This window comes from Corallococcus sp. BB11-1, assembly GCF_026626625.1.
Classification (GTDB): domain Bacteria; phylum Myxococcota; class Myxococcia; order Myxococcales; family Myxococcaceae; genus Corallococcus; species Corallococcus soli.
Map to the genome: position 1 here is coordinate 112,903 of NZ_JAPNJY010000028.1, position 57,157 is coordinate 170,059.

At 70.4% G+C, this 57,157-nt stretch carries 49 protein-coding genes (2 of these 49 running past the window's edge); 15 read left to right on the forward strand and 34 right to left on the reverse strand.

Annotated elements, in window-relative coordinates:
• From OV207_RS22005 to sctV, 6 genes are all read left to right on the forward strand, one after another.
• Positions 1-108 carry the final stretch of a hypothetical protein gene (locus OV207_RS22005; RefSeq protein WP_193428314.1) on the forward strand. The gene continues 114 nt to the left of window position 1, outside the view, so 108 of the gene's 222 nt are visible here — the last part of the coding sequence; its start codon lies beyond the left edge, outside the window; it ends in the stop codon at positions 106-108.
• Between the two features lie 240 nt (positions 109-348).
• Positions 349-570 (forward strand): hypothetical protein, encoded by a 222-nt coding sequence (locus OV207_RS22010; RefSeq protein ID WP_193428314.1) that lies wholly within the window; start codon positions 349-351, stop codon positions 568-570.
• A gap of 241 nt (positions 571-811) precedes the next feature.
• The gene (locus OV207_RS22015) at positions 812-1,033 is read left to right on the forward strand and encodes a hypothetical protein (RefSeq protein WP_193428314.1); all 222 of its coding nucleotides are present in this window, start codon (positions 812-814) and stop codon (positions 1,031-1,033) included.
• Positions 1,034-1,310: 277 nt separating this feature from the next.
• Complete coding sequence (locus tag OV207_RS22020; RefSeq protein ID WP_267557068.1) at positions 1,311-1,679, forward strand: hypothetical protein; 369 nt, start codon at positions 1,311-1,313, stop codon at positions 1,677-1,679.
• 99 nt (positions 1,680-1,778) lie between these two features.
• Positions 1,779-2,246, forward strand: coding sequence for a tetratricopeptide repeat protein (locus OV207_RS22025; protein WP_193428312.1), 468 nt, complete (start codon positions 1,779-1,781; stop codon positions 2,244-2,246).
• Positions 2,247-2,335: 89 nt separating this feature from the next.
• A complete protein-coding gene (sctV, locus tag OV207_RS22030) occupies positions 2,336-4,462 on the forward strand; it encodes a type III secretion system export apparatus subunit SctV (RefSeq protein ID WP_193428311.1) in 2,127 nt (708 codons plus the stop codon).
• A gap of 78 nt (positions 4,463-4,540) precedes the next feature.
• Here sctV and OV207_RS22035 read toward each other — a convergent pair whose 3' ends face one another.
• The gene (locus OV207_RS22035; protein ID WP_267557070.1) at positions 4,541-5,596 is read right to left on the reverse strand and encodes an FHA domain-containing protein; all 1,056 of its coding nucleotides are present in this window, start codon (positions 5,594-5,596) and stop codon (positions 4,541-4,543) included.
• Between the two features lie 29 nt (positions 5,597-5,625).
• Complete coding sequence (locus OV207_RS22040) at positions 5,626-6,684, reverse strand: tetratricopeptide repeat protein (protein WP_267557071.1); 1,059 nt, start codon at positions 6,682-6,684, stop codon at positions 5,626-5,628.
• Between the two features lie 103 nt (positions 6,685-6,787).
• On the opposite strand from OV207_RS22040, the gene OV207_RS22045 reads away from it, so the two are divergent.
• The gene (locus OV207_RS22045) at positions 6,788-7,306 is read left to right on the forward strand and encodes a hypothetical protein (protein ID WP_193428308.1); all 519 of its coding nucleotides are present in this window, start codon (positions 6,788-6,790) and stop codon (positions 7,304-7,306) included.
• Here OV207_RS22045 and OV207_RS22050 read toward each other — a convergent pair.
• The gene (locus OV207_RS22050) at positions 7,248-8,093 is read right to left on the reverse strand and encodes an RDD family protein (protein WP_267557073.1); all 846 of its coding nucleotides are present in this window, start codon (positions 8,091-8,093) and stop codon (positions 7,248-7,250) included. The genes OV207_RS22045 and OV207_RS22050 overlap by 59 nt on opposite strands.
• 227 nt (positions 8,094-8,320) lie before the next feature.
• On the opposite strand from OV207_RS22050, the gene OV207_RS22055 reads away from it, so the two are divergent.
• Positions 8,321-11,422 carry a cyclic nucleotide-binding domain-containing protein gene (locus OV207_RS22055; protein WP_193428306.1) on the forward strand — a complete coding sequence of 1,034 codons (3,102 nt, stop codon included), beginning with the start codon at positions 8,321-8,323 and terminating at the stop codon, positions 11,420-11,422.
• 7 nt (positions 11,423-11,429) lie between these two features.
• On the opposite strand, the gene OV207_RS22060 is transcribed toward OV207_RS22055, so the two are convergent.
• Entirely contained in the window at positions 11,430-12,857 is a 1,428-nt protein-coding gene (locus tag OV207_RS22060; RefSeq protein WP_267557074.1) for a hypothetical protein, read from the reverse strand.
• 138 nt (positions 12,858-12,995) lie between these two features.
• Here OV207_RS22060 and OV207_RS22065 point away from each other — a divergent pair, with 138 nt between their 5' ends.
• From OV207_RS22065 to OV207_RS22075, 3 genes are all read left to right on the forward strand, one after another.
• Entirely contained in the window at positions 12,996-14,555 is a 1,560-nt protein-coding gene (locus tag OV207_RS22065; protein WP_267557075.1) for a bifunctional metallophosphatase/5'-nucleotidase, read from the forward strand.
• 121 nt (positions 14,556-14,676) lie between these two features.
• The gene (locus OV207_RS22070; RefSeq protein WP_193428303.1) at positions 14,677-15,696 is read left to right on the forward strand and encodes a stage II sporulation protein M; all 1,020 of its coding nucleotides are present in this window, start codon (positions 14,677-14,679) and stop codon (positions 15,694-15,696) included.
• Positions 15,693-16,154: an inorganic diphosphatase gene (locus OV207_RS22075; RefSeq protein WP_267557076.1), complete on the forward strand. Its 462-nt coding sequence runs from the start codon at positions 15,693-15,695 to the stop codon at positions 16,152-16,154. Before OV207_RS22070 ends, OV207_RS22075 begins: the two co-directional genes overlap by 4 nt.
• A 19-nt stretch (positions 16,155-16,173) precedes the next feature.
• Here OV207_RS22075 and OV207_RS22080 read toward each other — a convergent pair whose 3' ends face one another.
• The 12 genes from OV207_RS22080 to OV207_RS22135 all read right to left on the reverse strand — a co-directional run bounded on the left by OV207_RS22080 (position 16,174) and on the right by OV207_RS22135 (position 34,472).
• Positions 16,174-17,481: a DUF58 domain-containing protein gene (locus OV207_RS22080; protein ID WP_193428300.1), complete on the reverse strand. Its 1,308-nt coding sequence runs from the start codon at positions 17,479-17,481 to the stop codon at positions 16,174-16,176.
• Entirely contained in the window at positions 17,478-18,479 is a 1,002-nt protein-coding gene (locus OV207_RS22085) for an AAA family ATPase (protein WP_267557078.1), read from the reverse strand. The genes OV207_RS22080 and OV207_RS22085 overlap by 4 nt, the downstream gene beginning before the upstream one ends.
• Positions 18,476-19,753, reverse strand: a complete 1,278-nt coding sequence (locus OV207_RS22090) for a DUF4350 domain-containing protein (protein ID WP_193428298.1) — start codon at positions 19,751-19,753, stop codon at positions 18,476-18,478. Before OV207_RS22090 ends, OV207_RS22085 begins: the two co-directional genes overlap by 4 nt.
• Positions 19,746-21,638 (reverse strand): DUF4129 domain-containing protein, encoded by a 1,893-nt coding sequence (locus OV207_RS22095; protein ID WP_267557081.1) that lies wholly within the window; start codon positions 21,636-21,638, stop codon positions 19,746-19,748. Before OV207_RS22095 ends, OV207_RS22090 begins: the two co-directional genes overlap by 8 nt.
• A 3-nt stretch (positions 21,639-21,641) precedes the next feature.
• Complete coding sequence (locus OV207_RS22100) at positions 21,642-21,908, reverse strand: hypothetical protein (RefSeq protein ID WP_267557083.1); 267 nt, start codon at positions 21,906-21,908, stop codon at positions 21,642-21,644.
• Between the two features lie 56 nt (positions 21,909-21,964).
• Positions 21,965-23,563: a transcription termination factor Rho gene (gene rho, locus OV207_RS22105; RefSeq protein WP_267557085.1), complete on the reverse strand. Its 1,599-nt coding sequence runs from the start codon at positions 23,561-23,563 to the stop codon at positions 21,965-21,967.
• A 259-nt stretch (positions 23,564-23,822) separates the two neighbouring features.
• Positions 23,823-26,306, reverse strand: coding sequence for a signal peptide peptidase SppA (gene sppA, locus OV207_RS22110; RefSeq protein ID WP_267557087.1), 2,484 nt, complete (start codon positions 26,304-26,306; stop codon positions 23,823-23,825).
• A 48-nt stretch (positions 26,307-26,354) separates the two neighbouring features.
• On the reverse strand, positions 26,355-27,563 hold the full coding sequence (locus tag OV207_RS22115; protein ID WP_267557089.1) for a PEGA domain-containing protein: 1,209 nt from the start codon (positions 27,561-27,563) through the stop codon (positions 26,355-26,357).
• Positions 27,564-27,591: 28 nt separating this feature from the next.
• Positions 27,592-29,052 carry a PEGA domain-containing protein gene (locus tag OV207_RS22120; RefSeq protein ID WP_267557090.1) on the reverse strand — a complete coding sequence of 487 codons (1,461 nt, stop codon included), beginning with the start codon at positions 29,050-29,052 and terminating at the stop codon, positions 27,592-27,594.
• A 96-nt stretch (positions 29,053-29,148) separates the two neighbouring features.
• Positions 29,149-31,080 carry a DNA gyrase/topoisomerase IV subunit B gene (locus tag OV207_RS22125; protein WP_193428291.1) on the reverse strand — a complete coding sequence of 644 codons (1,932 nt, stop codon included), beginning with the start codon at positions 31,078-31,080 and terminating at the stop codon, positions 29,149-29,151.
• 10 nt (positions 31,081-31,090) lie between these two features.
• The gene (locus OV207_RS22130; RefSeq protein WP_267557093.1) at positions 31,091-33,472 is read right to left on the reverse strand and encodes a DNA gyrase/topoisomerase IV subunit A; all 2,382 of its coding nucleotides are present in this window, start codon (positions 33,470-33,472) and stop codon (positions 31,091-31,093) included.
• A 286-nt stretch (positions 33,473-33,758) separates the two neighbouring features.
• Positions 33,759-34,472: a hypothetical protein gene (locus OV207_RS22135; protein ID WP_267557094.1), complete on the reverse strand. Its 714-nt coding sequence runs from the start codon at positions 34,470-34,472 to the stop codon at positions 33,759-33,761.
• A gap of 112 nt (positions 34,473-34,584) precedes the next feature.
• Between OV207_RS22135 and OV207_RS22140 the strand changes: the two genes are divergently transcribed.
• Positions 34,585-35,244 (forward strand): MBL fold metallo-hydrolase, encoded by a 660-nt coding sequence (locus OV207_RS22140; RefSeq protein ID WP_267557096.1) that lies wholly within the window; start codon positions 34,585-34,587, stop codon positions 35,242-35,244.
• Between the two features lie 7 nt (positions 35,245-35,251).
• Here the strand turns inward: OV207_RS22140 and OV207_RS22145 are convergent, their stop codons facing one another.
• From OV207_RS22145 to OV207_RS22155, 3 genes are all read right to left on the reverse strand, one after another.
• Positions 35,252-35,680 carry a hypothetical protein gene (locus OV207_RS22145; protein ID WP_267557098.1) on the reverse strand — a complete coding sequence of 143 codons (429 nt, stop codon included), beginning with the start codon at positions 35,678-35,680 and terminating at the stop codon, positions 35,252-35,254.
• 11 nt (positions 35,681-35,691) lie between these two features.
• Positions 35,692-35,946, reverse strand: a complete 255-nt coding sequence (locus OV207_RS22150) for a hypothetical protein (protein WP_267557100.1) — start codon at positions 35,944-35,946, stop codon at positions 35,692-35,694.
• A gap of 382 nt (positions 35,947-36,328) precedes the next feature.
• Positions 36,329-37,072: a M50 family metallopeptidase gene (locus tag OV207_RS22155; RefSeq protein ID WP_193428287.1), complete on the reverse strand. Its 744-nt coding sequence runs from the start codon at positions 37,070-37,072 to the stop codon at positions 36,329-36,331.
• 130 nt (positions 37,073-37,202) lie between these two features.
• Here OV207_RS22155 and OV207_RS22160 point away from each other — a divergent pair, with 130 nt between their 5' ends.
• Both OV207_RS22160 and OV207_RS22165 read left to right on the forward strand, forming a co-directional pair.
• Positions 37,203-39,380: a S46 family peptidase gene (locus OV207_RS22160; protein ID WP_267557102.1), complete on the forward strand. Its 2,178-nt coding sequence runs from the start codon at positions 37,203-37,205 to the stop codon at positions 39,378-39,380.
• Between the two features lies 1 nt (position 39,381).
• Positions 39,382-40,038 carry a hypothetical protein gene (locus OV207_RS22165; protein WP_267557103.1) on the forward strand — a complete coding sequence of 219 codons (657 nt, stop codon included), beginning with the start codon at positions 39,382-39,384 and terminating at the stop codon, positions 40,036-40,038.
• Between the two features lie 3 nt (positions 40,039-40,041).
• Here the strand turns inward: OV207_RS22165 and OV207_RS22170 are convergent, their stop codons facing one another.
• Positions 40,042-40,557 (reverse strand): RNA polymerase sigma factor, encoded by a 516-nt coding sequence (locus OV207_RS22170; protein ID WP_193428284.1) that lies wholly within the window; start codon positions 40,555-40,557, stop codon positions 40,042-40,044.
• A 262-nt stretch (positions 40,558-40,819) separates the two neighbouring features.
• Here OV207_RS22170 and OV207_RS22175 point away from each other — a divergent pair, with 262 nt between their 5' ends.
• Positions 40,820-42,757, forward strand: a complete 1,938-nt coding sequence (locus tag OV207_RS22175; RefSeq protein ID WP_267557104.1) for an APC family permease — start codon at positions 40,820-40,822, stop codon at positions 42,755-42,757.
• 42 nt (positions 42,758-42,799) lie between these two features.
• Here the strand turns inward: OV207_RS22175 and OV207_RS22180 are convergent, their stop codons facing one another.
• From OV207_RS22180 to gspD, 14 genes are all read right to left on the reverse strand, one after another.
• Entirely contained in the window at positions 42,800-44,431 is a 1,632-nt protein-coding gene (locus tag OV207_RS22180) for a sigma 54-interacting transcriptional regulator (RefSeq protein WP_267557630.1), read from the reverse strand.
• 145 nt (positions 44,432-44,576) lie between these two features.
• On the reverse strand, positions 44,577-45,557 hold the full coding sequence (gene gspN / locus OV207_RS22185; RefSeq protein ID WP_267557105.1) for a type II secretion system protein GspN: 981 nt from the start codon (positions 45,555-45,557) through the stop codon (positions 44,577-44,579).
• A gap of 2 nt (positions 45,558-45,559) precedes the next feature.
• Positions 45,560-46,117: a type II secretion system protein GspM gene (gspM, locus tag OV207_RS22190; RefSeq protein WP_267557631.1), complete on the reverse strand. Its 558-nt coding sequence runs from the start codon at positions 46,115-46,117 to the stop codon at positions 45,560-45,562.
• A 10-nt stretch (positions 46,118-46,127) separates the two neighbouring features.
• Complete coding sequence (gene pilM / locus OV207_RS22195) at positions 46,128-47,735, reverse strand: pilus assembly protein PilM (protein WP_267557107.1); 1,608 nt, start codon at positions 47,733-47,735, stop codon at positions 46,128-46,130.
• 1 nt (position 47,736) lies between these two features.
• Positions 47,737-49,185, reverse strand: a complete 1,449-nt coding sequence (locus tag OV207_RS22200) for a general secretion pathway protein GspK (RefSeq protein WP_193428280.1) — start codon at positions 49,183-49,185, stop codon at positions 47,737-47,739.
• The gene (locus tag OV207_RS22205; RefSeq protein ID WP_193428279.1) at positions 49,185-49,859 is read right to left on the reverse strand and encodes a type II secretion system protein GspJ; all 675 of its coding nucleotides are present in this window, start codon (positions 49,857-49,859) and stop codon (positions 49,185-49,187) included. The genes OV207_RS22200 and OV207_RS22205 overlap by 1 nt, the downstream gene beginning before the upstream one ends.
• On the reverse strand, positions 49,856-50,788 hold the full coding sequence (locus OV207_RS22210; protein ID WP_193428278.1) for a type IV pilus modification PilV family protein: 933 nt from the start codon (positions 50,786-50,788) through the stop codon (positions 49,856-49,858). Before OV207_RS22210 ends, OV207_RS22205 begins: the two co-directional genes overlap by 4 nt.
• On the reverse strand, positions 50,785-51,504 hold the full coding sequence (locus tag OV207_RS22215; RefSeq protein WP_193428277.1) for a prepilin-type N-terminal cleavage/methylation domain-containing protein: 720 nt from the start codon (positions 51,502-51,504) through the stop codon (positions 50,785-50,787). The genes OV207_RS22210 and OV207_RS22215 overlap by 4 nt, the downstream gene beginning before the upstream one ends.
• Positions 51,505-51,512: 8 nt before the next feature.
• A complete protein-coding gene (locus tag OV207_RS22220; RefSeq protein ID WP_193428276.1) occupies positions 51,513-51,989 on the reverse strand; it encodes a type II secretion system protein GspG in 477 nt (158 codons plus the stop codon).
• A gap of 61 nt (positions 51,990-52,050) precedes the next feature.
• Positions 52,051-52,470: a type II secretion system major pseudopilin GspG gene (gene gspG / locus OV207_RS22225; RefSeq protein WP_193428275.1), complete on the reverse strand. Its 420-nt coding sequence runs from the start codon at positions 52,468-52,470 to the stop codon at positions 52,051-52,053.
• Positions 52,471-52,542: 72 nt separating this feature from the next.
• Positions 52,543-52,689: a hypothetical protein gene (locus OV207_RS22230; protein ID WP_193428274.1), complete on the reverse strand. Its 147-nt coding sequence runs from the start codon at positions 52,687-52,689 to the stop codon at positions 52,543-52,545.
• 20 nt (positions 52,690-52,709) lie between these two features.
• On the reverse strand, positions 52,710-53,966 hold the full coding sequence (gene gspF / locus OV207_RS22235; RefSeq protein ID WP_267557108.1) for a type II secretion system inner membrane protein GspF: 1,257 nt from the start codon (positions 53,964-53,966) through the stop codon (positions 52,710-52,712).
• 6 nt (positions 53,967-53,972) lie between these two features.
• A complete protein-coding gene (gene gspE / locus OV207_RS22240) occupies positions 53,973-55,799 on the reverse strand; it encodes a type II secretion system ATPase GspE (protein ID WP_193428272.1) in 1,827 nt (608 codons plus the stop codon).
• A 4-nt stretch (positions 55,800-55,803) separates the two neighbouring features.
• A protein-coding gene (gspD, locus tag OV207_RS22245; RefSeq protein WP_267557109.1) for a type II secretion system secretin GspD crosses the window boundary here: on the reverse strand, positions 55,804-57,157 show its 3' portion. 1,265 nt of this gene lie beyond the right edge of the window; 1,354 of the gene's 2,619 nt are visible here — the last part of the coding sequence; its start codon lies off the right edge, out of view; it ends in the stop codon at positions 55,804-55,806.

Genomic DNA, 57,157 nt, shown 5'->3' on the forward strand with positions numbered 1-57,157 from the left:
GAGGCGCAGAAGAAGGTGCAGCAGGATTCGCAGATCATGAGCACGATCACGAACCTGATGAAGAAGATGGACGAGATGGCGATGGCGGCCATCAACAACCTGAAGTAGTCGCTGCTCAGGTTGGTGGTTCGCTCCGGCCCCGCGCTGGTGCCCCTTCGGGGGTGCCGGTCCGGGGCCGGCGGCGTTTCAGGGCCCGGGTCGGGTCAGGCTGCCCTGGGGGGCTCGGGGCGGGCTCCAAACAAAGAAATGCTCCCGGAAATCCCCCAGGAAACTCCGGCCCGCCTTCCCTGATAATCCTTTTGTAGCTGTCGCCGTACAAACCTCTTCGTCCTCCTGAAGGAGCACCCCATGGCCAGCGGCCTCGCGAACGTCCTCTCCACCGCCATCAGCACCTCCAACTCCCAGCGCTCCTCGATGGACAACATGATCGCCCAGGCGCCGCCGGAGCAGCGCGGCTTCCTGGAGGCGCAGAAGAAGGTGCAGCAGGATTCGCAGATCATGAGCACGATCACGAACCTGATGAAGAAGATGGACGAGATGGCGATGGCGGCCATCAACAACCTGAAGTAGTCGCTGCTCAGGTTGGTGGTTCGCTCCGGCCCCGCGCTGGTGCCCCTTCGGGGGTGCCGGTCCGGGGCCGGCGGCGTTTCAGGGCCCGGGTCGGGTCAGGCTGCCCTGGGGGGCTCGGGGCGGGGCTCCAAACAAAGAAATGCTCCCGGAAATCCCCCAGGAAACTCCGGCCCGCCTTCCCTGATAATCCTTTTGTAGCTGTCGCCGTACAAACCTCTTCGTCCTCCTGAAGGAGCACCCCATGGCCAGCGGCCTCGCGAACGTCCTCTCCACCGCCATCAGCACCTCCAACTCCCAGCGCTCCTCGATGGACAACATGATCGCCCAGGCGCCGCCGGAGCAGCGCGGCTTCCTGGAGGCGCAGAAGAAGGTGCAGCAGGATTCGCAGATCATGAGCACGATCACGAACCTGATGAAGAAGATGGACGAGATGGCGATGGCGGCCATCAACAACCTGAAGTAGTCGCTGCTCAGGTTGGTGGTTCGCTCCGGCCCCGCGCTGGTGCCCCTTCGGGGGTGCCGGTCCGGGGCCGGCGGCGTTTCAGGGCTGTGTCGGGAATCGTGCCCCTCTGGCCTTGATCCAGAAACTCTCCTAGCCTCCCTTCCGATAACCCTGGAAACCGTATTTTGAACGAGGTTCGCTCATGGGCTCCAACACCATTTCCCGCACCGCTCCCAGCATCCCCTCTGCCCGTACGACGGGCACGACGCAGGCGAACCCGGCCGCGTCGAACAAGGAAATGCGCGACCTGGCTGGCTTCGCCACGCAGCTGAAGACGGCTTCGCAGCCGGCGGCCCAGCAGAAGTCTTCGGGCACGCAGGACGCCAAGGCCACCGGCAGCCAGGTGCTGTCCAAGATCTCCGATGAGTTCCTGGGCCAGATGGACCTGAGCACGACGGCGAGCGACCGCGCCATCGCGAACGCGCAGAAGAAGGTCGACGCCTTCGTCGCCGCCAACCCCAACGCGACCGAGGCGCAGGTCACCGAAGAGGCCCGGAAGGCGCTCGGCAACACGTCGACCAGCGAGTACATCTTCAAGTCGATCATCAGCAAGTCGATGAACGACATCATGGCGAAGGTGCAGGAGCAGATCGACGACGCGAAGTAGTCCGTCAGCCCGTGCCTTGGAAGGGTCCCCGCCTGGAACTGGCGGGGCCCTCAGGCTAGACTCTCCGCCGCTGCAGTCCCCGCCCCGGTGAACGCGCCGATGACGACTGAATCCAAGGCCACGGTGTCGAACGACAACGAGAAGCCCCTTTCTGGCCCGGAGATGCTCGAACGGGCCACCGAGGGCTTCAATCTCTTCCAGGACGGACATTTCAGCGCGTCGCTGGAGGTGTTCGAGAAGCTGGCCGCGATGGACGCCTCGGAGGCGTACTTCCAGACGGCCCTGGGCGCCTGCCACCTGGCCCTGGAGGACCTGGACGCGGCCGTGGCATGCTTCAACCGCGCCATCGAGCTGGACCCCTCCGACATCACCCCCTTCGTCAACCGGGGCGAAGCCTTCCTCCGCCAGGGGAAGGTGATGGAGGCGGCTCGCGACTTCCAGCACGCCGTGTCCCTGGACCCGGAGGACAAGGACCCCTTGAGCCGTCGTGCGCGCATGCTCGCCGCCGCGGCCCTGGAGAGCGCCGACGAGGGCGCCGAAGCCGAAGCGCCCGAGGATCGCTCGTAGCCTGACCGCAGGCCCCCTTCCTTGCCAGGGGAGGGCGTACCCCCCCCTTGGGAACCGGGGCGGGCACGGACTAGGATGGCGCCCCGACGATGGCCAACGCCGATCCGAACAGCTTCCTGAACAAGTACTCCGATATCGTCCTGGCGGTGGTCGTCGTGGCCATCGTCGCGATGATGATTGTCCCGCTGCCGACGTTCCTGCTGGACATCCTGCTGACGCTGAACATCAGCATCTCGGTCATCCTTCTTCTCATCTCCCTCTACGTGCCAGGCGCGCTGCAGCTGTCGGTGTTCCCGACGGTGCTGCTGATCACGACGATGTTCCGCCTGTCGCTCACCATCTCCACCACCCGACTCATCCTGCTCACCGGTGACCCGGGCGAAGTGGTCGTGGCGTTCGGCAACTTCGTGGTGCAGGGCAACTTCGTCGTCGGCGCCATCCTCTTCCTCATCCTGGTGGTGGTGAACTTCATCGTCATCTCCAAGGGCTCGGAGCGCGTCGCCGAAGTGGCCGCGCGTTTCACCCTGGACGCGATGCCCGGCAAGCAGATGTCCATCGACGCGGACATGCGCGCGGGCTCCATCGATCAGGACCAGGGCAAGAAGAAGCGCCGCGACCTGGAGCGCGAAAGCCAGCTCTTCGGCGCCATGGACGGCGCCATGAAGTTCGTGAAGGGCGACGCCATCGCGTCCATCATCATCACGGTCATCAACATCGTGGGCGGCCTCATCATTGGCGTGACCCAGAAGGGGATGAGCGCGGGCGACGCGGCGGAGAAGTACACGCTGCTCACCATCGGTGACGGTCTGGTCGGCATGATTCCCGCCATCCTCATCTCCACGTGCGCCGGCATCCTGGTGACGCGCGTGGGCGGCGAGGAGGAGGGCGCGCACCTGGGCAAGGACGTGGGCACGCAGCTGACCGCCTACCCGAAGGCCATCGCCATCGCCGCGGCCATGCTCGTGGGCCTGGGCCTCATCCCCGGTCTGCCCAAGATTCCCTTCTTCATCCTCGGCGCGGGCGCGGGCTTCGGCGCGTACACGATGATGAAGAAGAAGGACGCGGACCTGGCGGCCGAGGAAGCGGGTCCCCCCATGGAGTCCAGCTTCGGCACCCCCGTGTCGTCGGAGCCGGCGCCCAAGGAGCAGCTCAACCCGGACTCGGAGCTGTTCATCCCCGTCGTCACCCCCATCGTTCTGGAGGTGTCCGACGCGCTGGTGCCCTTCGTGGACTCGCGTCAGGACGGCGGCAAGTTCCTCTTCGAGCTCATCCCGTTCATGCGCGACGGCCTCTTCGTGGAGCTGGGCGTCCGCTTCCCCGGCGTGCGCGCGCGCGGCAACGGCGGCCTGCCGCCCGGGGCCTACCAGATCCAGATCAACGAAGTCCCCGTCGTCACCGGCCAGGCCACCCTGGGCCACATCCTGGTGAACGACACGGTGGACCGCCTGAAGCTGATGAACATCCCCGGCTTCGAGGCCATCAACCCCGCGACGCGCCAGCCGGCCGCGTGGGTGCCGGAGCACTACCGGGAGACGCTGGAGTCCGCGGGCCTCACCACCTGGGACGTGCCCGGCTACATCATCCTGCACACGGCGGCCATCCTGCGGAAGAACGCCCGCGAGTTCATGGGCGTGCAGGAGACGCAGACGATGCTGGAGCAGTTGGAGAAGGCGTTCCCGGCCATCGTGAAGGAGGTCGTCCCGAAGATCGTCAACGTGCTGAAGCTGACGGACATCCTCGGGCGGCTCGTGGAGGAGGAGATCTCCATCCGCGACCTGCGCGGCATCCTCCAGGCGCTGTCGGAGTACGGGCAGGTGGAGGCCGACAACGTCATGCTCACCGAGCATGTCCGCGCGTCGATGCGCCGCTACATCTCCCACAAGTACGCGCGCGGCACCGGCACGCTGGTGGTCTACCTGCTGGACCCGAACATCGAGGAGGCCATCCGCAGCTCCATCAAGCGCACCTCCGCGGGGGCCCACCTGGCGCTGGAGCCGGAGATTGCCCAGGAGATCGTCAGCGCGGTGCGCTCCGAGTGCGGACACCTGCCGCCCAGCGCCCAGCGCCCCGTCATCCTCACGGCGATGGACATCCGCCGCTACGTGCGCAAGCTGCTGGAGTACGAGTTCACGCCCTCGTTCTCCATCCTCAGCTACCAGGAGCTGTCGCCCGAGCTGAACATCCAGCCGGTGGCGCGCATCTCCTCCGGCCGGTAGTTCCAGGGCCCCCGACCGGGGGCCCTTCGTCGTTCGGGTGAAGCGCTGCTCGCGGACAGGGACGCCGGGCCGGAAGGCTCAGGCGCCCGCGAGCACGGCGATCATCAGCACCAGGAAGGTCAGCCCCACCACGCCCATGACGATGAGCGGGACGAACTTCTTCTTGTCCGCCAGCGCCGCCATCGCACCGCCGTCGGGCTGGGGCTCCGGGGCGTAGTCGTTCACGGGCTCGTCGGGCTGCGGCTCCTCGGAGTCGCCTGAGTTCGGGTCCTCGGCGGCTTCGTCTGGCGGCGCGGGGGCGGGCTCCGGCTCGGGCTCCGGTTCGGGCTCGGGCGGGGGCGGCTCCTCGCGGCGGGGCGGGGAGGGGCGCGGTGGAGAGGGCGCCGGGGCGCTGACGGGGCTCACCTCGCTGGAGAGGCTCACCGGCTCGTCGGGCGGCTCGGCGGGGTCCACGTAGATGAAGCGCGTGGCGCCAATCTCCAGCTCGTCGCCGTCCTTGAGGGCCTTGCGGTTGACGCGCTTCTTGTTGACCTTGATGCCGTTGCGGCTGCCCAGGTCCTCCACGTGCGTGCCGGACCAGTCGCGGCGCACCTTGGCGTGTTTGCGCGAGACGAGGTCGTCCTTGAGGATGACGTCGGCTTCCTTCTCGTCGCGGCCGAAGACGTGCTCCTGGGCGTCGGAGATCTCGATGCGCTGGCCCTCTTTGGGGCCGTTCATGTAGCGCAGGAAGCGCTCCTCGCCGCCGGCGAGCCCGCGCATCACGTCCTTCACCATGCCGCGCGCGATGAAGGACGTCTTGTCGCTCACGTCCTGGACGATTTCGACCACCCGGTCGAAGCGCACGTCGTACTGCGCGATGGCGATGATGTCGCCGTTGCGCAGCAGCTCCTTCTCGCCCTGGGGCAGGGGCTTGCCGTTGATCTTCGTGCCGTAGGCGCTGCCCAGGTCCTCCACGAAGTAGAGGGTCCCCTCTTGCGTGATGCGCGCGTGGTTGCGCGACACCGCCTGCTGGGGAAGCATCACCTGGCAGGTCTTGTCCCGCCCCAGGGTGATGATCGCATCGTCGAGGACGACCTCCTTGCCCGAGGCGCCTCCGGCTTCACTGCGCTGCGTGACGGTCAGACGGACGCTCATCGCGTGGAGTCGCTACCCGAAAGGGACGGCTAGAATGAGTCGTTGGCCAGGAATCTCTCACACGTCTGGTACTCGGTGGGGAATTCCTCGGAGGTACCAAACTTCATGAAGTTCTTGCAGGCGGCCTCGGCGTGGGTCTGCTTGTGCGCGTCCGAGAAGATTTGAAACAGGCCGAAGTGGCAGGGCGCGAACTTGGCGTCCAGCTTCACGCACTTGCGGTAGGCGCCTTCCTCCTCCGTGAGCAGGCCCTTCTCGCGGTACTGGCGCGCGAGCAGGTAGAGCGCCGGGGCGCTGTTCTCCGCCGTCTGCGTGTCCTTCAGCTCCTTGAGGGCGGAGTCCGTCAGCGCCACCTTGCGCTGGGCGAGCGCCAGGTTGTTGAGGCAGCTGGAGTTCTTCTCATCCAGGCGGGCGCAGTTGCCGAAGGCCTCGCGGGCCTCCGGGAAGCGGCTCTGCTCCATCAACACCGTGCCCAGGTCGTGCCACACCTCCGCGGAGTCCGGGGTGAGCTGGGCGGCCTGGGAGATGTGCTCGAAGGCCGGCTCCAGCTCCTTCTCCTCGTAGGCCATGATGCCCAGGTTGTGGTGGGCGTTGGCCACGTTGGGGTTGACGGCCAGCAGGGTGGCGAACTCCTTGCGGGCCTCCTTCTTCTTGCCCATCTTCATGAAGGTGAGGCCCAGGTCGTAGCGCGACTCCAGGTTGTCCGGGTTCACCTGCAGGGCGCGCTTGAAGTTGTCGTGGGCCTTCCCGTAGGCGCCTTCCTCCAGATAGAGGACGCCCAGGTTCTGGTAGGCCTGGAGGTGCTCCTGGTTGTAGCGCAGGGCCTTGATGAAGAAGTCCTTCGCCTTGGGCTTGTTGCCCGAATACATGGCGATGAGGCCCTTGTTGGCCCAGAGGTCCGCGTACTGCGGGGAGAACTCCAGGCCCAGGTTGCAGTAGGTCTCCGCCTTCTGGAGGTCCCCGTTGGCCATCTCCTGCGCGCACAGCTCATTGTTGATGAGCGCCCGCTCGTGCGGCGGCGGCGTGTTGAGGCAGGCGGTGGTGGACAGGGCAGCGGCGGCGGTCAGCGTGACAAGGCGGCGAAGACGCATGGCCTTGGGAGTGTAGGAGAGCGCCACCCCATGAGGCAACGCCGGCCTTTGGATGAATCAGCGCTGTTTTCCAGGGGTTAGCCCGGCTGTAGAGTGCCGCGCCATGCGGACCTCTCTTTGTGCCTTTGGCTTGCTCGCCGCCCTGCTGGGCGCGACTCCCGCCCACGCCCAGTTCTCCAACCGGAGCCTGGGGCTCTCGGTGGGCTACATGGACTTCAAACGCACCGCGGGACTCGCGGGCACGCCCTTCCTGGGCCTGGAGGGCAGCCTCTACGTGGAGAACGGCTTCGAGGTCGTCTCCCTGTCGAAGCTGATGTTCCCGAAGGACACCTTCGCCACCCCGGAGAAGCGGGTCATCGGCCTGGCGCCGTCCATCGGCATCCGCTACCTGCTGATGGAGGAGACCCTGCGTCCGTACGTCGGCACGGACGTGAGCTACCTCATCGTCTTCAAGGACAGCATCAGCAACTTCGTGGGCATCGGGCCCAACGTGGGGCTGGACTACTTCGTCACGGACACGGTGAGCCTGGGCGTGCGCGCGCAGTACAACTTCTACATCGCCCTCAACGAGGATACGCAGACGTCGCTGACCGGTTCGGTGGGCGTGGCGGCGTACTTCTAGGCGTGCCGGGCCGCCCCGGGCGCGTGTTCGGGGCGGGCAGCAGCGTGGCGGCGACGAGCAGCGTCCACTTCTCGTCGGAGAGGTGGGCGGGCTTCTCCATCGCGAGCGAGTCCTGGAGCCGTGCCCCCAGCGCGGAGAACAGCCGCAGGCGGGCCTCCATCCGGAGCTCCTCGCGCCGCAGGGCCGCGGACAGCACCAGCTCCCGCTCCTCGGTGGACAGCCGCTTCACGCGGGAGACGAACAGCGGATCCGCCAGCAGCCCCTCGTCGCCGCGCGTCTCCAGGGCGGAGGGCACCTTCAGGCGGCGCTCGCGCACGACGATGGTGCCGGCGAGCAGGTCCCCCAGCCGCTGGTGCGAGCGCGACACGAGCGCGGTGGTGCCGCCCACCAGGTAGAGCAGCGGCAGCCGGTCCACGACGCGCGCCAGGTTGCGCAGCGCCGCGTGGTAGAAGCCGATGCGCACGCCGCTCTCCTGGATGACCCGCAGGGACAGGGCGCGCTTGCCCACCGTCTGCCCGGCCCACGCGGTCTCCAGCGTGATGGCGTATCCCCAGTCCACGAGGAAGTAGACGACGATGCCCAGTGCGCTGGCGAACCCCGGGAACGCGGCCATCGCGACCTGGAACACCAGCAGCACCACCAGGGTGGCCAGCCCGACGATGATGGCGTCCACCAGCCACGCGAGGAAGCGCGAGTACACGCCCGCGAGCGTGAAGCGGAACTCCACGTACTCCGGGGTCAGCACCGTGTGGGTGCCGTCGAGCAGGGTGTCGGGGGCGGGCGTCACGGCGCGCAGTGTATGCCACCCGGACCGCCTTCCTGTGCCGTTCACCGACGGATTCCGTGGGGGCCGCAAGGATTCTGGAGCGGCGCCGGCGCGGTTTGGGAGCCGCTGGGGGAGGGGCAGCCGGGCGAGCATCGCCGCCCTCCCTGGGGGCAGGTGCGGGCTGGACTGGAAGGGTGTTATTCGTGAATAGCGGGCTCCCACGCTATCCTGTCCGCACTCCCGCGCCCGTGGCCTCTTCCGACACCTCATCCTGGAACCGCCGCGTGCTGCCAGCGGGCGCCTTCCAGTTCGCGCTCATCGCCGGGGTGACGCAGCTCAAGACGGCGGCGAACGCGCTGGTGCTGTCGCGCTTCGAGTCGCAGGCGCTGCCGTACCTGTACCTGCTGGGCGCGTTGATGACGGCGGCGCTCACGCTGCTGCCCCGGGGGCGGCCCGACGCGCCCACCGAGTCCCCCGGCATCCTCACCGGGGTGGGCGGCATCCTGGCGCTGGGGCTGGCGGCGGCGCTGTCCGCGGGGCAGCGCATGCCGGCGCTGGCGCTGTACCTGTTCGCGGACTGCTTCAGCACGTTCGTGTCGTTCCGCTTCTGGGGCCGCATGGCGTCCGAGTTCGACGCGCGCGAGGCGCGCCGGGCGTTCACGGTGCTCAACGGCTTCGGCATGGGCGGCGGCATCGCGGGCGGCCTGCTGGTGCAGGCGCTGGCGGTGCGGCTGGGCACGCCCGTCGTCGTGGTCAGCGGCGCGGTGAGCCTGCTGGCCGCGGGGGCCATCTACCACCACCTGCACCAGACGGAGCCCGCGCCGCCTCAGCGCACGCGCTCGTTGCAGGCGTGGTTCCCGGCGTGGAGCTACCTGGGGCAGAGCCCGTACGCGCAGGTGCTCGCGGCGCTGGGCATCGCGTTCGCGGTGCTGTCGTCCTTCGTGGACTACCTGTTCCGCCTGCGCGTGGAGGGCACGCTCAGCGAGGACGGGCTGGCGGCGCTCTTCGGCTCACTCCAGCTGTGGATTGGCCTGTTCTGCGTGGCCTTCCAGCTGCTGGTGGCGGAGCGGCTGCTCAAGCGCATGGGCCTGCTCATGTACCTGGCGCTGGTGCCGGTGGTGCTCGCGCCGCTGGCGGGGGCCACGCTGGCGACGGGGGAGCTGTGGCCGGTGCACCTGCTGCGGCTGGTGGAGACGGCGGTGAGCTACTCCATCCTGCCGGTGGGCATCCAGCTGCTCTACGCGGCGGTGCCGGACGAGCAGCGCGAGGGGCTGCGCAGCGCGGTGGACGGCCTCTTGCGCAAGGGTGGCGTGGTGCTGGCGGGCCTGCTGCTCATTGGCGCGGGGCGCGGGGCCAACGGCATCACCATGGCGGTGGCGGTGGTGGGGCTGTGCGCCGCGCTGGGCCTGCTGCTCGTGCGCCTCAAGCCCGCGTACCTCACGGCGCTGGGCGAGCAGGTGGGGGCGCACGAGGAGGAGGACGTCGAGCTGGGCGTCGATTCGCAGAAGCTGCTGGTGGAGGCGCTGGGCGCGCCCACGCCGGAGCGGGTGCTGCGCGCGGTGGACATGCTGGAGCAGGCGGAGGCGCCGCTGCGCCAGCACCTGGCCGCGCTCCTGGCCCACCCCCACGAGCGCGTGCAGGAGCGCGGCGTCACGCTGGCCCTGAGCCTGGAGGCGCGGGAGCTGGCGCCCATGCTGGAGCGGCTGGTGGAGGAGGGGCCCCGGCGCCCCCGCGACCAGGCCGTGTGGGCCCTGGCGCGGCTGTCCCCGGAGCGCGCGGAGCGGCTGCTGCCGCCGCTGCTGTCGAGCTCCGACGTGGGGCTGCGGTGCGCGGCGATTGGCGCGCTGCTGCGCACGCAGGTGAACTCCTCCGCGCTGGAGTCGCTGCGCGAGCTGCTGTCCAAGGGGGACCATGCCCCGGTGGCGGAGCGGCGCGAGGTGGCGCGGCTGCTGGGGCGGCTGAAGGATCCGCGCTTCGCGGGGCCGCTGTCGCTCTACCTGGAGGACATGGACATCTCCGTGCGGCGCGTGGCGCTGATGGCGGTGGGGGAGGGCGGCTACGTGGAGCTGGCGCCGCGGCTGCTGCCGTTCCTCACCTGGCGCGAGGAGCGTCCGGCCGCGCGTGAGTCGCTGGTGCAGCTGGGCGACGCGGTGACGCCGCTGCTGGAGTTGCAGCTCAACAACAAGGCCGCTCCGCTGGCCATGCGGATGCAACTGCCCCGCGTGCTGCGCGGCATCGGGACGTCCGCGGCGCTCAACGCGCTGCTGTTCTCCAACGTGCGCGACGACGCGGCCCTGCACTTCCGCATTGGCGCGCAGCTGTCGCGGCTTCGCGAGGAGCAGCCGGACCACCCGGTGGACGTGGACCGGATCCACGAGGCGCTGGGCCGCCGGCGGGACACGTACCGCCAGCTCGTCGGGGCCTTCCGCGACGTGCAGGCGGCGCTGGGCCCGCAGTCGCTGCTCACGCGCGCGGTGGGCGACCGGTTGGATCAGGCGCTGGAGCTGTCGTTCTTCCTGTTGGGCCTGCTGCATCCGCCCCAGGCGATGCGGCGGATCCACCAGCACCTGGTGGGCTCCGACTCCCGGCGCCGCGCGTACGCGCTGGAGCTGTTGGAGAACCTGGTGGCGGTGGAGGAGCGCGAGCTGGTGATGGAGCAGGTGGAGGCCCACCACCGCGAGCTGCCGCCCGGAGCGCCGGGCCGGCTGTGGCGGCGGCTGGCGGGGCTGGTGCAGAGCGAGGACGTGGTGCTGCGCGCGTGTGCCCGCCACGTGGCGCGGGTGAATGGCCTGGACGTGCTCCCGCAGGAGGGTGAATTGAGCGACAAGATCGTCCAACGGATGTTCGCGCTGGAGGGCGTGAGCGTCTTCTCCCAGAGCGACGTGGATGACATCGCCGCCATCGCGGAGGTGGCGCGCGAGGCCCTGTACCGCACGGGCGAGCGCCTCTACAGCCAGGGGGACCCGGGCGACGCGCTCTACGTCATCGTCGAGGGCGCGGTGGACGCGTTCCGCAACGGCGAGCACGTGCTGCGCTTCCAGGCGAAGGAGGCCATCGGCGAGGTGAGCCTGCTGGATGGCGCGCCCCGTCCCACGGACATGGTGGCCGCGGTGGACTCGCGCGTGCTCGTCATCGACCGGCGCGACTTCCTGGACCTGCTCGCGGACCGGCCGGAGCTGCTCACGGGCTTCTTCCGCTCCGTGAGCCAGCAGCTCCAGAGCGTCATCGACCTGCCCGCGCGGCGGGAGACGGGACAGCGGCTGGAGCTGGGCGTCGCGCAGCAGCCCCAGGTGCCGCTGGAGGGCATTGGCGGACTGCCTCCCGAGGGCAACGCGCCCTCGGACGCCTAGGCCCGCGTCAGTCCTCCGCGTGGTGGGGCGGCTGCGGGGTGTCCTTCGCCGGCTGCACCGGATCCAGGCTGTGCAGGTGGGCGGCAGCCACCGGGATGAACGGTCGCGTGAAGCAGCGGAAGGGCGGCAGGGTGCCCACGAGGCGCGTCAGTGCGAGGCCCGCGAAGACCCACGGCTGCCGCTCCACGCTCGCGATGGGGGCCACGACGCTCTGCGTCTTTCGCGTCAGCAGCCGCTCGTACCAGCCGAAGGGCCCCCAGCGCAGCAGCGGCGCCACCCGGGCCACCCTGTCCCAGCCGCGAAGGAACCAGGGGGGGCCGGAGACCGGGGACACCCAGGCGCGGTCGCTCTTGGCGGAGGTGAAGACGGAGAGCCACCAGAAGGCCCAGGCGGAGCTGAGCAGGGTGAACGGCACTTCCTTCCAGGGCACTGGCGCGGTGACGGCCGCCACCACCGGGAGGCCCAACACGAAGAGCACGTAGGCCCTCCACCGGCGCTGGAGCTTGGCCTTCATCCACGGGACGTTGAGGCGCACGCGCGGGGTGAGCTGGGGATCCTCGGGGGGGACGCCGGTGGCCAGGCTCGCCTCGCGGGAGATCATCGTGTGGTAGTCGCGCGACAGGACGACGACCACCCACTGCGCCGCGCTCAGGGACGTGAAGAACAACACCCAGAACTCCCAGCTGCCCAGGAAGAAGACGCCCTCGTGCACCTGGGGCGCTTCGATGTTGAACCCCTTCTTCTGGGGCTCACTCTGGATGGGGAGGCCCCTGGCCTTCGGGCGCCGGGGGACTGCGATGCCCTCTTCTTCAAGTCTGGCGCGGACGGCGGCGGCGACCTGCTCGCCAAGCTCCTCCGGGTCCTCCGCCGCGCCCTCGTCCGGGGGGGCGCCGGTGGTGGCCCTGGCGCGTTCAGCGGCTGTCTTCGCCGCGTTTCCGGCGGCGATCGCGGCTCCCTCCTGTGTTCCATCATCCGCGGTCCCCACCTCGATGGCGATCACCGTGAGCGCGCTCAACGCCTCGCCCACGGAAGGGGTGTCACCCTTCGCCGCATCTGGGTGGAGCGTGGCCTCCATCGCCGCTTGAAGGTCCCGGGTCGCCTGGGTGAGGCGGGCCTCGGCCTCCGGGCTCAAGGGCCTGGCCTCCGGACTCACGGGCTGGGCCGCCCTGGCGGAGTGATTCGCCTGGCTCACCTCCTCGTCCTGGAAGTTGTTCGCCGCCCAGACGCCCGCGAGGGCCACGAGGAACGCCGTCTGGAGGCAGGTGACCCGCAGGTAGCGCGCGCGCGTCGGGGCATCCGCCAGCGTCGCCTTCGCGATGTGGAACGGCAGGCTCGCGCCGTAGAAGAACTGGCGGATGCGGCCTTCCGGAAGCGCGCCCCGCGACGCCTGGAAGTGCTCGGCGCCACCGCGCGCCTCGTTCCACCACTTCGTCACCCCGTCCCGCAGCGGCGAAGCGCCTGGAGCGGAGCCAGGGCCGCGCTCTGTTTCCTCTCGTAAAGGCCTGAAATCCTTGCCTTTCATGCCCGTCATTGCGTCACGCTACCATGGCGGGGATGTGCTAAAGGCCGGGCCGTGAACCCGAACCCTCTCTCGCTGCGTCCGTTCCGTCGTCCTACCCGCCAGCTCCGGCTGTCGTCCGGCGCGCTGGTCCTCGCCTTGGGAGCCCTCGCGGGCTGTGAGAAGACCCCTCCGCCTGCCCCGGCCGCGCCTCCCGCGGCCACGAAGCCCGCGGTGCCCTCCGAGGTGACGGTGCTCGTCACCGGCAGCACCCGTGGCCAGCTCCTGCCCGCCGACGGCAAGGGCGGCGCCGCGGAGCTGATGGGCCGCTGGGTGAATGATGAAAAGCACTGCGCCGGTCCGCTGAAGGACGGCCAGGCGACCTGCCCGGATGCCGGCACGCTCGCCCTGGCGACGGGCGACCTGTGGACGGGCCCGGCCATCTCCTCATTCTTCCTGGGCGCTCCGACGGCCGAGGTGATGGGGCACATGGGCTATGCGGCCTCCGCGCTGGGCAACCACGAGCTGTCGTACGCCAAGGACTCCTTCCTGAAGAACCGCACGGCGGGGGGCTTTCCCTTCCTGGCGGCGAACCTGAAGGTGACGGACGCGGCGCTGGCGAAGGACCTGTCCATGCCCGCGTTCCAGGTCTTCGATCGGCGCGGCCTGAAGATTGGCGTGGTGGGCCTCACGTCGCAGAAGACGGTGCGCACGGCGATGTCCGGCCGCGCGGAGGGCCTGGAGATCACCCCCTCCGAGGACGCGCTCAACACCGCCATCCCCGAGGCGCGCAAGGCGGGCGCGGACGTCATCGTCGTGGTGGCGGACCAGTGCCCCACCGACCTGCAGCCCGTCGTCGCCAAGCACCCCGACTGGAAGGTGTCGCTGGTCGCCGGTGGCCGCTGCGCGGAGGCGACCGGCCCCAAGACGGAAGGCGACACCACGTACGTGTCGCTGGGGCGCGGCTTTGATTCGTACCTGCGCGCGCACTTCAAGTTCGACCCGGCGAAGGGCGCGGGCCAGAAGCTGACGGGCGTGGAGACGAAGGTCGTGGACGTCACGGGCGGCACGCCGGACGCGGAGACGGCGAAGCGCATCGCCGAGTGGCAGACGAAGGTGGACGAGGCGCTGGGCCGGAAGATCGGCTTCACCAAGGCGGGCATCCCCCAGGAGTCGCCGCTGATGGCGAAGTGGGTGGCGGGCGCGGTGCGCTCGCAGCTCAACACCGACGTGGCCATCCTCAACAAGGGCGGCCTGCGCGGCGGCCTGCCGGCGGGCGACGTGACGCTGGGCAGCGTGTACTCCGTGATGCCGTTCGAGAACTCGCTGCTCACCGTGAAGCTCAAGGGCGAGGACCTGGCGAAGCAGCTGGAGAACCCCACCGCGCTCGTGGCGGGCCTCACCCCGGCGGGCAAGGGCAAGTTCAAGGACGCCAAGGGCAAGCCGCTGGATCCGAAGAAGGAGTACACGGTGGCCACCGTGGAGTACCTGTACTTCGGCGGTGACGGCTTCGGCTTCGAGAAGCTGGACGCCGACCCGGCCGAGACGGGCATGGCGTGGCAGACGCCCGTCGTGGAGTGGACCCAGGGCCAGGCCTCCACCGAGGCGAAGCCGCTGGAGAAGCTCATCAAGTAGCGCGCGTGCCGGGCGCCTGTCGCCCGGTGTGGTGGCTGGAGTCACGGGGCGCCGGCGCCTCCCTTCAACGGGGAGGGCGACCGGCGCCTCGCCGTTTGGAGGGCTCGGCTAGAGTGGCGCCATGGAGATGGCGGAGTTCATCGAGACGCGGCGCCCGCGCTGGCAGCAGCTGGAGTCGTTGCTGGACAAGTCCGAAGCGGACGGGCTGCGCAAGCTGAGCCTGGAGGAGGCGCGGTCGCTGGGGAAGCTGTACCGCGCCGTCTCCAGCGACCTGTTGTGGGTGCGCGCGCGCAGCGGCTCCGCGGACGTGAGCGCGTACCTCAACGACCTGGTGGGCCGCGCGTACGCGCTGACTTACCCAGGCACCCGGCCCCGGCTGGCGGACGTGTGGGCCTTCGTGGCGCGCGGCTTCCCCGCGCTGATGCACCGCGAGTGGCGCATGTACCTGGCGTCGGTGCTGCTGATGCTGGCGGGCGCGGGCTTTGGCTACGTGGGCATGGTGGTGGATCCGGACGCGGCGCACTACCTGGTGCCCGAGCAGCACGTGAGCCTGGACCCGGTGAAGCGCGCCGCCGACGAGGCCGCCGGCAAGGGCATGTCCGTGGAGGAGCAGGCCCAATTCACCACGTTCCTGTTCACGCACAACATCCAGGTGGCCTTCCTGGCGTTCGCGCTGGGCATCACCCTGGGGCTGGGCACGACGATGATGCTGTTCGTCAACGGCCTGTACCTGGGCGCGCTGGCGCAGGTGTACGCGGCCAAGGGGATGAGCGGGTGGTTCTGGGCGTGGATCCTCCCGCACGGCATCCCGGAGCTGTCCGCCATCTGCATCGCGGGGGCGGCGGGGCTCGTCATCGCGCGCGGCATGGTGGCGCCGGGCGGACTGTCGCGGGGGCAGGCGCTGCGCAAGGAGGCGGTGACGGCGGTGAAGCTGTTGTTCGGCACCCTGGTGCTGTTCGTGCTCGCGGGCTTCATCGAAGGCACCGTGTCGCAGATCCACCCGCCGAAGCTGTCGGTGGGCTTCAAGATCTCCTTCGCGCTCACCGTGGGCGCGGGCGTCTACGCGTACCTGCTGTCGGACTGGATGCGCGGCCGGCGCGGCGGAGCGCGGGCCGACGCCCCGGTGGGGACGCCGGGATGAGCACGGGGCGGAGCGCTCCCTTGCCGGACCTGTCCGTGCCGCCCCTGCCGCGCGAGCCGGAGGTGCTCATCGAGTGCCCGCGCTTCTCGATGGTGAAGCGGCGCGCGGATGGGACGGTGGACTTCGTGTCGCCGCTGCCGTGCCCGTACAACTACGGCTCCATCCCGGGGCTGCTGTCCGACGACGGCGACCCGCTGGACGCGGTGGTGCTGGGGCCGCGCCTGGCGCAGGGGCAGCGCGTGCGCGTGCCGGTGGTGGCCGTGCTGGGCTTCGTCGACGCGGGGAGGGGCGACCCGAAGGTGGTGTGCGGCACGCACCCGATGACGGACTCGGAGCGCGCGGGCCTGGAGCGCTTCTTCCGCGTCTATGCGCTGTTCAAGCGCGGGCTGCACCGGGTGCGCGGCGCCGTGCCCGACACGCGCTTCGTGGGCTGGCTGCGCGAAGGTCCGGAGGCCTGACGGCGGTTCGCGCTCGCATCTACAGCACCCCGCGCGCCTTGATGTCGAGGTAGCGGTTCACCGCGGCGAGGCTCAGCTCATCCGGCGCCACGTCCAGCATCTGCACGCCGCCCCGGCTCACGCGGGCCTTGAGCACCTCGCGGTCCGACAGCAGCTCCGAGGCCACCGCGTGCTGGAAGGCCTGTTCGGGGCCGGAGGGCGGCGTGCGCAGCAGCTTCTGCAGCGCCGTGTCCTTCACCGACAGGCACAGCGGGACGTGACGGCGGGCCAGCCGGTGCAGCGGCGCGACCAGGGTGTTGGCCTGCTCCTCGTCGAGGAAGTCGGTGAAGACGCACAGGAGGCTGCGCCGGTTCAGGCGCACGTTCAGCTCCTTGAAGAGCGCCAGGTAGTCCACGTAGGTGAGGCTGGGCGTCGCGGAGTACAGCGTGTCCACCAGCTTGCGATACTGGCCCCGGCCCGCCGCGGGAGGCAGGTACGCCTTCACGCCGTCCGCGAAGAGCGCCAGGCCCACGCGGTCCCCGTTGCGGATGGCCACGAAGGCGAGGAAGAGCGCCGCGTTCACCGCGTGGTCCAGCTTGGTGAGCCCGTCCACCTGCGCCGCCATGGAGCGGCCCGCGTCCACGCAGATGAGCAGCGCCTGGGAGCGCTCCGACTCCAGCACGCGCGTCACCGGACGGCCCCGGCGCGCGGTGGCCTTCCAGTCCACGTCGCGCACGCTGTCGCCCTGGGCGTAGTCGCGCAGGCGCGCGAACTCGCTGCCCCGGCCGTCGCGCCGCAGCTGCCGGAGGCCCAGGTTCACCAGGTCCAGCGCGGCGCCCGACAGCAGCAGCCGCCGGGCCCCGCGCAGGTCCGGGTACACCGACACGGACTTCGCGGCGGCGAAGGTGCGCTCGTGCGACACGAGCCCCAGCGGACCCCTCACCCGGACGTGCACGTCGCCAAAGGCGAACTTGCCGCGCTTCACCGGCGTGGCCCGGTACACCCACTGCGTCTGGCTGTCCGGCGTGAGGCGCAGCGTGGCTTCGCCCGGTTCGGTGGTGAAGTCCGCCGGCGCGTCGTCCTTCACGCGCACCCGCACGGTGCCCTGGCCCCGGTGCACCAGGTGCACCTCCACGCGGTTGGCCACGCCGACGTTGAGGCGCTCCGGCAGCGTGCGGTGCACCTCCAGCCTCACGCGGCGGGCCAGCAGGAAGTCGAACGCGGCCAGGGCCAGGGCCAGGGCGTCCAGCGCCAGCACGGCGCCGCCCAGGCCCGGGAAGAAGCCCGCCAACGCCATGGGCAGCGCGAGCAGGGCCAGCAGCCCCCACAGGCGCTCGGAGGGAATCACCGGGGGACCTCGACGCCCTGGACCACCTCGCGCAGCACGTCCGTGGGCGTGGCCCCGTCCAGCTCCGCGTCCGGCGACAGGAGCAGGCGGTGGCGCAGCACCGGGCCCGCGAGGAAGCGCACGTCGTCCGGCGTGACGAAGTCGCGGCCCCGCAGCGCCGCCAGCGCCTTGGACGCGAGCAGCAGGTGCACGCCCGCGCGCGGCCCCGCCCCCAGGCGGATGTTGGGCGAGGCGCGCGTCGCAGACACCAGCTTGCGGATGTAGCCCAGCACCGCGGGCTCCACGTTCACCTCGCTCAACGCCGCGCGCGCCTGGAGCAGGCCGTCCTTCGTCACCGCCGCGCTCACGCCTGCCCGCGCGAGGTCGCCCGCGTCGAAGCCCCGGTGCACGGCGTCGAGGATGGCGTCCTCTTCTTCGGGCGCGGGGTAGCCCACGTCGATCTTCAGCAGGAAGCGATCCAACTGCGCCTCGGGCAGCGGGTACGTGCCTTCGGACTCCACCGGGTTCTGCGTGGCGAACACCGTGAACATGGGGGAGAGCACCAGGTTGCGGCCCTCCAGCGACACGGCGCGCTCCTGCATCGCCTCCAGCAGCGCGGACTGCGTCTTGGCCGGGGCGCGGTTGATCTCATCCGCCAGCAGCAGGTCCGTGAAGATGGGGCCGCGCGCCAGCACGAAGGTCTGCGTCTTCAGGTCGAAGACGCTGGTGCCCAGGATGTCCGCGGGCATCAGGTCCGGGGTGAACTGGATGCGCTTGAAGTCCGCGCCCACGCTGCGCGACAGCGCCTTGGCCATCAGCGTCTTGGCCACGCCGGGCACGCCCTCCAGCAGGATGTGGCCTCCGGCGACGAGCCCGCAGAGCATCAGCTCCAGCGGTTCGTCCTGCCCGACCACGGCCTTGCGCACCTCGTGGAGGACGCCCTCGCGGATGGCGTTGGCGGCCCGCACGGCGTGGCCGCCGGCCGGGGCGGGAGGAGGGGAGAAGGGCGGGGCGTTCATGGGGTTCCGGGGCGGGGCCGGCCAGTGCCGGCGGGGTGGATGCGCTCGCGCAGGTGCGCGGCGGAGGTGGCGAGGGCCTGCAGGTCGGCGTCCTTCTGCACGGCGTCGGACTGGCGGGCCACGTCGGTGAGCCCGTCCGCCAGGTCCTGGCGTCCCCGCGCGCGCAGCCCCTCGCTGACCGCGGCGACGGTGGAGTGCGAGGGCAGGCCCGCGAGCGGCGCCAGCTGCTGCGTGAGGCCCCGGGAGATGAGCCCGGCGGCGAAGGCGTGGTGCCGGCCCTCGCGGTACAGCCGGCCCATGGCGAACAGGGCGTCCGTGGCGCCCACGCGCAGGGCCTCCGGGGGCGGCGTCGGACGGCCGAAGCGCTTGAGGGCGCCGGCCCACAGCACCACGCCGAAGAGCAGCTGCGCCACCGCGAAGTGCAGGCCGTAGCGGCGCGCGAAGTCCACGAGCGAGCGCTCGTTGGTGAAGCCGTGGTGGAACTCGTCGAAGGCGTAGGGGCCGGGGCCCAGGGCGCCCAGCGCGCTCAGCCAGAACTGGGCGTTGTCCGCCCGCGCGAGCGCCTGGTTCATCGCGAGCTCCGGCGCGCCCACCACCAGCACCCGGCCCGCGCCCAACGGAATCACCGCCGCCACCGGCAGGCCCATCCGTTCGTCCTCCAGCACCGGGACGGCGTTGCCTGGCAGCCGCAGGTAGGCCTGGACCTTCGTCTCCACGCGCTCCACGCCCAGCGTGTACGGCGTGGGCAGCGGCGCCACCAGCGTGCGCATGGGCAGGGACGTGTCCGCCTTGTCCAGCTTCACCCCCAGCTCGTCCAGCAGCGGGTTCTCCCTGGAGCCCCAGGGCACGTACACGAGCGAGTGTCCCGCGCGGACGTGGGACAGCACCCGCTCCCGCTCGGCGTCCTCCAACTGCTGGGCCCGGAGCGCGTTGAAGCCCAGGTGCGGCGCCTCCTCGTCGTCCACGCCCGCGTCTGGATCCGAGGCGAGCCGCGTCTGATCCGGATCCTCCTCGTGCGCGCCCTCCACGTCGACGGCGAAGAGCACCAGCGTGTCCGGGCCGGAGACGAGGCGCAGGTCCGCCATGTTCCGCGTCACCGGCAGGCCGCTCTCCTGCGCGAGCAGGTACAAGGCCCGCGCGCCGTCCGGCTCCGCCCGGAAGGTGGACAGGGGATCCGCGAAGCCGCCGCGCTGGGCGCCGCGCACCAGGAACGCGCCCAGCACGCCCGCGAGCAGCAGCGCCCCCAGCACGAGCAGCGGAAAGCGGTCACGCACCGGCGGCCTCCTGCGCGGGCGGCGCGGCGAGCAGCGGGGCGGTGATGGCGCGGAACTCCGTGTAGCCCTCGCGGCCCACGGGCACGTTGCCGTACCAGGCGAAGTCAAAGCGGCGCGTCAGCTCGCGAAAAGGGGCCTTCACCTCCGGCCGGCCCCGGAACGCGCGCAGGTAGTCCCAGTTGCTCAGCGTCTCGTCGTACAGGATGGCGCCGTCGCGGTGCAGGCGGGACAGGAGCGCCAGGTACAGGTTGCGCACCGCCTCGCGGTACTCGCCCCGGGCCGCCAGCGCGTCCGCCAGGTGCGCCCAGCCCTCGGGCGGCCGCGACAGCGCGTGGTCCGTCTTGCCCGCGAGCGCCGCGGCGTCCACCGTGCGCACCTCCAGCGTGGGGTCCGTGCCTCCGCCCCTCCGCTTGAGGACGTTCACCACCACCACGCCCAGCACCGCCAGCGTCAGCGCCACCAGGGCCACGACCAGGACGTTCGCCGCCGCGCCCCCACTCACCGGCAGGGCCGAGTCCCTGGGCTGCGGCAACGGATCCCTGCGGCGGAAGAGCTCCTCCAGCCACTTGCCCAGCGCGTCGATGAACCTGCGCCACCAGCCCGGCCCGTCGGGGACGGTCTCTTCCTTCGGCTCCTTCGGGTCCTTCTCCGGGCGGTCCTGGAACTCCGGCCGCGCGAGGATGGTGCGCGCCCGGTTCGTCGCCGCCCGCGCATCCACGCGCGCCTGGGCCTCCGCCGTGGCCGTCACCTGCGCAAGCCCCGTCTCCAGCGTCGTCGCCGCGGCTTCGCAGTCGTCGTCGTCGTAGGCCTGCTGCTCCAGGTGGCGCACGAAGCGCTCCAGCTTGGCGCCCTCGGACTCGCCCAGGGCGTCGAAGTCCTTCAGCGCGGGGCCCTCCAACAGCTCGGGCATCTCACACGCCTCCGTCACCTTCTCCAGCCGCGCGCGCACGGCCCCGCGCTCGGAGGTGGACGCGGGCTTCGCGGGCGCGGCTTCGGCCGGGGCGGGGACCAGGAACAGCAGGCCCACGGCCACGAGCAGCGCGGCGGCGACCCCCTTCGAGGACTCCACGCCCCGCTTCGCGCTCCGGTCCGGCAGCTGCTGCACGGCGGCCAGCAGATCCAACCCCTCCTGCCGCACGCGCCCGTCGACGAGCAGCAGCGAGGCGGTCGCCGCGCGCAGCGGTTCAAAGAGGGCGAACGTCGTCGCCGCGAGGAACATCAGCCACGGCGGGTTGTCCAAGGAGGCGAACCGCTCCGTGAACGTCAGGTCGATGCCCAAGAGCTGCCGCCCCAGGTACAGCAGGAAGTTGATCCCGATGTGCAGGTTGAGGAACACCAGCACCTGCACGGCCATCAGCCACCGCACCCCCGTGGCCGTCCCGCGCGAGGGGCCCAGCAGCCGCGAGCACAGGCCGTACAGCTTCAGCGGGCTGCCCCGGCCCTGCATCATGGCCGCGTAGCCCACGCCCTGCGCGGAGAGCACGAACAGCGCGATGCCCAGCGACAGCGTCACCGTGAACAGGTTGAAGAACGCCAGGTACGCCACCGCGATGCACAGGCTGGGCAGCCGCCCCAGCGCCGCGCGCACGGAGGCCCCCACGGGCGGCTCCGCCCGCGTGCCCAGCAGCACCTCCTGCACGTAGTGGCACGCCGCGCCCTGGCCCACGCCCCGGACGAGCCACGCGAGCGTCAGGTACAGGGCGGGCAGGGTGGGCGAGCGGCCGTGGTCCACCGCGTCCACCAAGTGCAGCAGCGCGGCCACCACCCCAGCGCCTCCGGGAAGGGTGAGCGCCCACAGGCCGGCGTTGCGCGCGCACAGCCGCAGCGCCGCATCCATCAAGGCCACCGGACCCCGGGGGCGCAATTCGAGCGCGGAGACGGCCATGGGTCAGCCCACCGCGTGGGCCGCGAGCAGGACGCCGCCCCACAGGAGGACGGCGCCCACCAGCGCCAGCGCCACGTTGGTGACGCTCCACTCACGCCGGGGCGGAGGCCCCTCCAGCGCCTTGCGGCGCGTGTCCAGACAGGCGGCGCAGCGGTTGATGCCCTCGAACTGCGTGGTGCACTCGCGGCAGATGACGCGCCGGCACTCCACGCAGACGCCCAGGCCCGCGCGGTCGGGGTGGTAGTGGCAGCGGCCCGAGCCCTGAATCATGCGCTCACCTTACGCAATCCAGGGCTCGCCACACCACCCCCGCGCGGGGCAGGCCACTACATCTCGTCGAAGAACTCGTCGTTGTAGGTGTACCGGGCGAGCCGTTTGACGAGCGCCTCCATGGCCTCCACCGGCTTCACGGAGAAGAGCATCTGCCGCAGCTTCTTCACCTTCTCGTACTCGCGCAGGGTGAAGAGCTTCTCCTCCTTGCGGGTGCCGGACTGGGGGATGTTGATGGCCGGGAAGACGCGCTTCTCCGCCAGCAGGCGGTCCAGGGTGACCTCCGAGTTACCGGTCCCCTTGAACTCCTCGAAAATCACTTCGTCCATCCGGCTGCCGGTGTCGATGAGCGCCGTGCCGATGATGGTGAGCGAGCCGGCCTCCTCCGTCGCGCGCGCGGCGCCGAAGATGCGCTTGGGGCGCTCCAGGGCGCGGCTGTCCACGCCGCCCGTCATGGTGCGGCCGGAGCTGTCGACCTCCTTGTTGTAGGCGCGCGCCAGGCGGGTGATGGAGTCCAGCAGGATGACCACGTCCTTGCCGCCCTCCACCAGCCGGCGGGCGCGCTCCAGCGCGAGCTCCGCCACCTTGAGGTGGTCGCCCGTGGGCCGGTCGGAGCTGGAGGCGATGACCTCCGCCTTGATGCTCCGGCGCATGTCCGTCACTTCTTCCGGGCGCTCGTCGATGAGCACCACCATGACGTGGCATTCCGGGTGGTTGTTGATGACCGCCTGGGCGATGCGCTGGAGCATGATCGTCTTGCCCGTCTTGGGCGGGGCGACGATGAGCGCGCGCTGACCCTTGCCGATGGGCGCGATGAGGTCCAACACCCGCGTGACCATCTCCTTGTGGCCGTTCTCCAGCTTCAGCCGCTCGGTGGGGTCCACGGAGGTGAGGTCCGCGAAGTGCGGCAGCCGGGGCGCGGAGTCCAGCGGACGCCCGTCCACCGTGTCCACCTTCTGGATGACGCCCTTGTGGCCGCGCATCTGCGCGAACGCCGTGAGGTACTGCCCCTGACGCAGGCGCAGCTTCTGCACCAGGTTCTTGGGCAGCTCCGGGTCGTCCGGCGACGCCAGCAGGTTGCGCTTCACCTGACGCAGGAACGCGTTGGGGCCCTTGGCCTCCGTGTCCAGCACGCCCTCCACCGGCGCCAGGTTCTGCTGCTGTTGCTGCTGGGCCTGGCCGCCTCCGCGCGCGTGACGGGGGTGCTCGTGCTGCGGCTGCTGCTGCCGGCCCTCCTGCTGCGGGGGGCGGCCCTCCTGCGCCTGCGGCGCCTGGGGGTTCGCGGCGGGCTGCTGCTGCTGTTGCTGGGCCTGACGCTGCTTGTACTGCTCCAGCTCCTGCGGCGTCAGGAAGACCTGCACCTGCTGCCCGTCCGGGCCCGGCTGCATGCGGTAGGCCTGGCCCTCCGGGGTGAAGTGCACCTGCGCGCCACGGCGGCGGCGGCGACGGCGGCGGCGGCGGCCTCCCTGGCCGGCGGGGCCTCCGGGCGCGCCACCCTGCTGGGGGCCTCCCGCGGAGGCATCACCCTCGTCGGGGCCCTCGTCGCCTTCGTCGTCGCCTCCCTCGTCGTCCGCCTCGGGGGGCGGGGAGGGGCGGGCGGCCACGGGCGGCGGCGGCGGGTTGCGGGTCTCGGGGTTGTCGGAATTCTCGCTCATGGGGCTCCACGCCATGACGGCCCTGGAGGGCGGCGGCCACAGGGGGCCGCCGGGGACGTCAGGAGGCAGGTTTTTGGGACAGGAAGCCGGACGCGGGGCCTGCGAGAAGGCCGAAACCGCCGGTTCCTGAAACCCCCCGACGGCCCTAGCGCCGGCCGGGAGGCACTCACCACCCTAACAGAGCGCCCGGATTCGGCGCCCCAAATTTCGCCGTCCGTGCGCCTGGCGTGTTCTCCGGGCGACCTCCCGGGCCACTTCTTCAGCGGATGCGCACCGTGAAGGGGAGCATGGCCTTCAGGCCGGGACGCAGCAGCTCGGGCGACCCCAGGCCCACCTCCCGGGCGAGCGTGGACAGGGGCTCCGGCGGACGCTCCGGCAGCACCGGGAGCAGCAGCCCCGCCAGCGCGTGCACCCCGGGCTCGCCGCCCAGGCCGGAGAACAAGCCCCGCGCGCCGCCCATCACGTCCAGGTCCAGCTCCTCCGACGGGGCAATCTTCGCGCGCTTCCGGGCCGCGACCACCGCCTCGTGCAGGCCGCCCAGGCCGTCCACCAGCCCGCGCGCGAGCGCGTCCTGGCCGCTCCACACCCGGCCCCGGGCGACGGCGTCCACCTTCGCCTTGTCCATCTTCCGGTTGAGCGCGACCTCGGTGATGAACGTGTCGTAGGAGTCGTCCACCCAGTTCTGCACCGCGACCTGCTGCTCCGGCGTCCACGGCCGCCACCACTCCAGCAGGTCCGCCATGTCGCCGCGCTTCAGGGTCTCCTGGTGCACGCCCAGCTTCGCGCCCAGGCCCTCCAGCGCGGGCTTCACGTAGTAGATGCCGATGCTGCCGGTGAGCGTGGTGGGCTCCGCGAACACCTCATCCGCGCCCACCGCCGCGTAGTAGCCGCCGGACGCCGCCGCGTCGCCCATGGACGCGATGACGGGCTTGTGCCGCTTCGCCTCCAGCACCGCGCGGTACATCAAGTCGGACGCCAGCACGTCGCCGCCGCCGGAGTCCACGCGCAGCACGATGGCCACCACGGACGGGTCCTCCTGGGCCCGGGCCAGCGCGCGCACCACCGTCTCCGCGCCGGCGATCCGCGCGAAGCCCAGCGGATCCTCGCGGCTGCGGCCCCCGCTGATGTCGCCAATCACCGGCACCACCGCGATGCGGCGGCGCAGGCCCCAGCGGTCCTCGCGCTCGTCGCGCGGGGAGTACGTCGGCTGGAAGCGCTGGCCGGGGAACCACTCCGCGACGCGCGCGTCCAGCTCCGTCGCGGACACCACGCCATCCAGCAGCCCCGCCTCCTGGGCCCGGCGCGAGGACAGGATGCCGCCCGTCCACGCCGCGCGCAGCTTGTCCGGCGACAGCTTGCGGCCCGCCTCCACGGCCTGCTCGTAGTGCGCCACCTGGGCGTCCAGGTACGCGTCCAGCGACTCCTTCTCCGCGGGGCTCATGTCGGAGCGGGTGAGCATGTCCGTCGCCGTCTTGTACTCCCCCACGCGCGCCACGTCCCAGTGCACGCCCAGCTTGTCCATGGTGCCGCCCAGCGCCGTCACGCTGATGGCCAGGCCGTTGATGGGCAGCGACGCCTCCGTCAGCGCGTACACGCCGTCCGCCGCCGACGCCACGAGGTACGAACGGTCATCCCCCGACAGCATCACCACCACGACCTTCTTGCCCGCCTGCCGCAGCCGCAGGAACGCCTTGCGCAGCTCCTCCGCGCCGCCCCAGCCCACGCCGGGCAGACCCTCCATCTTCACCACCACGCCCCGCAGCCGCTCGTCGCGCGTGGCCAGGTCCAGGAACTTGAGCAGGCGCAGGAACGGGTCTGACTCGCTCACGCCCAGCACCGACAGCACCGGGCTCACGCCGCCCGCCAGCATGTCGTCCAGGTCCAGCAGCGTCACGATGCCCTTGGGGCCGCTCACGGAGCGGTAGCGCTCCGACGACAGGCGCAGCGCCAGCACGTGGTCCAGGCCGTTGCCCGCGCCGCCCGCCGCGTACGTCAGGCCCGCGTGGCCCAGGTCCACCGTGGCGGAGAACTGGAGCGCCAGGGGGATGCCGCTGACGAAGCCGTGTGACAGCCCGCCGCCCAGCCGCAGGCCGCGCAGCACCTCCGCCTGCACCGTGTACGTGGCCAGGCCCTCCCGGAAGCCGCCTTCGGAGAAGAGCCAGTCCACGCCCAGCGTGTAGCGCTCGTCCAGCGGGCGCAGGCCCACGCCGAAGTTGTAGCGGCGCGGCAGCTTGATGCCGCCGCTCTCCGGGGCGTTCAGGTCCCTGGCCACCGCGGCCAGCGACAGGAAGCGGGCGGGGCGCGCGGTGAGGCCCACGTCCCAGCTGGTGAGCCCGCCAATGGCGCGGTCGTCGGAGCTGAAGTCGTGCAGCGCCGCGCCCAGCTGCAGCGTGCGGGGCCCCAGCGACAGGCCGAAGGACGTCTTGCGGTAGTCCGGCGCGTTCTCGCCGCGGATCCACTCCAGGGAGAAGCCCGCGCCCAGGCCCAGGAAGTGGGTGCCCAGGAACACGGCGTCGCCCACGGAGTCCGACTCCAGGTTGCGCTCGTGCAGGTAGAAGAGCTGGCCCGAGTCCAGGAAGCCCAGGCCCGCGGGGTTGAGCGACAGCGCGGGCGCTTCGTCCACCAGCGCCGCGTTGGTGGGCGGCAGCGTGACGCCCCGGGGCGGGGTGGGCGAGCGACTGACGGTGCCCGTCTGGGCGAGCGCGAACGTCGGGAGGAGGGTCAGCAGCGGCAGGAGGCGCATACGGCCCGGGACTCTAGGGACAGCCCGCCCCGGGACAAGCGCCGCCTGCTACCAGTCCTCGGTTCCCGACATCGAATCCAACGGATCATCCCCGGATTGCCGCTTCTCGGACTGTTTGCGCTGTCCGCCGCGGTCCTCCGCGCTCCAGTCCTCCGCGCCGCTCTTGCCGTCGAGCGGGTCCCGGACCTTCTGCACCCGCTCGCCCTCGGTGTTGAGGAGCTGGTTGACCACCCGCTCCATCTCCAGCTTGAGCTGCCCGTATTCGTCGCCCTGGAGGACCAGCCGCTTGGAGCCCAGGCGCTTGCCGCTCTTCACGTCGAACAGGCCCACCGCCAGCTCCGTGCCGCGCTCCGGGATGACGCGCACGGTGCCCACCAGCGTCTTGTCCAACCCCAGCGACTTGCCCAGCGCCCCCACGGAGCTGGCCGGCTTGTCGCCGGGGCGCGCCATGTCCCCCAACACCCTGTCCAGTTGGACGTCGTAGGCCTTGTACGTGGCCGTGGGGACGAGCCCCGCGGTGACCTCGACGTCGTCCGGGGTGACTTCGGCGATCTGCCCGAACTGCCGGAAGCCGGCGCGCTCCATGCGCACCAGGTGCTTGCCCACGGGCAGCGCGGGCAGCGTCACGGGCGTGTAGCCCACCGCCTCGCCGTCCACGTAGACGCGCGCGCCCGCCGGCCGCGACTTGAAGGTGGCGGTGCCGCGCAATTGGGACGTGCGGCTGGTGGCCACCTGCGCGCGCAGGCTGATGAACTCCCGGCTGAAGCGCTTGGGGCTCAGCTCGAAGGTGGGGTTGAGCGCCATCAGGTCGATGAGCAGCAGCTTCGCCTCCTCCACGTCCCCCCGCAGCTGGAGGATGGCGCCGTGCACCGCCAGGGCGTCGCACAGCGGGAAGCACGAGCGCATGGCCGCGACCGAGCCGTCCAGCTCCTTCAGCGTGGCGCGCACCTTGCGCTCCGCGTCCTCGTACTCGCGCGCCTCGAAGGCCTTGAGGGTCTCCTCGAAGCCCTTCTTCGCGCGGTTGAACGACGCCTGGGCCGCCGCGTCGTCCGGCAGGCCGAACAGGTCGCGGGGCTTTCGCACGGTGTAGTTGGCGAAGTGGTCCAGCGCGTCGTTCATGTAGCCCTCCATCTGCACCCCCGAGGACTCGGACGACGGGTCCATGGGGATGATCAGCGCGGAGATGCGGCCCGGTGGGGGCGAGGCCGACAGCGCCAGGGCGGGCAGCAGCAAGAACGCGAGCGAGAGGGCTTTCATGGGGAGTCCTGGAAGCTGGACGCGGCGGCTAGAAGGAAATTCCACCGGGCAGCCCGTTCACGGGGTTGAAGCCGGGGGCGCGGTCCGTCGTGGCCACGTACACCACCCCGGCCGTCACCGCCGCGACGCCCGCCGCCGCCGCCCAGAACCAGGGCTTGCGCAGCACCGAGTCCCCGGACACCAGCGACTCGCGCTCCTGGGTGCCGCCCTTGGGCAGGGCGGCGCCGGTGAGGAAGGTGTGCACCTGATCCGCGGCGGCGTCCGCGCTGTACTTGCCGTCGCGCTTGCTGAAGTCCACCTCCACGCCGCGCAGCCGGTTCTTCGTGCGCAGGTCCCACGCCTGCACCTCGCCGTGCAGCCGGCCCTTCTTGTCCTGGAACGTCGCCGCCAGCACCACGTAGCGCGCGTTGAGCCGCTCGCCGATGGCGCCCACCTCCGGCGGAACGCCATCCGCGGAGAAGGCCTGCTGGGTGCCCGCCTTGGTGGCCACGTCACGCAGCGCGGCCAGGCCGGGCGCGGACGCGAGCTTCGCCTTCACCTCCGTGTGCGCCGCCGCCTTCACCTCCGAGTACGTCACGGACGGGGCGTAGCCCGGCAGCACCACCTGCACGGGGTAGCGGCCCGGCGCCAGCTTGAGGCCGGTCAGCGGCGTCGCGCCCACGTCGCGCCCGCGCACCAGCACGCGCGCGCCCTGCGGCTGGGACGTCACCACCAGCGAGCCCTGGGGCTGCGCCTCCAGCTCCTTCTGGGCCTCCGTGAACACCCGCTGCACGTCCTGGCCGAACTGGCCCGCGTCCGGACGCAGCGACGGCTCCGCCACCAGCGCGTTCGTGAAGGACACCTTCGCGCCCGCCACGTCGCCGTTGAGCAGCTGGGACGCGCCCTGGAAGAGGTACGCCTCGCCCAGCTTCTCCGGGCGCAGGTCCCCCGGGCGCTGCACGTAGGCGTCCGCGGCCGCCTTGAACTTCACCGCCGCGGTGTCCGGGTCCAGGTTGTCGTACGCGGAGCGGCCCTCGTCGAAGAGCGCGTCCCCCTTGGGGATGCCCTGCGGCTCCGGGGCCGGGAAGGCCGTGGCCAGATCCACGAACGTCACGTCGCCCGCGGCCCCCAGCTTCCGGGAGAGCGTGTCCTCCAGCTTCGCCGCGTGGTCCGCCGCGGCCGGCTGGCGGGCCACGCCGAACAGCGCCACCGCGCTGGACGAGGCCGTGCGCACGGCGGCCGCCGTGGACGCCGCGGGGTTGGGGGCAGGGGCCGGCGCGGGCGTGACGGGCGCCTTCACCGTCGCCTCCGGCTTCACCGGGGCCACCGGCGCATCCGCCGCGGGGCCCGGGTCGTCCGGAGGGGTGAAGGTGTCCTCGGGCGCCGGCACGGGCTTCGTGGCGGAGGGCCGCTTCTTCTTGGCGCTCTTCCGCTTGGTGGCAGCGTCGGCAGCAGGGGCGCTCAGCACGCAGGCGAGCGCGAAAGTCAGGGCAAGGCGGGTCGTGTTCACGATTCCACCAATGCTAGCCGACCGGCGGGGCGGAAGACCAATGCCCCGCCCGGGACGGGCGGGGCCGTCCCGGGGTGTGCCTGGACTCCCGTTTTTTCAGACGTCGAGTTCCTGCACTTCGCCGGCCATCTCGGTGATGAACTTGTAACGCGCGGAGACGTCCTTGCCCATCAGGTCGTTGATGATGCGGTCGGTCTCCAGGGCGTTGTCGATGGTGACGCGCAGGCTGATGCGGTTCTTCGCATCGAGCGTGGTCTCCTTCAGCTCATCGGCGGTCATCTCGCCCAGACCCTTGAAGCGCATGATGTTGGGCTTGGCGTTGCCGCGGACCTTCTCGCGGATGATGCGGTCGCGGTCCGGTTCGTCCAGGGCCCAGTACGTCTCCTTGCCAATGTCCACCCGGTACAGCGGGGGCTGGGCGATGTGCACCGCGCCCGCCTCGATGAGGGGCCGCAGGTGGCGGTAGAAGAACGTGAGCAGCAGCGTGGCGATGTGGTGGCCGTCGCTGTCGGCGTCCATCAGCAGGAAGACGCGGCCGTATCGCAGCTTCGTGATGTCGAAGTCGGAGCCGATGCCGCACCCCAGCGCGCTGACGATGTCCTGGAGCTCCTTGTTGGTGGCCACCTTGTCGGTGGACGCCTGCTCCGCGTTGAGCACCTTGCCGCGCAACGGGAGGATGGCCTGGGTGCGCCGGTCGCGGCCCTGCTTGGCGGAGCCGCCTGCGGAGTCACCCTCCACGATGAACAGCTCGCTGGACTGGGGATCCGTGGACGAGCAGTCCGCCAGCTTCCCGGGCAGGTTGAGCCGGTGGCTCACCGCCGTCTTGCGGTTGATGGCGGCGGAGGCCGCGCGGGACGCCTCGCGCGCGCGGGCGGCCAGGATGATGCGCGCCAGCAGCGCCTCCGCGATGGACTTGTTGTCGTTGAGCCACTTCTCCAGGGCCGGCCGGATGGCGCCGTCCACCTGGCCCGAAGTTTCCGGGTTGTTGAGGCGGCCCTTCGTCTGCCCCTGGAACTGGGGCTCCACCACGTAGACGGACAGGATGGCGGTGATGCCCTCGCGGATGTCCTCCGCGGTGAGCGTCACGCCCTTGGGCGTCAGGTCGTGCGTGTCGATGTAGTTGCGCATCGCCTTGACGATGGCGGCCCTCAACCCCGCCTCGTGCGTGCCGCCCATGGCCGTGGGGATGCCGTTGACGTACGAGCGCACGTGCTCGTCCGTGGCCTCCGTCCACGCGAGCGCCACCTCCAGCCGGACCTCGTTGTCACGCGCGTAGTAGAACGGCGTGCTGCCCGTGGGGACGATGGGCTTCTGGCGCTCGGAGACAACCTTGGTGAGGTACTCGGCGATGCCGCCGTCGTGCTTGTACGTCACCGTGGTGTGCGGGGTGGCCGTCTCATCCTTCCAGATGACGGTCATGCCCTTGTGCAGGTAGCTCTTCGCCTCCAGCCGCTCGCGCACCAGCTCCGCGTCGAACTTCTGCTTCTCCCCGAAGATCTCCGCGTCCGGTTCGAAGGTGAGCGACGTGCCGGTGCCGCGCGCGGGGCCCTCCACCTTCAGGGGGCTGGTCGCCTTGCCGCGCGCGTACGACTGCACGTGGCGCTTGCCGTCGCGCTTGATCTCCACCAGCAGCTTGCTGGCGAGCGCGTTCACCACCGAGCTGCCCACGCCGTGCAGACCGCCCGAGTGGATGTAGTTGCCCTGCTCGAACTTGCCGCCCGCGTGCAGCGTCGTGAGGATGACCTCCACGGCGGGCTTCTTGTGCTTGGGCATCATGTCCACCGGGATGCCGCGCCCGTTGTCCACGACGGTGATGGATTTGGCGCCCTTGTGGAGCGTGACTTCGACGGTGGTGGCGTAGCCGTTGATGACCTCGTCCACCGAGTTGTCGAGGATCTCCCACAAGAGGTGGTGGTAGCCCGTGGTGTCGGTGCCACCGATGTACATGGCCGGGCGCTTGCGCACCGGCTCCAGGCCTTCCAGCACCTGGATGTCCGCGCCTGTGTAGCTCTCCTTCTTGGTCGCCATGGCCTTCCCGCTACTCCTTCTTCTCCGGCAGCGGCACGAAGGTGACGGGACGCGCCACCTCCTTCACCGTGTCGCGCTTGGACATCTCGTGGCCCTTGCCGCCGCGCGCCGTCACCGAGAACTTCGCCGGTGACAGGTGCAGCTTGCGGCCCTTCTGCGTCTCGAACTCCAGCGTGGCGTCCTTCTGGCTGGCGGGCGCCGCCAGGAAGTCCACCACCCGGTCACCCGGCTCCACCTTGATGACCTGGACGCCCTTGCCGGGGCCGGCCAGCTCATTGACCTCCGCCACCTTGCACACGAGCGCGCTGGTCTTCTCCGTGAGGACCGCGAGCAGGTCGCGGTCGCCCACCGGCTGCGTGCCGATGATTTCGTCGCCCTCGCCCGTCTTCGCGTAGCGGCGGCCGGCGCGGGTGGACACTTCCAGGTGCGGCGCGAGCAGCACGCGCATGCCCAGGCCCAGGCGCGTCACCGCCACCAGCTTCGCCGGCTGGGGCAGGCGCGGATCCAACGACAGGGCGCCCACCACGCGCTCGTTGTCGTCGAACTTGAACAGCTTCTGCACCGGGTCGCCGTAGCCGGTGGAGGCCGGCACGTCGTTGAAGCGGGTGACGTAGGCGGTGCCCAGGTTGGTGAACAGCACCAGGTTCGTCTTCAGGCTGCCGGCGAGCACCGCCATCACCGCGTCGCCTTCGCGCAGGCGGGTGGTGGACGGGTCCTTCACCTCGCGCACGCGCTTGATCCACCCGTCGCGGGTGAGGACCACGTGGGCGTCCTCGTCCGCGATGAACGCCTCCGCGGAGAACTCCACCTCTTCGGAGCCGGCGCCGCCAATGCGCGTGCGGCGCTTGTCGGTGTAGGCGGCCTTCATGGCGGTGAGCTCGTCGCGGATGACGACCCAGCGCTTCTTCACGTCCTTGAGGATGCCCTCGATGCGCTTGATCTCCGCGCGCTTCTTCGCGAGCTCCTCCTGGACGACCAGGATCTCCAGGCGCGCCAGCTTGTACAGCTTCATCTCCAGGATGGCGTCCACCTGGATCTCATCCAGCTTGAAGCGGACCATCAGCTTCTGGGCCGCGTCCTGCTTGCCCTCCGACTTGCGGATGATCCGGATGATCTCATCCAGCGCGTCGTAGGCGTTCGCGAAGCCCTCAAGGATGTGGACGCGGCGCTTGAGCTCCGCCAGCTCGTGCTCGAAGCGCTTGGTGACGATCTCCAGGCGGAAGTCGAGGAAGTACTGGAGGATGCTCTTGAGGTCCAGGCGCTTGGGCGTGCCGACGTCCGGGTTCTCCGACGGGACGAGGCAGGTGAGGTTCACGCCGAAGTTCGTCTGCAGGGGCGTGTGCTTGTAGAGGTACGCCATCACCAGCTCCGGGCTGGCGTCCTTCTTCAGCTCCAGGACGATGCGCACGTCCTTGGTGGACTCGTCGCGCACGTCGGTGATGAGCGGCAGCTTGCGCTCGCGCACCAGCTCGCCAATCTTCGCGACGAGGGTGGACTTGTTCACCGTGTACGGGATGGAGGTGACGACGATCATCTGACCGCCGCGCTTGAGCTCCTCCAGCTTGTACTCGCCGCGGATGCGGACGCTGCCCTGGCCCGTCTCGTAGATCTCCCGCAGCTCCGGCTTGCTGTTGAGGATCTGCCCGCCGGTGGGGAAGTCCGGGCCCTTGATCCACTTGAGCAGGTCCTTGACCTGCAAGTCCCTGTTGTCGATGAGCGCCAGCAGCGCGTCCACCAGCTCGCCCAGGTGGTGGGGCGGGATGTTGGTGGCCATGCCCACCGCGATGCCGGTGGTGCCGTTCATCAACAGCTGGGGCACGCGCGCGGGGATGACGACGGGCTCGTCCCGGGTGCCGTCGTAGTTGGGGCGGAAGCGGACGGTCTTGCTGTCCAGCTCACCCAGCAGCTCCGTGGCCAGCTTCTCCAGGCGGCACTCGGTGTAGCGGTAGGCGGCGGCGGAGTCGCCGTCGAGCGAGCCGAAGTTGCCGTGGCCGTCCACCAGCGGGTAGCGCAGGGAGAAGTCCTGGGCCATGCGGACCAGGGCGTCGTAGATGGCCGTGTCGCCGTGCGGGTGGTAGCGGCCCATGATGGCGCCGACGACCTGCGCGCACTTCTGGTACTTGGTGTCGAACGACAGGTTCAGGTCGTTCCACATCCCGTAGAGGATGCGGCGCTGCACCGGCTTGAGGCCGTCGCGCACATCGGGCAGGGCGCGCGAGGTGATGACCGACAGGGCGTAGTTCAGGTAGCGCCGGCGGGCTTCCTCGGCCAGGCCGGCGGGGATGCTGCCGTCACCGCCGCCAGCGCCCGACGCGCCGCCGCCGCCCTTGCCTCCGCCCCCTGCCGGGCCTCCCTGCTTCTTGCGCGTCTTCGTATCGGCGTCTGCGAGCATGGTCATGAAATCCAGATGGTTTTTACGGACCCGGCCCCGCCCATGACGCGGCGCGCGGCCTTCCAGCGCGCCACGACCGGTCGGGTCGGACCCAAAACGTCAGGTCGGCGGGACTACCATGGCCCTCTGACATTGAGAACGAATTCGGGAGGTTGCGTCGGCTCCAAGGCCAGAATCCTGCACGTCCGTGCAGTCCTCCTCCTGCTTGAAACGCGCCGCCAACCCCCCGGAATTCCGAAGGGTGCTTCACCGCCAGCCGGCTGGCGGGCTGCTTCCGGGAGGGGGTCTAGCCGTTGTCGCCAGCGGGGGGCGTGCGGGACTTCTTGGGGTCGGCGTTCGGGGCCTTGCCCCAGTTGCCGCTGCCGTGCTTGAAGATCTGCACGCCCCTGCCGGAGCTGCCTCCGAGCATGCCGGCGATGGTCGCCTGGACGGCCTTGCCACCGGGCGGGTGGTAGATGACGCGGACCTTCCGGGCGGAGGGCAGCAGGGCGCTGGTGGCGTCCACGAGCAGGTAGACGGTGTTGCCGTCCAACTGGATGCGCTCGGGGTCTTGGATGTTGTTGAGGTCCGCGAGCAGCTCGCCCCCGTCCGTGCTGCTGGCGTCGGTGCCCAGCTGGCGCACCTTCACGCGGAGCATCATCTCCGGCGGGGCGTCCTGGCGCTTGTACTCGCGCACGCCCTGGATGACGACGGCCAGGTCGGCGCCGGTCTCCGGCCCCTTGGTGGTCAGCTGGAGGCCGGACTGGGTGCTGGCGTCGGTGTCCAGGAAGAGGGTGACGTTGGCGCAGCGCTGCTTGCACTCCTCGCCGAAGGGCAGCTTGTCGAACCGCAGCCGCATCCCGAAGTCACTGCCCTGGGGGCCGATGGTGGCGTCCACGACGACGGGGCGTTCGTCATCCGCGGAGGGCTTGTAGCGGAAGGTCGAGTTCCCCCGGCCCGCGGCGGAGACGTTCGCGCTGGCGAGCAGCGAGCAGGCGAGCAGGGTGGGCAGGCGCTTCACGGTGAGGAGACCTCCGGGTGGGACGGGCGGCGCCGCGTCAAAAGGGGCATTCAACGGGAACAGACCCAGGGCGGCAAGCCTTGGTCATAGAGTGGTCGCCCGGAGGACAGCCATGCCCACACCGTACGTACGACAGCTGAAGCTGGGACCGATGGACAACTTCGTCTACCTCGTGGGGCCCGCGGACGGGCCGGAGGTGGTGGTGGTGGATCCCGCCTGGGACGTGATGGAGATCGAATCGGCGGTGGCCCAGGACGGCAAGCGGGTGGTGGGCGCGTTCGTGTCCCACTGCCACGGCGACCACATCAACGGCCTGGAGGAGCTGCTGTCGCGCCACGACGTGCCGGTGTACGCGCACGAGGAGGAGGTCGCCTTCTCCCGCGAGCTGCGCAAGTGGGGCGGGGACGCGCTGCGTCCGCTCAAGGCCGGGGATCCGGTGCCGGTGGGCTCGCGCACGTTCCAGGCGCTGCACACGCCGGGGCACACGCCGGGGTCGCACTGCCTGCTGGCGGATGACGCGCTGGTGTCCGGGGACACGGTGTTCATCAACGGGTGCGGCCGGTGCGACCTGCCGGGCAGCAACCCGGAGGCGATGTACCGCTCGCTGTCGCAGGTGCTGCTGAAGGTGCCGGACACGGCGCGCCTGTTCCCGGGGCACGACTATGGCGACGTGCCGGTGGCCGGCATGGACGCCGTGCGCCAGAAGAACCCGTACTTCGCCTTCCCGGACATGGCGTCGTTCGTGGCGTTCCGGATGCGGCCGCGCAAGTGAGGCGGCGTCAGGGCTGGATGGCGAGGACGCGCCAGCCCCTAACGTCGATGGCGTAGGTCGCCCCCATGTCGAGGACGACGGCGCGCTCTTCCGGGGTGCAGGCGTCGGGATTGAAGAGGAAGCGGACGAACACGAGGCCTTCCGGTCCTGGCGCGGCCTGCACGTCGAAGGACTGACGCCGGTAGAGGCACTGCTCCGTGGGCGTCGCGCCCCGGTGGGGCTTCGAGCCAGGAGGGCGGAAATCGTCCATCGCGAGCTGGATGGCCGTGGCCACGGTGCCGGACAGTTCCTGGAGTCCCGTGGCCGGAAGGTCCGAGGGGAATTGGACGGTGGCGGCTTCCTCGGGAGGCGCGTGGACAGGACGAGGCGTGCGCTGGAAGAGCGCGCACGCGGGGAGCAGGACCACCGGCAGCAACGCCACGAGAACGCGCTTCAAGGAGTTCCTTCTCACTCGTCCACCGAGGTCACGCGGCCAGACTGCTTGTCTTCAGGATGGATGTAGCCGGTCAGGACCCAGGTCCTGCCACGGCGCACGAAGACTTCGCCGGGACGGTCTTCATGACGGTGGGGAACCAGCTTCATCACGGTGCAAGCCGTGTCGAACTGGATGCGGATGTCATAGAGTTGGAGGCTTGAACGCCGATCGTCCTGGGACAGTTCGGAGGGGGCCCAGGGGTGGCTGTGATAATCCGCCCAGGGCATGGGCCTCCCCCTTTCGTCCATGACATGGAGCGGTGGCTGGCACCGTTTCCTCTTGGTGGGACCTACCAGGACGGTGGGCGCCAGGGGTGAGGGCTGGCTCGCATGGAACATCCCATCCTCCAGGGAGTAGATGACCCCGCAGTATTCCTGGCCATGATCGCGCAATGTGGCCCGTGGCAGCTTCATGATCGCCGGGCAGAGCTGGTCGATGACGTCATCGATGTTCCGCGAGGGCTCGATGTCGGCCCAGGGGCCATTGGCCCAGACCTGATTGCCCCTGAATCCGTAGGGAGCAGGCCCGGGAGGCGCCGACGAAGGGCTTGCACATCCCAATGCGCCCGCGAAGAGAATCGAACGAAGTCTCATCTCACCCTATCGGGTATCACACCCGCCGCGCCCGGGCCACGGGCGGCATGCGCACGCCGCCGCCGCCCTGGGGCTTCGCATGCAGCGACCAGTACGCCGCCGCGACGAGCAGGAGCACCGACAGGAGCGACCACAGCGCCGCCCAGACGATGGACGGCACCCAGGTGACGTTGGCCAGCAGCGCCGCGTCCGTCATGTTCCGCCGGGTGCTGTCCCACAGGTCCGAGCGCAGGTCGAAGAGCGCGTAGAGCGACGTGAAGGCCGCCAGGAACAGGTTGAGCCCGTCCACCATCACCGACGGCAGGAAGCGCGTCCCCAGGCCCAACGCCACCGCCATGCCCAGGCAGAACGCCAGCGTGAAGGCATCCCCCGCGTAGAAGACGCCCATCACCGCCAGCCACACCGCCGCCGCGCCCATCACCGCGCGGCCCAGCTGGAAGCGGAACGTGGCCACCATCAACCCCGCGCCCGCCACCGCGCTGCCCAGGTAGCCGGACGAGTACAGCACCACCATGTTGAGGAAGCCCGGGGGGATGCGCGACATGCACTCGCCCCCCTCGTTCATCGCCAGGTGCACCCGGTCCACCGAGCCCCCCATGACCAGCGTGCCGATGGCATGCCCGCTCTCATGCATCATCACCACCAGCAGCTTCACCGGATAGAGCACCGGCGAGTCCCAGAAGTACCAGGACGCCCCCAGCATCAGCAGGAGCAGCGCCAGCCGTCCGACGTCCAGGGTTGCTCCGCTCGCTGTCCGCATCGCTGACTCCCTCGCCCCTGCCTGCCTGGACACCGGAACATCCAAGGGCGTTCCATCTTCCGCGAAAACGCCTTCCGCCGACACCGGAACGGTCGCGCCCGGGCACCGGACGGGGTAGGGAGGGGACACCATGAAGAAGACGCTCCTCCTGCTGTGTCTCGTGGCGGCCCCGGCCTTCGCCGGGGAAGGCAAGTGGACCCCCCAACAGGTGCTGGAACTGAGCCCCGCATGGCTCAAGGCCCAGGGCCTGAAGCTGCCCCCCCACAAGCTGTGGGACCCCAAGCGGGGCACCGGGCTGCTGGCGGGCACGGTGAACACCGGCGGCTGCTCCGGGTCGTTCATCTCCGCCACCGGCCTCATCATCACCAACCACCACTGCGCCTTCGGCATCATCCAGGAGCACAGCTCGCCGCAGCGGGACCTCATCACCGGCGGCTTCCTCGCGAAGGCCGGCGCGGAGGAGCTTCCGGGCAAGGGCTCGCGCGTGCAGGTGCCGCGCGCCTTCACGGACGTGACGGCGCAGATCAACGCCGCGGTGCCCCCGGGCGCGGACGACCTGGCGCGCTACAAGGCCGTGGACCGCAAGCAGAAGGAGCTGGTCGCCGAGTGCGAGAAGCGCCCCGCCACCCGCTGCCAGGTCGCGACCTTCGACGGCGGCGTCAACTACACGCTGGTGGACGCCATGGAGCTGCAGGACGTGCGGCTCGTCTACGCGCCGCCCCGCGCGGTGGGCGAGTACGGCGGGGAAGAGGACAACTGGTCCTGGCCGCGCCACACCGGCGACTTCGCCATCATCCGCGCGTACACCGCGCCGGACGGCAGCTCCGCCGCGTACAGCGAGAAGAACGTCCCCTACAAGGCGGAGTTCTTCTTCCCGCTGTCCACCCAGGGCGTGAAGCCGGGCGACTTCGTGATGGTGCTGGGCTACCCGGGCATGACCTACCGCACGCTGCTCGCGGACGAGATGGCCGAGCGTCAGGCGCGCTACTACCCGCGCATCCGCGACGTGCTGGGCGAGGCCATCTCCCTGCTGGAGGCCGCAGGTGAGAAGGACCCCGCCGGGAAGATCGCCGTGGCCTCGCAGCTCAAGAGCCTGCACAACGTCTACAAGAACGCGGGCGGCCAGCTCGCCGGCATGCGGCGCGGCCAGCTGGTGGAGAAGCAGCGCGCCGCCGAGGACGCCGTCGTCGGCTGGGCCCAGAAGGGCGGCGCGAAGTGGAGCGACGCGCTCAAGGCCCGCGACGCGCTGCTCACCGAACAGCAGGCGTCCGCGAAGACCTTCGAGCGCGACTTCCTGCTCGGCGTGTCCGGGCGTCTGGCGCAGGGGCCCGCGCTCGCGACGAGGGTGGCCCGGCTGTCCATGGAGCGCGCGAAGCCGGACCTGGAGCGCCGCCCGGAGTACATGGACCGCGAGCTGCCGCGCATCAAGGACAGCCTGGAGCGCGCCCAGAAGAACCTCTTCCCCGCCGCGGACAAGGCGCTGCTGCACGCGTTCGTCAAGCGCGCGCAGGCGCTGCGGCCCGACGAGCGCATCCAGGCCGTGGACACCCACTTCGGCAAGTCCTACGTGGAGAAGGACGTCACCGCGAAGATCGACGCGCTCTACGCGAACACGAAGGTCCTGACGCAGGCGGAGCGCATGAAGATGGCGGGCGAAACGCCGGCGCAGCTCACCGCGCGCAAGGACCCGCTGCTCGCGTTCGGCATGGACCTGGCGAAGGACCAGGCGGCGCTGGATGAGGTCCGCGACCGGCGCCAGGGCGCGGCGTCGCGGCTGCGGCCGGCGTGGCGCGCGGCGGTGATGGCGCAGGCGGGCAAGCCCATCGCGCCGGACGCCAACAGCACGCTGCGCGTGTCGTTCGGCAAGGTGCAGGGCTACACGCCGCGCGACGGCGCGGTGTACCTGCCGCAGACGACGCTGACGGGCATGCTCCAGAAGCACACCGGCGAGGAGCCCTTCAACGCGCCCCCCAAGCTGCGCGCCACCGCGGAGGCGAAGAAGTTCGGCCCGTGGGTGGACCCCCGGCTCAAGGACGTGCCGGTGGACTTCCTGTCGGACGCGGACACCACGGGCGGCAACTCCGGCAGCCCCACGGTGAACGGCAAGGGCGAGCTGGTGGGCGTGAACTTCGACCGGGTGTGGGAGAACGTCGCGAACGACTTCGGCTACAATCCGGACGTGGCCCGGAACGTCAACGTGGACGTGCGCTACCTGCTGTGGAACCTCGACCAGGTCGAGGACGCGGACGCGCTCCTGCGCGAGCTCAACGTCCGCAAGGGCTCGCCGGTGGTGAAGGAGGCGCGCTGACATGTCGGGCCCGGAAGAGGGGTCGCCAGCGCTGCCCACCTTCCGCCCCGAGGAGCGGGTGTGCGGCAACTGCAAGCTGTGGAGTCCGCACTCCGTGGATCACCGGGGCTGGGTGGGGCCGTGCCGCCTGCAGAACTCGCGCGGCATGTTCCCGCCCTCCGCCCCCCTCTGTGACAAGTACGCGCCCAAGGGCTCCGCGGCCCCGCTGCCTGTCGTTCAAGGCAGCACGCGGGGCCGCACGGCGCGCAGCGTGGCGCCCGTGGTGGTGCGGCGGCGCGCGGACCCCAACGACGTGGTGGACCTGGAAGGGCTGAACATGACGCGCGAAGAGCTGATGGACATCTTCCGGGAAGCGTCCGGCATCAGTGAGCCGCCGCTGGCCGCCAAGTGGGAGGGCGGCACGGTGCGCCTGGTCCCGGGCAACCCGGAGCTGCAGGCGAAGGACCTGCCCATCGACAACCTGTTCCACAAGGTCACGATGGTGAGGGACCGCCTGCGCGTGCTGGAGCAGAAGCTCAACGCCCACCCCAAGCTCTCCGAAGCGGAGAAGGTGGAGATGCAGAGCTACATCACCCGCGTGTACGGGTCGCTCACCAGCTTCAACGTCCTCTTCAAGGAGAAGGCGGATCAGTTCGTCGGCAGCAAGGGCGACGAGTAGCGCTCAGGGCCGCTGGCCGCGCTCCTCCATCACGGTGAGGGCGCGCTGGCGGCCCCGGTGCAGGGCGCTCTTCACCGTGCCCTCCGGGATGCGCAGCAGCCGGGAGATCTCCGCGGCGCCCAGGCCGCGCACCTCGCGCAGGTAGAGCACCTGCCGCTGCTGGGGGTTCACCTCCTCCAGCGCTTCGTGGAAGTGGCGCTGCATCTGTGCGCCCATGGCGTGCGCCTCCGGGGACACCTGCTCCTGGGGCGCGTGCGCCAGCCGCTCCCGGCGCCTGCGCGCGCGCAGCCAGTTGATGCTGCTGTTGACCATCACCCGGTGCAGCCACGTCGTCCACGTCGCCCGGCCGTCCAGCCCCGGCGGCTGCCGCGACAGGCGCAGGAAGACGTCCTGCACCACGTCCTCCGCGTCGTCGGTGTCCCCCACGATGCGCCGGGCGATGGCCAGGGCCCGCGGCCGGTGATGGGCGTAGAGGTCATTGAGGGTGGGGAAGGGAAGGACGGCGGCGTACGGGCCCATGGCGGACGGTCTCCTGTGTCTGCCTCCTGGAACGAACGGGCGCGCGAAAGGGTCTATCGCCCCCGGGGCAGGGGCGTGGAGGCCGCCGGGCTGTTCTTGCGACTCCAGGGAGGGACCCTGGGGCGGCCATGCTCCCGGGCGGCCCACCGGACTCCATCCACGGGGACGGGCCCCCTGGCCCCGCCAGCGCCCCCGGTGCGCACGTTGCTGCCCAGGGGGCGCCATGGCTCAGACGGCGGACATGGGGAGCAGGAGGCCGTACATGCCCCGGCGACGGGAGGGCAACGGCTTCGTGGACCTGCTGCTGGGGCGCCCGCTCACCAGCGCCCAGGCGATGCAGGAGAAGACGGGCGTCCTCACCGGCGTGGCCCTGCTCGGACTGGACGCGCTGTCCTCCGCCGCGTACGGGCCGGAGGCCGCCCTCACCGTGCTGCGGCCCCTGGGGCCCGCGGGCGTGTGGCTGCTGCTGCCCATCACGGCCGCCATCGTCGGGCTGCTGATGATCGTGGCGGGCTCCTACGCGCAGACCATCGCCGCGTACCCGAGCGGCGGCGGCGCCTACACCGTGGCGCGGCAGAACCTGGGGCGGGGCGCGGGGCTGCTGGCCGCCACCGCGTTGATGCTCGACTACATGCTCAACGTGGCCGTGGGCATCTCCGCCGGCACGGGCGCGCTGGTGTCCGCGTTCCCCTCGCTCAGGCCCCACGTGCTGCCCATCGCCCTGGGAATCCTGGCGCTGCTCACGCTGGTGAACCTGCGCGGGGTGAGCGAGGCGGGCGCGGTGTTCGTCGTGCCCACCTGGTTCTTCATCGGGTCGCTCTCCGTGGTGCTGCTCGTGGGCCTGTACAAGCTTGTCATGGGCCTCGCGACGCCCATCCAGGCGCCGCCGCCCCTGGCGCTGCCCACCGCGTCCGTGGGCGCGTGGCTCGTCATCCGCGCCTTCGCCAGCGGCTGCACCGCGATGACGGGCGTGGAGGCCATCAGCAACGCGGTGCCCATCTTCCGGGACCCGGCCATCCGCCGCGCGCGCGTCACGCTGGCCATCATCGTGGGCGTGCTCGTCACGATGCTGCTGGGCATCGCGCTGTTGTGCCGGGCCTACGGCGTGGGCGCGACGGTCCCCGGCTCCGCGGGCTACCAGACGGTGCTGTCCCAGCTCATCGCCGCGGTGATGGGGCGCGGCGCCTTCTACTTCGTGGCGATGGCCGCCATCCTCTGCGTGCTCGCGCTGTCCGCGAACACCAGCTACGCGGGCTTCCCGCTCGTCTGTCAGGTGCTGGCGCGCGAGCGCTACCTGCCGCCGGGCTTCGCGCACCGGGGACGGCGGCTGGCCCTGTCGCGCGGCATCCTCACCCTGTCGGGGCTCGCGGCGCTGCTGCTGATTGCCTGCCGGGGCATCACCGACCGGCTGATTCCGCTGTTCGCCATTGGCGCGCTGATGGCCTTCACGCTGTCGCAGGCGGGCATGGTGGTGCACTGGAACCGGCACCGGGGCGAGGGCTGGCGGTGGCGCCGCGCGCTCAACGGCTTTGGCGCGGTGATGACGGCGCTGACGCTGGTCATCGTCGGCGTGTCCAAGTTCGCGCACGGGGGCTGGGCCGCGTTCGTCATCGTCCCCGCGGGCATCCTGCTGCTGTCGCGCGTCCACGCGGCCTACACGCGCACGCGGCAGGACACGGAGCTGCGCCGCCCCGTGCACCTGTCCCCGGCGCCTCCGATGGTCGCCGTGGTGCCGGTGGACCGCTGGTCCCATGCGTCGGAGACGGCGCTGCGCTTCGCGCTGGAGCTCAGCGACGACGTGCGGGCCGTGCACATCTGCAGCGGGGACACCGACGAGAAGGAGCTGGACTCGCACTGGCAGCACTTCGTCCAGGGGCCGCTGCTGGAGGCCGGCCGCAGGCCTCCGCCGCTCGTGCACGTCGCGTCGCCCTACCGCGCGCTGGTGTGGCCGCTCCTGGACTACCTGGACGCGCTGCTGGCCGAGTCCCCGGAGCGCACCGTCGCCATCGTGCTGCCGGAGCTGCTGGAGGCGCGCTGGTACCGGGCCATGCTGTACGGCCGCCGCTCGGAGCTGCTGCGCAGCGCGCTGCTGCTGTCCGGGGAGCGCCGGCTGGTGGTGGTCAGCGTGCCCTGGTACCTGCGCAGCGCCGGACAGATGGCGCCGCACTCGGCCTGGCACGCGCCCGACGCGCAGCCGTGAGGCGCGTCAGGGGCGCCGGAGCGCGGCGCCCCTGACGCGGTGCTACTCCTGTTCGTCCTGCTTCGTCATGCCCCAGTCCTTCAGGCGCTTGAAGAGGGTGGAGCGCGCGAGGCCCAGCTCCCGGGCCACGCGCTCGCGGTTGTTGTTGAAGCGGCGCAGCGCGGTTTCGATGATCTGCCGCTCCAGCTTCTCCAGCATCTGCTCCAGCGTCATGCCCGGCGGCAGCTCCGGCACGGTGACGCCCGTCTCGCGGTTGACCTCCTGGTCGAAGGACAGGTCGCCCGCGTCGATGGACGGCCCCTTGCGCAGCAGCAGCGCGCGGTGCACCACGTTGCGCAGCTCGCGGACGTTGCCCGGCCAGGCGTGCTGCTGCAGCCGCTCCAGCGCCGGCTGCGTGAAGCGCACCGTCTGGCCGCGCGGGGCGAACGCGCGCACGAAGTGCTCCGCCAGCCCGAGGACGTCCCCCCGGCGGTTGCGCAGGGGCGGCAGGTGCAGCGGCACGACGCAGAGGCGGTAGTAGAGGTCCTCGCGGAAGCGGCCCTCGCGCGACGCCGCCAGCAGGTCGCGGTTGGTGGCCGCCACCACGCGCACGTCCACGTGCATGGGGCGGCTGGCGCCCACGCGCTTGATTTCACCGCTCTCCAGCGCGCGCAGCAGCTTCGCCTGGAGGTCCAGCGGCAGTTCGCCAATCTCGTCCAGGAACAGGGTGCCGCCGTCCGCCTCCTCGAAGGCGCCCTTGCGCGCGCCCACGGAGCCGGTGAAGGCGCCCTTCTCATGGCCGAACAGCTCGCTCTCGATCAGCTCCTTGGAGATGGCGGCGCAGTTGACCGGGATGAGCGGCCGGTTCGCGCGCGGCGAGCACGCGTGCAGCGCGTTCGCCACCAGCTCCTTGCCGGTGCCGGACTCGCCCAGGATGGTGACGGCCGCGGTGGACGGCGCCACGCGCTGGATGAGGTCCGTGAGCTGCCGCACGGACGGGTCGCCACCGAGGATGCCGTGGAAGGACGGCGCCTCCTTCTTCGCGGCCGGCACGACCTCCAGGATGAGCTCCGCCTCGCCCACGCGCAGGCTGGTGGGCAGCGTCACCTCCGCCTCGAACAGGCGCACCGGCCCCAGCCAGGTGCCGTTGGTGGAGCGCAGGTCCACGACGTGGAACACGCCGTCCTTGCGCGTCACCTTCAGGTGCTTGCCGGAGATGAACCGGTCCTGGAGCACCAGGTCGCAGCCCGTGTCCTTGCCCACCGTGAAGCTGTCGCCGGTGAGCCGGTGCACCGTCTCCGTGGTGCCCTGCTTCACGCGCACCTGCGCGGCCTGCCAGCGCTGCGCGTCCCGGCCCTGCACCTGGGTGGCGTTGCCCACGTCGGTGGCCGCGTCCGCGTCCTCGCTGGCGCCGTGCCGGCGGAACACCGCGCGCCACTGGCCCAGCTCCACGTCCGCGCCGTCGGGCAGGTCGCCCCGCTCCACCAGCTTGCCGGCGACCTTCGTGCCCTTGCCGGACAGGTCCTCCACCCGGCACTGCTGGCCGTCCCAGAGGAGGGCCACCTGCTGGCGGCTCACCTCTGGATCCGGAATGGCCACGTCGCTCGAGTCGCCCCGACCGAGCACCAGCCGCGCCCGGTCCACCGCCACCCGCAACACTTCCTCGCCTCGACGGAAGAACACCAACTCCGGCATTCCAACCTCTCCCAACGCCCCCGGCACCGGGGGCAGCCGCCAGCGCTTTACACGGCGCATGCGCGGGCATCAACCCGGGGCCCCGGGGACTCCGGGCCCCGGCGCGGGAGGAGGGGACGGCCGCCGCCGTCCCCGGGAGCCAGGACTAGCGCTTGGGCCCGAAGCGGGGGCTGCTCACCATGCCGGTGAGCCGGCCGCCGCGGTAGCCCGGGTTCTCCCGGTCCTGCGGCAGCATGTTCACCGCGATGGCCAGGGGGCCCAGCCGCTGCTGGAAGGCATCCTCGAACTTCAGCCGCACGTCGAGCCCCAGCTCGCTGTACTCCAGCCGCTTGCCCAGCTTCACCGTGCCGGAGCCCGTGCCCTCCAGGTCCTCGCTCTTGAGGTTCAAATCCCTCACGGTGCCCAGGCCCTTGTCGAACTGGAGGTCGCCCTTCAGCTCTCCCAGCAGCACGCGCGGCAGGTCCATGGGCATGGCGGGGCCTCCGCCCATGGGAATGGCCGCCTTGCCGCCCTTGATGGTGAGCCCCTGCGTGTCCAGCGCCACCGTGCCCGTCGCCTGGGACCAGTCCGCCGGCTGCCCGCGCACGAGCGCGCCCGGCGCCGTGAGCGCCACCTTCGCGTTGAGGACGCCCTCCATGTCCACGCCGGTGTAGCCGGGCAGGTTGCCCGCGCCCGCCTGCAGCCCATTCACGTTCACGTCCAGCGACGTGGCGCTCAGGCCGCCCACGGCGACGTGCACCGTGCCGCCCATGGCCTTCGCGTTCACCACCAGGCCGGGCGGGAAGAGGGAGGGGCGCAGCGCCACGCTGTCGAAGGTGAGCGCCTCGCCCAGCTCCTCGGGGCCCAGGCCGCCGGCCTCGCCCCGGGCGAGCGCCGCCACGGACTCCGCGCCCAGCGGCGTGGGCGGCTTGCTCACGCGCACGTTGGTGGCGGTGACGCCGGACAAGCCGGGCCGCAGGCCGCCAATGCGCACCGCGAGCCCCCGGGCCGCGGCCTCCGTGACGATGCGCGTGCGGACCGCGTCGTACGGGAAGGTGAGCAGCACGCAGAGGATGAACGCCACCAGCGAGAACGCGGCGTAGCCGGCGATGAGCTTCCAGCGGGCAGTCTTGGTTTCGGAGGCCATGGCTATTGCTTCATCCGGTAGGTGGCGACGGTGGTCCACGCCGTCAGGGTGTCCGTGGCCGGGCGGGGCTCCACGCGCAGGTACTTCACCTTCACGATGCCCGGGCCCGTCTCCACCGTGCGCAGGAAGTCCGTCAGCTTGCGCAGGTCCACGTCGGTGAACGTCAGCTCCACGGAGCTTTCGATGATCTTCCCGTCGCCCACGCCCACGTCACCCTTGGGCGACATGTTCGGCACGGTGAGGCCCGCGGCCGTGGCCTTGTCCTCGATGTACGTGATGAGCCGCACGTTGCTGCTGGTGAGCTGCTGCTCCACCGCCTGCCGCTCCTGCTGGGCGACGCCGTAGCTGGCCGCCAGCGCCTGCACCTCCTGGAGCTTCGCCAGCTTGTCCTGCGTGCGCCGGCGGTAGCCCGACGCGCTGGAGGCGAAGCTGAAGAGCAGGATGAAGAGGATGAACACCGTCACGCCCGCGCCCGCGATGCCCACGAGCTTGCGCTCGCGGTCGCTCAGCCGCTCGAACCACGTCTGCAGGGGCGCGAAGACTTCCTTGAGCTTTCCCATGTCCGCCATGTCAGGTCTCCCCCCCCTGCTTCTCGCCGGGGCACTGCACCTGCACGTCCAGGCGGAAGGTCACCTTCTGCCCGTCCCGCGTCTTCTTCACCTCGCCCTCCTTCACGTCCTTGAAGCACCGGTGGCCCTTCAAGGCGGTGGAGAGCGTGTCGATCTGCTTGGAGCTGTCCGTCTCTCCCTGGAGCATCACCCGGTCCAGGTCCACCTGGATGCGATCAAACCGCACCGGCACCTCCGGGGGCACCCGCTGGGTGATCTCCGCCAGCAGGTTCACGGCCGACATGGAGGGCAGCGCCGCGGCGGGGCTCTCCACGCCCTTGAGCATGTTGATGGCGCGGTCGTAGTTCTGTTCGCACGTGCCCAGGATGCGCTGGGTCGTCTTGCACAGCACCGCGTCCACCTCCGCCTCGCGCCGCGCCAGCACCGTGTTGCGCACCACCCCGAAGGCGACGAGCAGCAGCAGCAGCGTCACGGCGAACGACGCCAGGAGGCCCAGCCGGTCCTTCACGTAGTCGTAGCCGCCCTTGAAGGCGAACTCACCCCGGCGCAGGTTGAAGCGCGGCGCCCGGGCCCCGGCCGCGTTGCCGCGCATCGCGAGCGCGTACGCCTGCGCCGCGGAGGGGGCCTCCGAGGCGGGGATCTTCCCGGCCGCGTCCGCCGGCAGCGCCAGCACGCGCACCGGCACGTTCAAATCCTTGGACAGTTGCTCCGCCAGGCCCGGCATCCGCGCCGTGCCGCCCGCCAGCACCACCGCGGTGACCTGGCGCCGGGTGCGCGCGGTGAAGGCCTTGAAGGACGGGCGCAGTTCGCGCAGCACCGGCTGCAGGCCGCGCACGAAGGCGTTCGCGGCGCGCTCGGCGTCCGGGCCCTGCGCGGCGCTGGCCATGGCGCCGTGCGCTTCCTTCCACTGGTGCGCTTCCGGCAGCGCCGTCTGGAACTCCGCGGCGAGCGCCCGCGTCAGGTCGCGTCCGCCGCCGGAGAAGGTGCGCGCGAACTCCACGCCCTGGCCCGGCCGGCCAATGGCCACCGACGTGCGCTCATGGCCGATGTCCACCACCGCCACGCTGCCGCCCTCGCCCACGCTCTCGAAGAGGCCGGGCGCCTGGGCGAAGAGGTTCTGGTACGCGAGCGCCGGGTGGGTGATGACGCGCGGGTCCAGGTCGAGCCCCGTGAGCAGCGCCAGCAGCGACTGGAGCTCCTCCTTGCGCACCACGCCCACCAGCAGGTCCGCCGCCTTGTCCTTGCCGCCGGTGTCCTTCTGGCCGACCACCTGGTAGTCGTAGACGACCTCCGAGATGTCGAACGGCAGCTGGCTGCCGACCTCGAAGGGCAGCGTCGCCTCCACGCGCTTGGCGTCGGAGAAGGGCAGGCTCACCGTGTGCGTGGTGAGCGACGGGCCGGGCAGGGCGATGACGACCTGATCCACGTGCCCCTCCGGCATCTGCTGGAGCAGCGCCTCCACCGCGGCGCGCAGCGTCTCCGGGCGCTCGCCTTCCTGCGCGCGGCGCACCTCGGCGAAGGCCTGGGTGGTGTGGCTTTTCGTTCCGGAGTCCAGCACCACCCCCTTCACGGAGTGGCTGCCGAGGTCCAGGCCAAGAATGCGGGCCATGCTATTCCTCTCTGTAATACACGAGCTTGCCCAGCCCGTCGTCCAGGCGGATGACCGCGGTGAGCGTCTTCTGGACGCTGCCCGCTTCTCCCACGGACTTGATGGTGAATGTCTTGCTCTTGTCGCCCAGGTAGCGGTTCTGCGCGACGTTGCCCTTGATGAGCGGGTTGACCGCGATGCCCGCCTGCTCCACCACGCCCAGGAAGTCCTGCACCGACATGCCGAAGAAGCTGAACATGCGCGCGGCGCGGATGCGGCTGATGAGCTCGTTGAGGAACACCGGATCCGTCAGGCGCGGGTCCGGACGGTTCGGGTCCGCCGCGGACATGATGGCCAGCCCCAGCATGATGGGGTCGTCGGTGTTGATGTTCGGCTTGGAGTTGATGTCCGGGTACACCGTGAGCCGGTCGCGGAAGGCCGCCATGAAGCGGTCGTTGACGCCGTGGACGCGGTACAGCTCGTCCAGGCTGTCGAAGCGCCCGTTCTTGACCTCGTAGCGCGGCTCGTAGCGGCTGTAGGGGGAGCCCTCGTCCGCGAAGCCCACGGCGAAGGGGTTCGTGGGGTCCTGGCGGTTGAGCGCCGACTGCGAGGGGTCCTCGTCCGCCCAGTCCTTCAGCGCGATGAGGGTCTCCTCCGGCGTGGAGCGCACCTTGTTCGCGTCGTCCTGCTGCCAGAGGAATTCAAAACGCTTGTCGCCGAGCATGTCCAGCATGCGCGCCGCGGTGGCCTGCGCCTCCGCGCCGCCGGTGTTCAGGCGCATGACGTTGAGCTTCTCCTCCTCGTCGGTGATGGTCGCGAGGAAGCAGCCCTCGAAGCCGCCGAAGGACCGGCGCTGCATCTGCGACGCCATCTGCGCGGCCGCGCCGCCCGCACCGTCCCCGTCCTCCATCTGGAAGTTCGGGTCCACGTCCACCGGATCATTCTCCAGCCGGCTCCGGGTGCCGCCGCCGCTGTCGTCCTCCACCTGCGCGCCTTCGCTCTTCACCAGCCCCTTGAGCATGTGGCAGTCCACCCGCGCCAGCTTCCACAGCTGGATGTTGAGCGACTGCGGCTGGAACGCCTGTCCCGCGGCGCCGGGCGCCTGGCCCCCGCCCATCATCGCGCCCAGCTGGCCCAGCATGGCCATGGGGTTGGGGATGGGCGTCTGGTCCACCTGCTTCTGGAAGCGCATCAACAGCCGCCCCAGCGCCAGGCCCGAGCGGGCCATGTAGTAGGCGCGCACTTCATCGCGCTGGTTGGCCGCCAGCTGCAGGTCCACCCGGCTGTTGTACGCGAACTCCGTGGCCACCACCGTGAGCAGCGCGATGGAGACGATGGCGATGATGAGCGCCACGCCGCGCGAGCGCTTGTCGCGGCGCACGGCCTTCGTGGTCAGCGCGCCCGGGGCCTGGACGGCGGCCGGGGCCTGCTTGCGACGGCGGGACACCTGCCGGAAGAAGGAGGGGGCCATCAGTTGAACCTCGGCAGTTCCGTGTTGAGCACGATGCGCGTCTGCGTGGTGTAGCGCGCCTCCTTGCCCGACTCGTCCAGGGCGACGACGGTGATGCGCACGCGCGTGGGGAGGATGGACTTCTTCTCCGTGCGCCGCGTGTCCCACTCGTCATCCCACTCCTTCTTCTCCGAATCCCAGTAGGCGAACTCCACGCTCTTGACGCCCTCGAAGAGCACGTCCGTGGTGCCGCCCCGGTCCATTCGCTCGCCCACGTTGGGGTTCACCCGGCGCTTCAGGTCCAGGCGCTGGCGCGTGGCGCGCTCCGTGGAGTTCTCCACGAAGTACTCCACCACCGCCTGGTCGGACTCCTTCACGTCCGTGTACAGGCGCTGGTGCGAGAACGTGGTGAAGAGCAGCTTGTCGCGTTCGCCCACGAAGTTGGTGGGCCGGTCGTTCTGGTCGCGGAAGCGGCGCAGGTCGTAGCGGTCGCTCACGTAGGCGGAGCCGATCTCCCGCGCCATGCGGTTGAGCGACACGCGCACCATGCGGTAGCGCTCCGCCTCGCCCTCCACCACCTCCTTGGCGTTGATGCCCGTCTGGAAGGCCATGGCCACGACGGTGCCCATGAGCGCGGTGATGGACACCGCGACCATGATCTCCATCAGCGTGAAGCCGCGTGCGTGCCGTCTCATCGGATGGGCCCCCGTCCCGGCAGCGGCAGGTTGGGGAAGCCCCCGCGTCCGCCGCCGAAGATGCCGCCGCCCGGCGCGCGCGGGTTGATGCCGCCCGTGCCCGGCTGCTGACCGCCGCCCCGGTTGAGTTCATCCAGCACCTGCTGGCGGTTGCGCAGCGGCTGGCGCGTGTTCGGATCCAACATGCCGCCGTTGGGGCCGGGGATGGGGTTGTCCACCACGCGGCCGGTGGCGTCCACCCACTGGTCCCGGGCGCCCGCCGTGCCGCCGCCCGCCGCGTTGGGCGTGAAGCCGCCGTTGCGGTCGCCGCCGGGCCCCAGCGACACCACGTGCGTCACCACGTCCACGCTCTCCACCTGGGTGCCTTCCTTCCAGTACACGGTGAGGTGCACCTCGCGCACGGCCTTGGTGAGCTGATCCACCATCTGCGTGAACATGGGCTGCGCCATGCCCATCGCGGCCCCGCCCAGCGGGCTGGCCGTGGTGGTGCCTGAGCCGCCGCCCTTGTCACCCCCGCCCGCGCCGCCGAACAGGCCCGCGAGCCCGCCCAGCGGGTCGCCGCTGTCGCCGCCGCCGCCCATGGGCAGGTTGAAGATGGCGCCGATGAGCTGGTCCGGCGTCACGCCGTCCGTCTTGGGCGCGATGATGCGCGCGCGCCACTTGAACTGGGGCCAGCCCTCGTCGGAGAAGTCGCCGGACTGCTCGTCGTCGTCGACGTCGAAGCCGTCGTCGTAGAGCGTCTGCTCCAGGTCCGTCATCTTCGAGCGGGCCAGCAGCGACGCGACGGTGAGCCGCTTGGTGTAGACGTGGTTGGAGACCGCGCCCGCGTTGAGGTCGAAGATGGCCATCAGCGCCACGCTGAGGATGGCCATGGCGACCATCGTCTCCAGCAGCGTGAAGCCGCCGCGTCCCGGAGTCGGAAGTCTCATGTGCGGGGCACCTCCAGCGCCTCGGATGCGATGTTCACCTTGCCCGTGAGGGGTGACACGTCCAGCGTCCACGCGTTGTCGCCCTGGCGCAGGAACACCATGGCCTTCTCCGTGTACCCCTGCGGGAAGAAGTAGAGGTAGGCGACGCCGCTCTCCACCGGCTCGCGCTGATGGCGCGTCCACACCGACACCGCCACGCCCGACGGCAGCTCGCGCGGAGAGATTTCCTCCGCGGTGTGCGCGGAGAAGGTGGACTGGGATTCGATGCGCGTCTTCTCCTGCTCCATCAGCTCCTGCGCGGACGGTGACGCATTGTCCGAGCGCATGTAGTTCTTGCGGTCATCCTGTCCACCGCCGCTGCGCGCCGCCTGCTCGCGGTCGCGCTCGTCCTCGCGCAGCGCGTTGTCCCGGTCGCGCGCGGTGGTGATGCCGCCCGCGGCGCATTCGGCGTGGTACTTCGTGGGCTCCTCGCGCTTCGGGTCCGGGATGACGAACACCAGCCGGCACGTCTTGCCGCTGAGCGCCGCCGAGTCGTAGAGCGAGCGGATGACGCCCGCGAGCTCCGTCGCGCTGCCCTTCGCCTTGGCCCCGGTGAGCGCGCCGATGCCCACCGTCACCGCCGCGAACAGCACGGCCGCGATGGCGATGGCGATGGTGATCTCAATCAGCGTCAGACCGCGGGGCGCACCCCGGCGGCGGGCAGGACGAGGGGACATGGCGGACGTCAAGGCTGCACCCCCTGTGCCACGATGCCGCCGCTGAAGAGGTCCGCGGCGTCGCCGGTGCCGCCGGGCTGGCCGTCGGAGCCCAGCGACAGCACGGCGCCCGTCTTGCCCGACATCCGGTAGACGTACGGGTTGCCCCACGGGTCGATGGGCGGCCCCTCCAGCACCTTGGAGTCGATGAGCGGGGTGAAGCCCTGCTCCTGGGTGGGGAAAAAGCCCATCAGCCGGTGGTGGGCCTTGAAGAAGCCCTCCAGGCGGCGGATCTGCTCGCGCGCCTGGCGCTGCGTGGGCGTGAGGGTGTTGTCCTCGGTGGCCCACACCAGCGCGAACGCGAGCAGGGTGGCACCGGTGAACACGCCCAGCAGCAGCAGGCGGCCCAGGCGGGGGGAGGGGGCGCGGGCCTTCTGGCCGGGCGCGCCGGAAACGGGACGCGCCTCACGCGCGGACGTCGGTGAGGAAGTGTGCTCGGGAGTCATCTCGGGCATTCCTACGACAACACGCGGGAGGCGCGGCTTTGCTTCGCGAAGAATCGACGGGCTACGGCTTGGCCGCCGAGTCCTTGGAGGAGATGTCGGCGTCGGAGCCCTCGCCGCCCGGGTTGCCGTCGGCGCCGTAGCTGGTGATGACCGGCTTGCCGCCCTCGTTCATGTACACGTACTCCTTGCCCCAGGGGTCCGTGGGCATGCGCTCCAGGTTCTGGGTGTCCACCAGCGCCTTGAGGCCCGTGGCCGTGTCCGGGTAGGAGCCCTTCTTCGTGTAGTAGAGCTTCATCGCGCTCTGGATGTTGCGGATGTCCAGGCGCGCGGTGTCCTGCTTGGCCTCTTCCAGCTTCGGAATGACGGCCACGCCCACCGCCGCCGCGATGAGCCCGAGGATGGTGATGACCACCATGATCTCGATGAGGGTCATGCCGCGGTTCTTGCGGCGCTGCTGCTTCTTCGCGTTCGTCGTCGTCATGTCTTCACTCACCTTCGGGTGACTTTCTGGCAGGCCACCCGGCCTGGGGTGTGTCGGGATGTCAGGGGCGCTTCAGGGAGGGCCGTGGTGTCCGGAGGCCGCGGGAGGGTCCCGGTGGGCATACAGCGAGGCCCCCACCGTCGCCAGCGTGGCGGCCAGGGCCAGCATCCCCACCAGCGTCGCGCGTTGGATCCACCGGTCGAGCGTGTCGTTCATCATGGGCTCGGGCTCTCCGCCTCCTAATGGATGGCCGTGTTCACCTGCAGAATCGGCATCAGGATGGAGAGCGCCACGAATGCAATCATCACGCCCATCACCACGATGAGCATGGGCTCCAGGAGGCTGGTGAGCGCGCCGATGCGCACGTTCACCTGCGTCTCGTAGGAGTCCGCCACGGAGAGGAGCATGTCCTCCAGCTGGCCGGATTTCTCACCGATGGCGACCATGTGGTACACGAGCGGCGGGAACTGGCCGGACCGCTTGAGGGGCGTGGCGATGCTTTCGCCCTCGCGGATGGACTCGCGGGCGTTCTCCACCGCGTCCGCCAGCACCGAGTTCGTCATCACCGCCTTGACGATGTCCAGCGCGGCCAGCATGGGCACGCCGCTCTTGAGCAGCGTGGACAGCGTGCGCGCGAAGCGGGAGATGGCCAGCAGGCGCACCAGGCTGCCGACGATGGGCGCCTTGAGCGTGAAGCGGTCCCACTTGGGCTTGCCCTTGGGGCTCTTCGTCCAGCGCATGAAGAAGATGAAGCCCGCCACGATGGACGGAACCACCAGGAACCACCACGCCTGCATGAAGTTGGACGCGCCAATCAGGATGCGCGTGTTCAGGGGCAGGGTGGCCTTCATCGTCTCGAAGATCTTCGTCACCTTCGGCACGACGAACACCATCAGCAGCACCAGGATGCCGCCGCCCACCAGCAGCATGATGGCGGGGTAGAGCATGGTGCCGATGATCTTCTGCTGGAGCTTCGCCTGGTTCTCCGTGAAGTCCGCCAGCCGCAGCAGCACCGTGTCCAGCGCGCCGGAGGCCTCACCCGCGCGCACCATGTTGATGTAGATGCTGGGGAAGATCTTGGGGTGCTGGCTGAAGGCGTCCGCCAGGGACGAGCCTTCGTTCACGCGCTGCTTGATGTCGGACAGGGCGCGCTTCAAGCGCTCCTTCTCCGCCTGGTCCACCAGCGCGTTGAGCGAATCCACGATGGTGACGCCCGCGCCCAGCAGCGTCGCGAGCTGCCGGGTGAGGATGGCGACGTCCTCCGTGCTGACGCGGCCGCCGGCCAGCTTGCGCAGGTCCACGTCGCGCGCCACGAGCGACGCGTTGGCGCCCTTGGACACGCCCGCGCGGCTGCCCTCCGCCTGCCCGAGCACGTCGGTCAGGAAGATGCCGTCCGCGCGCAGCTTGGAGCGCAGCGTCTTGGGCGAGTCCGCCTCCAGCAAGCCCTTCTTCTGCTTGCCGTGGGAGTCGAGGCCTCTGTATTCGAAGACGGGCATGGCGGACTAGATGTCCTCCTGCGTGATGCTCAGCACTTCGGCGATGGTCGTCTCGCCCAGGGCGATCTTCCGCACGCCGTCGTCCAGGAGCGTGATCATCCCCTTGGCGAGCGCGGACTTCTTGATGGTGGACGCGTCCACGTTCTTGAGCACCAACTGGCGCACGTCGTCGTCCACGAAGAGGAACTCGTAGATGCCGGAGCGACCGCGGTAGCCGTTGCGGTTGCACGACGGGCAGCCCACCGCCTTGTAGATGCGGTCGGTGTTGAAGCGCTCCTTGAAGCTCTTGAACGTGAAGCCCAGCTCCTTCAGGTCCGCGTCCGTGGGCGTGTAGGGCGCGCGGCAGTCCGGGCACACCCGGCGCACGAGGCGCTGGGCGAGGATGCCGGTGAGCGACGAGGCCACGAGGAAGGGCTGCACGCCCATGTCCACCAGACGGGTGACGGCGCCGGCCGCGTCGTTGGTGTGGACGGTGGAGAGCACCAGGTGGCCCGTGAGCGAGGCCTGGATGGCGATCTCCGCCGTCTCCTTGTCGCGGATCTCACCGACCATGATGACGTCCGGGTCCTGGCGCAGGAAGGAGCGCAGGCCTTGCGCGAACGTCAGGCCGATCTTCGGGGCGATGGCCATCTGGCCAATGCCCTTGAGCTGGTATTCGACCGGGTCCTCGACGGTGAGGATGTTCAGGTCGGAGGTGTTGATCTTGGAGAGCGCGCCGTAGAGCGTCGTCGTCTTGCCGGAGCCCGTGGGCCCCGTCACCAGCACGATGCCGTGCGAGCGCTTGATGACGGACTGCATGGACTCCAGCACCTGCTGGCTCATGCCAATTTCGGCCAGGTCCAGCAGCGTCGCCGTCTTGTCCAAGAGACGCATGACGATGCGCTCGCCGAAGGACGTGGGCGTGGTGGACAGACGGATGTCGATGTCGCGGCCGGCCAGCTTGATGCGGATGCGGCCGTCCTGCGGCAGGCGCTTCTCCGCGATGTTGAGCTGCCCCATCACCTTCACGCGCGCGATGATGGAGTTCTGGTAGCGCTTGGGAGGCTTGATGACCTCCTGGAGCACGCCGTCGATGCGGAAGCGCACCAGGAGCTCGCGCTCCATGGGCTCGATGTGGATGTCGCTCGCGCGCTCCTTGGCGGCGCGGAAGAGCACGGAGTTGACCAGCCGGATGACCGGGGCCTCGTCGTCCGCGTCCAGCAGGTCCTTGGGCTCCTCCAGCTCGTGCGCCAGCGAGTCCAGGTCCTCCGTGGTCTCCATCTCGTCCACGAGGTCCGCGGTCTCGTTGACCGAGCGGTCGTACACGCTGTTGATGGCGTCCACGATGGTGGAGGCCATCGCGATGCGGGGCTGGATGCTCTGGCCCAGCAGCAGCCGCGCGTGGTCCAGGGCCGCGGTGTCCAGTGGATCCGCCACCGCGAGGATGACCTCGTCACCCTCCATGGACAGCGGCAGCAGCTTCGTCTGGCGGGCGAAGTTGATGGGGATGCGCTTGACCAGGTCCGCGTCCACCTCCTCCGTGAAGATGCGCTGGAGGTAGGGCAGGTCCAGCTGGTGGCCGAGCGCGCGCGCCACGTCCTCGTCGGTGACCGCCTTCATGCCCACCAGGATTTCGCCCAGCCGGAGGCCCTTCTCCGGCTGCGCGGTGAGCGCCTCCTGGATCTTCTCCGGGGTGAGGGCGGGGACGAGCGCGCGGAGGATCTCTCCGAGCGGCCGTCCGCACAGGTACGCCTGCCCGTGGGCGACGACCTGGGTGGAGTCGTTGCGGCCGCCCACACCGTCGGTGGACGCGTCGGCGGCTTGAAGGGTCGTGGGGTCGGCGGTCAGGTTCATGGACTTACTCCCCATCTTCCGGCTGGATGCGCAGCCGGTCGGTGTCGGCGTCCGGAGCGGGCGCGATCACCTCGGGCTGCGGAGCCGGTGTCGTGGGTACGGGTCTTTCTGAACCGTCCGGCGCCGCCTCTAAATTTCGCGGCGCCTGCTCACCCTCGGGGGCGGGGCCCGTGCCTTCCGGCGAGGCGGGCGCCTGCCCACCCGGCCGCGAGGGGGACGGGGAGGGGGCGGCCGGGCTGCCGGCGGGGCGGATGACGCGCTCGTTGGAGGTGCCGGGGCCGCCGTTCTCCACGCGCTGCTCCTCCTTGATGACGGACTGGTTCATGCGCGACAGCGGGCCGGGCTTGCGGCTGAAGTCCACGGCCACGTCGTAGCCGGGCACCTGGCCGTAGAACTGCTCCACGAACTGCTGACGCTCCTTCATCTTGCGCTCGAAGATGCGCCGGAAGTCCTCCTGGCCGCGGATGATGTAGGGCGTGAGGAACAGCAGCAGGTTCGTCTTCGTCTTGCGGCGCGTGGTGTCGCGGAACAGGTGGCCCAAGAGCGGGATGTCACCCAGCACCGGGACCTTGGAGACGGACTCCAGGGTGCGGTCCTGCATGATGCCGCCGATGACGACCGTCTCCATGTCCTTGGCGATGACCGTCGTCTTCGCGCTGCGCTTCGACGTGGTAGGGCCGAGCACCGGGTCCGACGAGGCGATCTCCTCCGTCTGCTCCGTGATGACGAGGCGGATGTAGTCGCTCTCGTTGATCTGCGGCTTCACGGTGAGCTTCAGCTCCACGTTCTGGCGGGTGATGGGCGCGTACAGCGACCCCAGGCCGCCCAGCGAGCCCAGCAGCGACGGGGCGAGGCCGCCCGTGCCACCGGCGCCGCCCGTGACGGAGCTGCCCAGGCTGGTGGGGTTGAAGCCGGACTGGAAGGGCACGTTCTGGCCCACCGTGATTTCCGCCTCCTCGTTGTCGCTGGTGAGCAGGTGCGGCGTGGACAGCACGTTCACGTCGGAGGACTGCTGCATGGCGTTGAGCACCACGCCGAACGCCGGGATGTCGATGCCCAGGTTCTTGAGCTCCGGCAGGACGGGGCCCTGGATGCCGGCGAGGAAGCCGCCCATGCTGGCCAGGTTCGCCAGGGAGAAGGACGGGGGCACGCCGCCGCCGCCGTAGTTGGTGCCGAAGATGCCGGGGATGGCGCCGTCGTCCGTCTTGAGGCTGAAGCCCTGGTGGAAGTTGATGCCGAACTCGCTGTTGCGGTCCAGGTTCACCTCCATGATGACGGCCTCCACGAACACCTGGCGGCGCGGCTGATCCAGCTGCTGGATGATCTTGACGATGTTCTTGTAGTCGGACGGGCTGGCG

Coding starts and splice junctions, on each gene's coding strand:
- OV207_RS22010 (WP_193428314.1), top strand. CDS start 349: ATGGCCAGCGGCCTCGCGAACGTCCTCTCCACCGCCATCAGCACCTCC.
- OV207_RS22015 (WP_193428314.1), top strand. CDS start 812: ATGGCCAGCGGCCTCGCGAACGTCCTCTCCACCGCCATCAGCACCTCC.
- OV207_RS22020 (WP_267557068.1), top strand. CDS start 1,311: ATGCGCGACCTGGCTGGCTTCGCCACGCAGCTGAAGACGGCTTCGCAG.
- OV207_RS22025 (WP_193428312.1), top strand. CDS start 1,779: ATGACGACTGAATCCAAGGCCACGGTGTCGAACGACAACGAGAAGCCC.
- sctV (WP_193428311.1), top strand. CDS start 2,336: ATGGCCAACGCCGATCCGAACAGCTTCCTGAACAAGTACTCCGATATC.
- OV207_RS22035 (WP_267557070.1), bottom strand. CDS start 5,596: ATGAGCGTCCGTCTGACCGTCACGCAGCGCAGTGAAGCCGGAGGCGCC.
- OV207_RS22040 (WP_267557071.1), bottom strand. CDS start 6,684: ATGCGTCTTCGCCGCCTTGTCACGCTGACCGCCGCCGCTGCCCTGTCC.
- OV207_RS22045 (WP_193428308.1), top strand. CDS start 6,788: ATGCGGACCTCTCTTTGTGCCTTTGGCTTGCTCGCCGCCCTGCTGGGC.
- OV207_RS22070 (WP_193428303.1), top strand. CDS start 14,677: ATGGAGATGGCGGAGTTCATCGAGACGCGGCGCCCGCGCTGGCAGCAG.
- OV207_RS22075 (WP_267557076.1), top strand. CDS start 15,693: ATGAGCACGGGGCGGAGCGCTCCCTTGCCGGACCTGTCCGTGCCGCCC.
- OV207_RS22085 (WP_267557078.1), bottom strand. CDS start 18,479: ATGAACGCCCCGCCCTTCTCCCCTCCTCCCGCCCCGGCCGGCGGCCAC.
- OV207_RS22095 (WP_267557081.1), bottom strand. CDS start 21,638: ATGGCCGTCTCCGCGCTCGAATTGCGCCCCCGGGGTCCGGTGGCCTTG.
- OV207_RS22100 (WP_267557083.1), bottom strand. CDS start 21,908: ATGATTCAGGGCTCGGGCCGCTGCCACTACCACCCCGACCGCGCGGGC.
- rho (WP_267557085.1), bottom strand. CDS start 23,563: ATGAGCGAGAATTCCGACAACCCCGAGACCCGCAACCCGCCGCCGCCG.
- sppA (WP_267557087.1), bottom strand. CDS start 26,306: ATGCGCCTCCTGCCGCTGCTGACCCTCCTCCCGACGTTCGCGCTCGCC.
- OV207_RS22115 (WP_267557089.1), bottom strand. CDS start 27,563: ATGAAAGCCCTCTCGCTCGCGTTCTTGCTGCTGCCCGCCCTGGCGCTG.
- OV207_RS22125 (WP_193428291.1), bottom strand. CDS start 31,080: ATGGCGACCAAGAAGGAGAGCTACACAGGCGCGGACATCCAGGTGCTG.
- OV207_RS22130 (WP_267557093.1), bottom strand. CDS start 33,472: ATGCTCGCAGACGCCGATACGAAGACGCGCAAGAAGCAGGGAGGCCCG.
- OV207_RS22140 (WP_267557096.1), top strand. CDS start 34,585: ATGCCCACACCGTACGTACGACAGCTGAAGCTGGGACCGATGGACAAC.
- OV207_RS22150 (WP_267557100.1), bottom strand. CDS start 35,946: ATGCCCTGGGCGGATTATCACAGCCACCCCTGGGCCCCCTCCGAACTG.
- OV207_RS22155 (WP_193428287.1), bottom strand. CDS start 37,072: ATGCGGACAGCGAGCGGAGCAACCCTGGACGTCGGACGGCTGGCGCTG.
- OV207_RS22160 (WP_267557102.1), top strand. CDS start 37,203: ATGAAGAAGACGCTCCTCCTGCTGTGTCTCGTGGCGGCCCCGGCCTTC.
- OV207_RS22165 (WP_267557103.1), top strand. CDS start 39,382: ATGTCGGGCCCGGAAGAGGGGTCGCCAGCGCTGCCCACCTTCCGCCCC.
- OV207_RS22170 (WP_193428284.1), bottom strand. CDS start 40,557: ATGGGCCCGTACGCCGCCGTCCTTCCCTTCCCCACCCTCAATGACCTC.
- OV207_RS22175 (WP_267557104.1), top strand. CDS start 40,820: ATGCCCCGGCGACGGGAGGGCAACGGCTTCGTGGACCTGCTGCTGGGG.
- OV207_RS22180 (WP_267557630.1), bottom strand. CDS start 44,431: ATGCCGGAGTTGGTGTTCTTCCGTCGAGGCGAGGAAGTGTTGCGGGTG.
- gspN (WP_267557105.1), bottom strand. CDS start 45,557: ATGGCCTCCGAAACCAAGACTGCCCGCTGGAAGCTCATCGCCGGCTAC.
- gspM (WP_267557631.1), bottom strand. CDS start 46,117: ATGGGAAAGCTCAAGGAAGTCTTCGCGCCCCTGCAGACGTGGTTCGAG.
- pilM (WP_267557107.1), bottom strand. CDS start 47,735: ATGGCCCGCATTCTTGGCCTGGACCTCGGCAGCCACTCCGTGAAGGGG.
- OV207_RS22200 (WP_193428280.1), bottom strand. CDS start 49,185: ATGGCCCCCTCCTTCTTCCGGCAGGTGTCCCGCCGTCGCAAGCAGGCC.
- OV207_RS22205 (WP_193428279.1), bottom strand. CDS start 49,859: ATGAGACGGCACGCACGCGGCTTCACGCTGATGGAGATCATGGTCGCG.
- OV207_RS22210 (WP_193428278.1), bottom strand. CDS start 50,788: ATGAGACTTCCGACTCCGGGACGCGGCGGCTTCACGCTGCTGGAGACG.
- OV207_RS22215 (WP_193428277.1), bottom strand. CDS start 51,504: ATGTCCCCTCGTCCTGCCCGCCGCCGGGGTGCGCCCCGCGGTCTGACG.
- OV207_RS22220 (WP_193428276.1), bottom strand. CDS start 51,989: ATGACTCCCGAGCACACTTCCTCACCGACGTCCGCGCGTGAGGCGCGT.
- gspG (WP_193428275.1), bottom strand. CDS start 52,470: ATGACGACGACGAACGCGAAGAAGCAGCAGCGCCGCAAGAACCGCGGC.
- OV207_RS22230 (WP_193428274.1), bottom strand. CDS start 52,689: ATGATGAACGACACGCTCGACCGGTGGATCCAACGCGCGACGCTGGTG.
- gspF (WP_267557108.1), bottom strand. CDS start 53,966: ATGCCCGTCTTCGAATACAGAGGCCTCGACTCCCACGGCAAGCAGAAG.
- gspE (WP_193428272.1), bottom strand. CDS start 55,799: ATGAACCTGACCGCCGACCCCACGACCCTTCAAGCCGCCGACGCGTCC.